Below are 57,671 nucleotides of genomic sequence, written 5' to 3'. Positions count from 1 at the left end.
ATATTCGCTTGAGAAAATTAAATTCCCCCTATTTTATAAGACTACTGGCCCTGAAGACATGGAATTTGAACCATTAAATTTTAATAGAAAAATGACCCCGGGTGAGATCCTCGAAATGCACCCTGCAGGCCAAAAATATTCACCCTTATTAAAAGATTTTAAAGAATACCCGATATTAGTTGATAATGAACATGAAATATTAAGTTTCCCTCCAATTATTAATTCAAACTATTCTGGAAAAGTTGAGGTAGGTGATTCTAATCTGTTCATAGAAGCAACCGGTACAGATTTTAATTCAGTAAATCTCGCGATAAACATTATGGCCCAAGCATTTTATGATAGAGGTTTTGAAATTTATGAAACAAGCATCGAATATACTGATAGGACTGTAAAATGCCCATACAAATTCAATGAAAAATTTAAAATTAAACCTGATGATGTTAAACATTTATTAGGTTTGGAATTAAAAGAAAACGAACTGCAAAAATTACTTGAAAAAGCAAGATATGGTTATCACAATGGAACTGTAACCGCCCCAATTTATAGGCAAGATTTATTGCACATGGTAGACATTATTGAAGACATCGGAATTACCTACGGTTATAAGAATATTCCTGTGCAAAAACTTAAAAGTAACACGATAGGGGAAACTTCCCCACTGATAAATTTTTGCGACAGCGCCAGGGAAATACTCATTGGTTTCGGATATCAAGAGGTCCTAAATGCAATGCTATCAAATAAAAATACATTATTTACTAAAATGAACATTGAACCTTTTTCACTGTTAGAGATAAAAGAGTATATGTCTGAATCATTTTCAGTGGTAAGAAACTGGTTATCCCCTATATTGCTTGAAACTTTATCAAAAAACAAGCATAACGAATACCCACAAAAAATATTCGAACACGGGCTGGTCAGCATCAATGATAAAACCGAAGCAAAAGATTATGAAAAAATTGCAGTAATTACTGCGCATAATAACGCCGATTTTACAGAAAGTAAACAAATCTTTGACAGCCTAATGAAAAACCTTGGCGCAGAAAACTATGAAATGCATGAAATTGAACACAGTTCATTTATTGAAGGGAGAATTGCAAAAATCTCGTATAAAGGCAAAAACATTGGACACATAGGGGAATTCTCCCCGCAAGTTCTTAGTAATTGGGAACTTCTTACTCCTGCTGCCGGTTTCGAGCTAAACTTAACTGACCTATTTTCTTTATTACAATAAACCTTTTTAACTAAAAACCCCTGATTTTAAAAAAAGAATAATACTTTACAAAAACCAAGCTTTGTGAAGAGCATTACGGCCGTTTCGTGCAATGTGCAAACAACACCTAAAACAGACCGGTCTGGGGTATAATAAAAGTTATACCTCTGTAAAATAATGTTAATTTAAAAATAAAAGCTCAATGATTTAAAATATTGCAAATAAAAAGTGATTTTATGAAAAGAGAAGAAAGCTTCCCAATAGATTATCAAACTAGAGAATTAATCCCAGTTAGATCTTTAGAAATAAAAGGTAAATATAAAGACGAATTAGAAGGTATCCTAATTTCTGGCGGCGAAATTAAAAGCCGGTTAAAAGCGCTAAGAAATGAAATCTCTGACTATTACACACAATTTCTAAAAAATGGTGAAAAAGACCTTGAAGTTGTAGGTTTCCCATTGCTAGGCGGAGCAATGTATTTTTATACTGCCCTGGTATCTGGAGAATTTGATAAAATTTGGTTTCCCCAAATTTTAGGCAAAACTTCAAGCTATGAAAGCACAGAATCAACAGGCAAATTATCAATAAGAGGGTACAACCAGCAGGAATTAGAACGGTTAAAAGACAAGAGAATTTTACTTGTTGATGATATTATAGATACAGGCCGCACATTATCAGAAATAGTTGAAATGTTAAAAACGTTTAATCCGCTTGAAATCAAGATTTGCTGTTTGCTCGACAAACCTTCAAGAAGGATTAAACCAATAGAATCTCAATTCACGGGGTTCATAATACCGGATAAGTTTGTTGTTGGTTATGGCCTTGATTTTAATTCAAGATACAGGGACTTAGGACATATTGCAATATTAAAACCTAATATGTATAAATGATAAAATCTCATTTTCCACCGGTGTATTTTATAAAGAGTTTACATTTAATTATTTAACAATGAGAAAAATGAATCTGAAAACTCAGAACGGAGCGATGGCTGGCGATGTTTAGTTTAGATTGGCATTATTTTTAATTTTTTTTAACAGAACTTTTTTTCTCATGTATCTCATAAACTTTCTCTTCAACATCAGAATCTGGCTCTTCAAAAAAATAATCATAAACTTTTTTAACATACCCTTTTGATTTTAATTTGTCAAAGCCAATTACTATAACAATTACAATTAAAGCGCCAAAAATATATTGCCAATATGCAAATGCCTGTAATGCAAAATAAACCAGCCATTTCTTTACAAACAACAAAAACCCGCTTTTTTTAATCCAAAAATTCACTAATTCTTGTCCGGACAAAATTAAAAAATTAATTTTTCCTAACCCCAAACTCCAAACCTGTGAAAAATAATTCCAAATTGCATAAACAATGACAGACAATAGTGCAAACCCCAATAAAACCCATAACCAAACTTTTGACATAGGCTCAAAATCAACTTTAAACTCTTTCAATATTTTGACTTTATCCTTAAACTCAAAATTAGCAAAATCAAAATTTTCAAAACTGATAACCGGGTTGAATTTAGGAAATTTAGCACCAATCTGAATTTTTTCAGTTAACTTTTCTAACCCGGTATTTTTTATTTTCTTTACTTTCAAACCATTAAACAATGGTTTTAAACGGTTTAATATATTGTATTTTGAAATATTATATTTAGAACCGGCATAAATCAATAAAACAATTGCAGATAACAATATTAAGATTAAATAAATATAACTTCTTAAAAATTTAACAACCGCATTTTGAGTTACAGATACTTTTAATTTCTGAGTAACTGTTTCACCATTCTGCGCAAGCACAATTACATCATAATCTCCTGCTTCGACATCTAAAGCCTTGACTTTTAATGTTAAATAATTACCAGATATGTTTCTTTCCATTGTAATCCATTCAGGTGCTTGTAATGCTAATGACATTGACTCTCTTAAACCTGAAAAAGGAACATAAAATTCTTCTTCAAGACCCGATACAACCAACAATTTAGTATTAAGTAATTTAAAATCATTCTCACAATCTTTAATATTCACAGTGAACGGGATTTCTTCTGTACCGCTAAAATCTTTAATACTAAATCCGATTAAATATTCACCAACTTCCGAATCAGGATATACTGTAAAATTAAAATCAGCTTGGGCATTTTCAGGTAATACGACCTTATTGCCCTGCAATTCAATCCAATGAGGTAAATCTGCGGATAAGAGGATTAAATTAGGTGTTGCTGTTGGATTATACACGTGAACTGAACCTTTTCCAAATTTTCCTTTGCATACAGTTACTGGAGCAATCGATACTTCCCTTGAATAATCAGATTTAATATCTATTTTTAACGGAACTTTAATAGCACCTTCTCTATCTTTAATTTCAACATATAAATCTAAATTAACCTCCCCTGATAATGAACATGGCAAAATTGCATATGCAACGACTCTTTTAGATTTTCCAGGCGCTATTACTAAATCATTTTCACTAAAATCCACATATTTTTCATACTTAGGAACCGATAAATGGTATTGATTAATTATATTTTCGGAATTCATAATTTGAAATTGAAATTTAATTTCTCTGCATGGTAATGAATTAACGTACCGGGGAGATATAAATTGTAAATCATCACTTGAATAAGCATATACAGAACTAATCAGCGCTAACGCCAGGATTAAAGTTAATGTTAATTTTAATAGTTTCATTCGCCACATAAACTCCGCAAAATTTAATCAAATAAAAATAAAAAAAATAAAAAAATTATGAAATTTACCTAGTAGTAACTTTTGTCTTCTTCTTCAAAGTCGTCATCATCATCTTTTAACTTGTTAAAACCTACGATTAGACCAACTAAAACGATTAAAACGATTAAAACTACAAGACCAATTTCAAGTGCCTTTCTTAGACCAAATTTGTTAAAGTTAACACTTTTTTCGCCTTCAACATTAACAGTTAAAGTAGATTCTTTAACATATTCGTTGCCTGCTTTAACGGTTAAGCCTAATACTTTTTGACCAGCTACATTAGCGTTTGTATCAACATAAACATATACTGTTTCAGTTGATCCGCCAGCTACAGTTACTGTATTGCTAGGAACAAATCTTACACTTCCTAAATCACCGGCTGTTAATGAAACTACATAATTTTTAGCTTCACTGCCTGCGTTTGTGATAGTTACTGGAAGCACTAATGATTCACCAGCTTTAACTGTTTGAACAGCTTCAGGTACAACTACTTGTGTTACAGCGTTTGGTGTTACATCGGTTTTAACTGCGCACACTGAGCTTTCACTTTCAACAACTCTAATTGTGTTGTATTCTACAACTTCATCATTCTTGTTGTATGATAGAGCGGTCTTTACTTTGTATTCACCAGCTTTAGCACAAAGTGGAATTGCTAAGTAAAGTTCTTGAGTATTTTCAGCATCATTTGCTTGGAACTCATCATCTAATAGTTCTGAATCGTAAGCTCCTTCTAAGCCTTCAACTTCAGCGCTAAATAAGATATCAGATTCCTCTCTTGAACCAAGGTTTTCTACTCTTGCTTTAACAGTAAGGTATGAACCAGCTTTAACTACATTATTTGGTGTCATTAAAACACGTTCTAATGTTAAATCGTGTCTTGCCCCAGATACATGTACATCAAAGGTATTAGTTGAAATGTTTTCTTCATCTTGTAATACTACAAACAATCTTGCATCCCCTTCCTTATAATCATTAGGGATAGTTAATGAAGCTGTTTTCTTTCTTTCTCTGTCAGCGGTTAAATCAAATAGACCTGTTGAGTCCATAGTTGTTTCATCGCCGTATTCGTAAACTAACTTTACAGTTAATTCAACGTTTTCTAAATCTTCTGCACTTTCTATGTAAAATTCAAAGTCTAGTGTTTCACCGCGTTCAACATCAATATCAGATGAACCAGGTGTTAACCAGAAATCATCGTTCGCTTTTATAGCTACATTAGGTTCAGCAGTCCAAGCTAAAGCTGGAACGGCCATACTAATCATAAGCACTAAAAGTAGAACCAGTGCACTGAATCCTTTAACGATACTTTTCATGGTATTTCCCTCCAAAAATGTTTATTATGATTTTAATCAGCTATCACCAATTTAGATACTCTATTACCACCAATCTAAACCTATAAAAAGCCGTTTCATTTATAAGGTTTGCGGAAATGTTCTTATTATACAGTGGTACCATATTCGCGCAGAACATATAGTTTGGGTTCTATATATAAATATTGTTGTATTAGAAGTGTTATAATCCAATTATTCAACTAAATGTCCGCTGGAATAAAAACTCCATATAATTTAAAAAAATTAATTAACCAATGATATCATAATAACTACTTATGATATCATAAAAATCGAACGAAAACCAATACCTACGACCTAAAGGTCGAGGTTTGACATTTAACTTTCTCTTAAGTTCGATTTTTAGGCTGCAAAAAAAGCAGTGCATTCATCTCAGCCCTAAAGGACTGAGTTTTCTGCTTTTTTCTTCATAAAAGCCTTATGAAACACCGAATATGATGTTCATAACAAAATTAAAATGTGTATACTTTATTTTGAAAATTTATAAAAAATGAGAAAAAATAATATTAAAAAAACAAAGTAATGATAAAACATTACGCCTGGTCAACACAATTTATATACTTATTTAAATTAATTCAGGTATGCCTGCAGATGTTATATTAAATAAAAACATTATATTCATATTTAGTTTAATTGTATTTATTATAATAGTATTTAGTTTAATTATTTCTTATTTGGTTTTTTATCATAGATACAAAACCCTATTGAATAAATATGATCAACTGCTTAAAGTGAAACGTTCTGAGAATGTTAAACATGGACAAACATGGGAGCAATTTGTTCCATTTGCTAAAGATTTTCCATTTTCGAAAAATGATTTTAAATTTATAGGTCAACCAATAGATGGCATTGTATTCGGTTCGGATAATATCTCATTTATTGAAATTAAGACAGGTAGTGCAGGATTAAATATAAAACAGCGTGAAATTAAAAATCTGGTTGAAGATAAAAAAGTTAAGTGGGTAGAAATTAGACATTAAATAAATAACCGGCATATTAGTCCCTTATATCAAAATTAAAATATGAGCCCACGAGGATTTCCGATATAAAGCAATTTGCTTAATTTATTCGAACCCCGGTATGCCGGTAGCTTCCTTGCTTTTTTTTAGTGTGCTTTGGAATATAACAAAAAACACTTATTTTCCCAAACGTTTTCTAAAAAGCTAGTCCGAAGCCGGCCGCACTTTCTGTTGCATACAGCATATCCAGGCTATGCTATGGGCCCATAAACGTTTCAATACTTAATAAGTATATAAATAATAATTATTAATAATAATATTTACTTTCTGCAAAGCAAATGTTCTATGCTTAATACACACACTTATTTACCATATAAATTAATAAATTCTTCTGAATTAATATCAATATTTTTTGTGGTAAGTCTGTTCTTAAGAACTCTTTTCGCGCCAACTTCAAAAACACCAACAACCCTATTGATAAACTTACCCCAAGCTTTAAAAAAAACTTCATCTGCACCTTTCGCTGTAAAATGCATTACAACATCTGCTGCATGATTCATAAGTGGCTTACCCCTATAAAGATAGAGTTATCTTTTTGATCAGTTTTTTTATCTATCATATCAATCAACTCTTCTTATTAATACCTTATTAATAATCTTCTCTTGTCTTCTTTAAATGAGTAATATACCCTACAATGACATTTCTTAATTTTTTTGAATTAATCTTAGCATATTTAGGAATAATTTGTTTATTTTCTTCAAAAGTTTTCTTAAAATTTACTCCATACTTCTGTAATAATTCTTTTGCAGTTCTTTTAATTAATTTATTTTTTATTCTTCCCATAAGATATCACTGATTCTTCGGTATAATGGTCAGTTTATAAAGCTTTCTATTTTTGCTTTATATTTAAATGTTATAATTAAACTTGGTGAATTCCGGATTTAGTAAGCGCAACCATTCTAAATGCAACACTTAATTGCATAACTGCAGATAAAAGAGCCATGTGTTCTTTACCTGTGCCGGGTATTAAACTTAAAGCAACTTCACTATTAATTAATTGTATCTTTTAAATTCTTAATTATATCTTCAGTGAATTCTTTAATTGGTTTTCTTTCATCTATAACTATCATCTCAAAAGGCTTGTCAGATTTAAAATTTTCTTTACCAAACGGATTAGTTACTAATACTACTTTATCCCAATCTTCCTCTTTCATAAGTCTGCCCACATGTCCCAAAGTACCTTTTCCACTACTTAAATTTGCAATAAACATAGTCATATATATAATATTAATATTAAGATTATATATTTTCCCAATGTTACTATTGTTCAATAAGTATAAATAATTTCCAAATCTTACAATTGTCCAATAAATCAAAAGTTTAATAAAGTTTTACTTCTTTAAAACAATGAATGAAGTTTGCATTAAAAGAAGTAGATAACCCAAATGTCCATAGATATAGTTCTGAAGAGCTTCAAATTGCTTATAATTTTTCGAAAAAAGCTTACACGGAGTTTGGTAATTTTATTAAATCTTTGATAATTTTTGGAAGCGCAGCAAGAAAGGAAGTTATGCCGGGAGGAGATATTGATATTTTGATCATAATAGATGACATCTCTTTAGAGTTGAGTCCCGAACTTGTTGAAACATATAGAATAATTATGGAACAATTGATCGCTGAAACTTCTGAAAGACTTCATGTAACCACTTTAAAAATAACTTCTTTTTGGGATTATATTCGAAATTCTGATCCGATAGGGATAAATATTTTAAGGGATGGATATGCTTTATTGGATTCGGGCTTTTTTGATCCATTGCAAGCATTACTAATTAGAGGAAGGATTAGACCTACGCCTGAAAGTGTGTGGACATATTTCTCAAGAGCGCCAAGAACTTTACAAAATTCAAAATGGCATATATTGCAGGGTGTAATGGACCTGTATTGGGCAGTGATTGATGCAGCCCATGCAGCTTTAATGTCCCTTGGAGAAGTACCCCCTAGCCCCAAGCATGTTGATGACATGATGATCGAAAAAATGGTAAAACCAAAATTAATCTCTAAAGAATATGCTACAACGATGAATAAGTTTTATATTCTTGCTAAAAAAATATCCAATAGAGAAATTATTAAATTATCAGGTAAACAGTATGATGATTTTTATAAAGAAGCTAATCAATTTGTTAAAACAATGCAGAACTTTATTGAAACAAATAAAAAAATTTAAAGTCGTTTAATTATTTCTGATTATGTTTTCCCGATTTAGTCTAAATCCGACACTAGTGTAAAAGAATCAATGTAATCAAGCCGTAATTATAGGCGCTGTCCAGAAAGTAATAAATATGTATACTGGCGATAATAATGTATGACAAAACACAATACAACAAATCTGTCATCCTGATGAATATTTGTTAACAATCGATATTGAAGAAGTTACCTTAGTGAAGCAGAGAGAATATGACTATAGTTCTTGTGAAGAAGCTTATGCTATTGGCTTACAACAAAAAATATCTCTCCCAAAATAAGTCGCAAATGAAGATGATGTTTTTAAAACAGGATTAAAAATTGAAGGAGAAGTTTCAAAACCATTGTTCGCCAAAAAATTTGATTCATACACAATAGAAAAATCACAAAAACCAGTTGAATCCACACAAAACAACCGAACGCTATTAATTGCTTTCGGAATTGCTATTGTTATAATCATAGTCCTTTTAGCATATATCTTATTCCGTAAGAAGAAATAAGCTCACCGACCTCTTAACTCTTTTAACTAATGGTGCTTCGCACCTTGATACGCCGATTTTTTGCTTCCCTATCGGGAGAGTTTAACAGCGATCGCGATGTTAGGCGTAATTCAGAATTCGGCAGTCCCTCGACCACCCACCCCAAACGGACGGCGCACAAAAACGATTGATTTATAAATATGTTATAATTAAACTAAGTAATATGAGAGAATTAGATAAAGTATTAGACCAAAATGAAAAAGTTTTCTGGGAAGGAAAACCAAAATTCGGGCCATTTTTTATAGGTGGATTTGCAGGTGCGATATTCGGAATATTCTTTCTGGCCATAGGTGGTTTTTTCGTACTTCAGGGAATAGCTAGTGGAAATTATTTCTTTATTCTTCTCCCACATTTTTAGATTGGTGTAGGATTTGTTTTTGGAGTTCCAATATACAAAGCTTTGGTTTACAAACATACCTATTATACAATTACAAACAAAAGAGTTCTTCTTCAAAAAGGGTTGATTGGCAGAGATTTTGAAATGGTTGATTTTGACCAGATAACAAATGCTGAAGTGAATGTTGGATTTTTGGATATCCTTTTTGGTAGGAAATCCGGTAACATACTTATTTCAACCGCTGGTAGTTTTACTTATACAAGAAGTGGGGCAGTACAAAAACCCTACACTATTAGCCATATTGAGAATCCTTATGAGGTGTTCAAATTTTTCAAAAAAGTTTCACACGCGGTCAAAACTGATATTCAATATCCAAACAAATATAGACCAAAAACAAATCCAGGATACGAATCAGATTATAACCCTAACAAATAGTGCGCCGTCCCGCCACCGCCGAATTCTGAACTCAAAATCTTTTAGATTTTGCCACGCCTTGCAGGCTCTCTCTAACGCTCGGGACGCCTAACAGAATCCGATGTTAGTTTCAATTGAGAAAGCTTCACTTCACCCAAATGCAGTTTCCAATCTCTGTTCCGTTCGCTAACGCTAACTGCACTATGGTAAACTCAATTCAGAAATCTTGGCTTATTTTGTTTTAAATATGCCAACAATAGGATAATGATCTGAAGCGATTTCAGTATTGCTGTCTTTTAGAACATAAGAATCGATTGCTTCAATATCTTGAGAATGAAAAAAGAAATCCATCCTCACCCCCGTTCTGGTTTCGCCGTAAGCATAATTTGTTGGTACAGTGGATTCTCTTCTGCTTTTTGGAAATGAATCATCTAAACCTATTTTTTGCAGCCAGGAGATAAAACCAGCTTGTTTCCAATTTGCAATAACTTGATTTGCCTTTTTCGGATTAAAACTCGTTAATTCTTCAGTTAACAAATCCCAATTATATTTATCATCCGGATGGACTGTGTTAAAATCTCCTGTAAGAATGTAATGAGATGGCCTATTTGAAATTAAAGGATTCAGAGTTTTTATTTTTTCATAATCATCAACAGAGTAAGATGGATGCACAACATCAATTGTCAAAACAATACCTTCAAGCCCAATTCTGGCACGAATTGCACCTTTAAACAAAAGTTTTACGTTTTCTGCATCCAGGGGATATTTTGACAAAATGCAATTTCCTCCTTCATCTCCTTTTCTAGGTCCAAAAGTAGGATACCCTCCATATTTACCGTAAGGAAAATCAAATAATTTTTGATAATCCATTAAGATACCTTGTGAGTTTTCTGCACCATAACAAGCTTCGGTAATTGCAAGAATGTCTGGATTCACTTTTTGAACGGCTTGTTGAGCAGCCATTAATCTTTTTTTCTCAATATTATGATCTCTGGTATGAAATCCTCTTTCAACATTATAGGTCATAATAGTAACTTTCATATTCTTATTAATTCACCCTATTTTATTAATATTGCTAATCCAAAACTTCTGAACTTTGATTTTTTGTCTTTGGCATCGTTGCACTAAAAATCAATCCCTCCAAGTATTCGGGAGAATAGAACAGGAATTCCGATGTTTAAATCTGAAGATACTAATTAACAATGAAACGACTCTGGACAGCGCCTAATTATAGAAACATTTATAAACGGCCAATAAAACCTTAATTTTGGACGGTCATAGGGGCCTGGTTCACCCGTTCCCATTTCGAACACGGAAGTTAAGCATGCCTCCGTTCTTGGTTGTACTGTACTCATGTACGGGAAGCCCGGAAAGCTGTCCACTCTTTTTTTAATTAATATTTTTAAAATATATTCAAGACTATAAATATTTTTAAAGTCATTTTCAAATTAAAATTTTTATTATACTAATGTGATTATTATGGCAAAAATTTCTATATTTGGGACAGGTTATGTTGGCTTGATCGCAGGTGTTTGTTTTGCTAAACATAACAATAAAGTAATATGTGTTGATATTGATCCAATTCGCATTGAAAAATTAAAACAAGGGGTACCTCCAATTTATGAACCGGGTTTAAAAGAAATGTTAGATGAAACCCTTGCCAATGGAATGATTGAATTTACACAAGATAGTGAATATGCAATTAAAAATTCAAAGATACATTTTATTTGCGTGGGCACTCCGACAAATGAAATCAATGATTCAGCAGATTTAAAATATGTTTTTAAAGTTGCTGAAATAATTGGAAAATATATTTGTGAATATTCAATAATCGTAGATAAAAGTACTGTGCCGGTCGGTACTGGTAAAAAAGTTCAAGCAATCATAGAACAACAATTGCAAAAAAGAAGCATAAATATTGAATTCGATGTTGTTTCTAATCCTGAATTTTTAAGAGAAGGTTCATCTGTAAAAGATTTCCTTTATCCAGACCGAGTTGTTATAGGCGCAGAAGGAAATAAAGCTGCAGAAATTATGCAGCAGTTATATGAACCTATGACGCGAAATGGTAATCCAATTATTATAACAAAGAAAATTGAGAGCGCTGAATTGATAAAGTATGGGGCAAATGCGTTTCTCGCAAATAAAATTGCTTTTGTAAATGAACTTGCAAGACTTGCTGAAGCAGTTGGCGCAGATATTAGGGAAGTAACTCATGGCATGGGCACTGATTCAAGGATAAGTCCAAAATTTATGTATCCCGGACCTGGATACGGCGGGAGTTGTTTTCCTAAAGACACAAAAGCTTTAGCAGTAACTGGTAGAGAATTTAATTCTCCTATGCTCCAGATTGAACGAACGATTAAGTCTAATGAAGAACAAAAAGAATGGTGTGCACAAAAAATATTTAATCATTACAGGGGAAATGTTGCAGGTAAAACTTTAGGTATATGGGGTTTGGCTTTCAAAGCTAATACTGATGACATGAGGGATTCATCATCAATTACAGTCATAAATAAACTATTGAATGCAGGCGCAAAGATAAAAGTTCATGACCCCGAAGCAATGGAAAATGCTAAATCAATTTTCGGTGATAAAATCAGTTATTATGAGAATAAATACGAAGTATTAAACAAATGCGACGGGTTTATTATACTTACAGAATGGTCAGATTATAGAATTTCTGATTTTGATACATTAAAATGTATATTGGAACCATTAACAGAACCAGTTATTTTTGATTTTAGAAATCTTTATGACAAGTATAAGGAATCTCTCAAACAAATAGGTATTAAATGGTATGGTATTGGCGTAATCCAATAAAATAGAACATATTCGATAAACATTGTTTTTCGGACTCTATAATATTTATAAAGTCAATTATAAATCTATATTTGATGGTCCAATCTTTTTTAATCTTATGTTTTGTTGTAAGTTTCTTGATTACTTTATTAGTTACCCCTGGATGGATTAGGAGAGCAAGAAAAGCAGGTTTAGTTGGAATTGATATGCACAAACTAAATCCTAAAAATGTTGCTGAAATGGGAGGAGTTCCAGTTTTAATTGGATTTATGGCGGGCGTATTATTATTTATAGCAATTAATACTTATTATCTTGATGCACCCCAAACAAATTTGCAGATATTGGCATTATTATCAACAATTTTAACAATTTCTATAATTGGTATTATAGATGATATATTAGGTTGGAAAATAGGATTAAGGCAATGGCAAAAACCACTGCTTACGTTTTTTGCAGCGTTACCTATGGTTGTTGTTAATGCCGGATATTCAAAAGTTTCCCTGCCTTTGTTAGGTATTGTAGATTTAACATATATATACCCTTTTTTATTTATCCCTATAGGCATTGTGGGCGCATCTAATGGCTTTAATATGTTAGCAGGCTATAACGGATTAGAAACAGGAATGGGCGCAATAATTTTATTTACAATGGGTTACATTGCGTGGTTTACAAGAACCGGATGGGTTGCAGTGGTTGCGCTTTGTATGTTTTCGAGTTTAATTGCGCTTTATTTGTTTAATCGTCACCCCGCAAGAATTTTTCCAGGTGATACTTTAACCTATTCAGTGGGCGCATTAATTGCAAGTGTTGCAATTGCAGGTAACATGGAAAAAATTGCATTATTTTTATTTATTCCCTATTTTATTCAATTTCCTTTAAAATTAAGAGGACTGATGCAAAAAGAAAGTTTTGCAAAACTTTTGCCTAATGGTTCATTATTACAACCTTATAAAAAAATATATGCTTTGGAACATTTGATTATTTACACATTTAATAAACTAAACATTGAAATATTTGAAAAGGATCTAGTCAGGGTTTTATTTTTGTTTGAAATTGGTTTATCAGCGATTGTAATTTATAGTGTTACTTATAAAATCGGAATTTTTTAAACATGAAAAAAATAATTGCAGTAATACCTGCATATAATGAAGAACTTCATATTAAAGAAGTGATAAAGGAAACAAAAAAATATGTTGATGAAGTAATTGTTGTTGACGATGGCAGTATTGATGAAACTTTTAAAAATTCTTCAACTGCCGATTTTAGGCTAAAACATATCGTTAACATGGGCAAAGGATTGGCAATGTCAACAGGTTTTGAAGCTGCACTGAAAAAAGGCGCAACCATTGTTGTATTTATAGACGCAGATTTACAGCATGACCCTAAAGATATTGTCCCTTTATTAAACAAAATTAATCAAGGAAATTACCAATTGGTTACAGGTGTCCGTAAATTTAATAAGAGTATGCCATTTATATTGAGATTTGGAAACAAGTTTTTACGTTCAAGCTTTAATTTCCTTTATAATTCAAATATCGCAGATTTTTCAAATGGATTAAGAGCGATTAAAACCGAGATTTATAATAAAATTAAATGGAATTCAGAAGGTTATTCAGTTGAAACTGAAATGCTGGCTAAAGCAAGAAAACATAAACTTAAAGTTGGTCAAATTCCAATTGAAACAATATATTTAAATAAAGTTAAGGGAACTACTGTTTTTGACGGAATAAAAATATTTTCCATGATGGTTTATTGGAGAATTTTTGGGTGAATTAAATGCTAATATGGCTGCAGAGTTTGGGAATAATTTTTGGGCTTGTGATGATATATGTAACTTTATTATTTTATCGCAGGAAAGAAATACAATTTGCGGATCTATTAATTTGGATCCCCGTTTGGCTATTCTTTTTACTGGGAGTTGTATTCCCAAGAACTCTCGACATTTTTGTTCAGGCTTTTAGTGTTAGAAGCGCAGTTGAATTATTTACAATCGCGGGATTTATGTTTATGATTGCAATTGTTTTTTATTTGTTTAAATTATTAAGAGTCCAGCAATGTAAACTTAAAAAAATAGTTAAATCTGTTGCATTGAAACAATTAAAATGATAGATAAAATTCTGACAATTGATTTAGAGTATGATTTTGAAAGTAAAGAAGATAAAAGTTTGAAAGTTATAGTTCCAAAATTGTTAGATTATTTCTCGGAAAACAATATAACTGCAACATTTTTTGTTATTGGTGAAATTGCTGAGAAGTATCCTAAACTAGTTAAGAAAATTTCTAAGTCTCATGAGGTTGCGTCTCATGGTTATGATCATTCATACATTAATGAAAATAGTTTAGATTATCAGTTACGAAAGTCTAAGTTAGCTATTGAGAAGTTAGGAATTAAATGTAAAGGATTTCGCGCGCCTTATTTTATGTATCCAAACACTTTATATAAATCACTCAAAGAAAATGGGTATAAGTATGATTCTTCTATTAGCTCATTTTTTCCGGGGCGTTATAATAATCTTTTAGTTAACATTAAGCCCCATTGGAGAAATGGGATCATTGAGTTGCCTATGTCAAATTTTGTAGGTAAGTTTTTATCATCTGGGTTGCCTTATTATAGATTATTTTATCCGGCATCTAAATTATTTAAATTACCATACATGTTTTATCTGCATCCTTGTGAGTTTTTATCCAAGCGGCCTCATAATCAGATAAATTGGCTTGTAAAAAAGCTTTATTCACGTAATCAAGGTAAGAAAGCATGGAAAATGTTTACTTCAATGGTTGAGAATTCTAATGCAAACTGGATTAGTTGTGATGAGTTTATTAAGAAGTGGATTATTTAAGTTACATACCTAACCCTTCTCTGAACCATGAACTAATGTATTTAGTAAACCAAAGAGGCAGATGTTGTTCTATTTTAATAAATAGTTGATATTTAGGGTTAGTTGGATCAATAGTAGGTATATTCTTTGTTTTGATAGGTAAATAATTTGTTGTTAATTCTTCTATTTTCCCACCCCATTTACGTTTATAGTCATATTGTCCTGATTCGGGGCGAGTTCTACCGAAATCAAAATATTTGTAACCATTGTCGCAAGCCCATTCAATGAATTGCCAGTGCACTGCATCGTTTGGCCTAAGCTCGAGGTACTTTTTTTCAGAGACTGCTATAACTATGTGTACATTGTCCTTAACTGTATATCCTAATAAAACTGAGACTAGTTTGTTTCCGTAATATGCACCAAAACATTTACCTAGTCCTTTCTCAATAAAGTTTTCATAAAAATTAATGAAGTATCTTTTTGGATATGGGAGTTCGCCAAATGCCCGCATATTTTCCAAGTATGTTTTGTAAAGTTTGTTTATTTCTTTTTTTTGAACTTCTCGTGTAGTGATTCCTTCCCTTTGTGCTTTTTTAACAGCTTTTCTTTTAGACTTTTGAATATTTCTCCAAACTTGTTCTTTATTCTCTAGTGAGATTACAAATTTGCGGTAATCTTTTCTTTTAACTAATTTATTGAAAAGAGGATTATTATCTTTTATTTCTACATTATCAATAGAATATGTTTCTTTAATATGGTTAAATAATTTAATCATGTATTCAGGTTTTAATTCTCCAATCGGTCCACCGAAGTCATGAAATGCTGCAGATGTTAGTTTTGGTTTGAAGATGTCAAAAAAAGGTGAGAAGAATATTTTTCTTAACCATGGCTGATCTACATAGAATAGAGGGAAAATTATTTTAATCTTTTTATCAGCGATTGCAAAATAATGCGCTTTTGTATTCTGAAATGTCTCTTCGATAAATTGTTTATATTCAGGTCTATGAAAGACTTGGTGTTCATGTCCTTCTAAAAATTCGGCCCAATGCGGATCATCTGTTTGAAGTTCGATTAAATCCATCTCTTCACCTTTTTAATTTTTTTCACAATATATTCTATTTCTGAAGTCGGCCTATGCAAAGAAAATATAGCTTGTCTCTCAGAAGTCATTGTTGCAATTTCAGACTTTCTTGTTAAATCATAAAACGTGTATGAAGGTACTATATCTACATTTTCTTTTAACAATGCTTTTCTTAATTTGGCTCTATTTTTATCAAGCAGTACAAAGTATAACCATGAGGGGGAAGAATTTTTTAAAGGTTTAACAAAGTCAGCAATTCCTTCAAGCTCGCTCATACAAATTTCGGCATTCCGCTTACGTAATTTTAAGATTTCATGATAGCTCTTTAATTGTTCTGCAATTATATATTGCGCATATTTTGGCATTTTATAGGGTAAAGCCAAATGTTTTTTATGTAATTCCGTTTTAAGAAATTTATTTGTCACTGAAAAAATATTTTTATTAAAAAAAGGTCCACTAATTATTCCTTGCGCTGTTGCTTTCGCTATTTCTTTAATAGGATAGCATTTCCCGTTCAACCTGCCATGAGAACTTATATTTATTAGTTTGTAATTACTGGCGATAAGTCCCCCTAAAAAAAAACCTTTGCTCATGTTAAAGCTATACACAGACCTATCAGCAAAACTTCCAGCTAACTGATTGTTATATGTTGCTCCTAATGCCTGCGCGCAATCTTCAATAAATTCAACATTATTCTTTCGGCATAATTTTTGTATTTTATCAAGCTCTGAAACAAAGCCCATATTATGGGGCAATAAAAGCGCATCAATATCAGAGATTATTTCTTTGATATGCTTGTAACCGGAGATTATACTTGAATCATAAAATGCAGGACTACAGTTGGCATTTTTAATTGAATCAGCTATAACCTTGCACGTAAATGCAGGTAACCCAACTCTTAACCCTCCCTTGGGCGATATACTTTGTAGTGTTTGGGTTATTGCAAATCTTGCTGAGCCCGCCCAATGTAAATGTTTATGATGCACATACTTTTTTAAAGATGATAGATTGAGTTTTGAATTGTTAAGATAGTTAACACTGCCCTTGAGAATATCTTTTGTCCGTATATTCAATTTTTGATGAGGGATTAACATTTTAGTCTTATTTAAATACTTTAACATTATGCCTCGGTTCAGTTTGTTTAATCACTCTAGCAGGCACGCCTGCAACTATTGTATTCGGTGGCACATCTTTTGTTACTACTGAACCTGCCGCAATAAACGAGTTTTCTCCGACAATTACGCCCGGTAAAATTGTAGATGCGCAACCGGCATAACTGTTTCTTTTAAATGTTATCGGTTTCAAGTAACCTGACATATCATGCACAACTAAGTTTACTCTGAATGAGAGCACACATCCTTTCCCAATTTTAATATATTGCGGAAATTGATCATCAAGAAATGTTTCTATCCCTATAAATGAACTCTTTGCGATTTTTGCTCCCGATAATCTAAATAAAAATATCCTTAATCTATTACTTATTGTATTTCTTGCAATCAAATGCAACAGTTTGTTTCTTAAAACTTTCAAAATATTTTGATGATATCTCCTAATTGGCGCGTGCATTTTTAATTACCTCTTCAAAAATTTCAATATATTTTTTAGCAATATGTTTCCATTGATATTTTTTTTCTATAACCTTGTAACCTTTTTCTCCGATTTCATTTGCGAGTTTTTTATTTTTAAGTAATTTAACAATTTGTTCTGCAAGTTCAGTAATTTTGTATGGCTGCACAATAATTCCGATTTTTTCTTTTTCAAATATCTCTGAAATTCCTGCGCCAGAAGTTACAATTGTTGGACATTTCATTGATAATGCTTCAAATGCAACAGTGCCAAAACTTTCCATTATTGTGGGTGAAGGAAGAATAAACACTCCCGCTTTTTGATATAATCCATATTTCTGTCCTTCAGTTATATAACCTAAAAATATTACTTCTTCCTGTAAACCTAATTTTTCAATAAGCTTTTCAAGTTTATCCTTTTCTTTCCCTTTCCCCGCTATTACAAGCCGAGTTTTTACCTTTTTAAGAATTAACGGCATAGATCTAATTAAAATATCGAGCCTTTTATAATCACGAATTCCTACACTAAATATGAAATTGCTTCTTTTAATTTTTTTAAAATGCATTAAATCAGTTCCATGAGGTATGCAGACAATTTTATTTTTATATTTCCGAAGATATTGAGATTGCGGTATTACTTTGATTGTATGGCTAATAATTTTTTCAGATCTTCTAAGAATAAAATCAAGAAAAAAGTAATTATAAAATATAGCAATCCATTTTTTCCAACCGGTGTAAACAATCTCTTTGCCGTGCATGTGCACAACATAAGGGACTTTTTTAATTCTGAAGTATGATGCGCATACAAACATCCAATAAGGATGCGGATGATGAATATGGGCAATATCTGCGGAATGCAATGAAAATGGTAAAAGAGGTGCAATTGCGTCCTGAATAAATGTAAATGATTTGATTCTTCCTACTTTTATATCTTCCATAATTTCTTTGGTTTTATCTGAACCTATTGATGATGTAATAATTTTAACTTTATGCTTAAGTTTAATCCACTCCTTACTTAAACTATATACGACTGATTCAATACCCCCAATGTGCGGCAGAAAATATGCCGGTGTTTCTAGAATTTTCATCTTATTGCATGGATTGACGCTATATTTATAAAGATAATGGAGATTCTCTGCATAATGAAAATTGCTATTGTTTCAACATACTTCGGAGAGAATATCGGCGGTGCAGAAGTAAGTACTAATTTGCTTGTTGAAGGTTTAAACAAGACTAAAAATCAAGTTAAAGTAATAACTCTAAACTCCCTTTTACAGAGCATACCTACATATTTAAGAGCGTTTTTATTAAACACTAATCTATTAGATGTTTATATCAGCAGATATATTTACAATCAACTGTGCGGAAAAGGGTTTGATATTGTGCATGTCCAGGATTTAATGATACTTCCCGCAACGGTTCTTGCTGCAAAAAAATTAAAATTGAAAGTTATTGCCACAGTTAGAGATTTAAGATTTGTTTGTAATTTGCCTATATGCCAAAATCAGGGAAAGCTTTATCATAACTGTTTGAATACACGTTATTTAAATTGTTTGAAAAGAGAAGCAAATTACCAATTTGGTTATCCAAGTTTAGCATATTTAATTTATCCGTTTATTAAAGGGAGAGCAAAAGTTTTAAGGAATGCTTTAAATTCTACGGATAAAATAATTGCATTAACAAATTTTGTTAAAGAAGTTCTTTATAATTCAAGAATAAGAACTAACATTGAAGTTGTACATAATCCAATGCCTGACTGGAAGCCAAAACCTAAACTCAAAAATAAAGGCTTTATTATTCTTGCAGGACCTGGCAGATTAGAACCCTATAAAGGATTTCAGTTATTAATTAAGATAATGCCTAAAATTTTACAAAAGAAAAAAAATGCAAAGCTTTGGATTGTGGGTACAGGTAGTTATGAAAACTACTTAAAAAAATTGAGTGAAAAATTAAATATTCGGGATTCAGTTATCTTTTTCGGTAAACTATCTCAGGAAGAAGTTATGAAAAAATATGCAGAATGCGATATAGTTGCATTTCCGTCTATTTGGTTGGAAGCTCAGGGTAGAGTTCAATTAGAAGCAATGGCAATGAAGAAACCCTTAATAGCAAATAATAAAGGGGGTATTATTGAAACTGCCGGTAAAGAAAATGTGTGCAATTTTTTTGACGAAAATGAATTGACTAAAGAAATTTTTAAGAGGCGTAAACCATTAAAAGTTAGAAGAGAATTGAATATCGGAGCTTATGTCGAAAGCATATTAAGGATTTATAATGAAAAAGAAATATAAAAATATTATATGGTTCCATCTGGATGGAATTAGACCTACAAAAGAATATGGGGACTATAAAGATAGGCCGGATTATTTGGATGAATGGGCTAAGGAAGGTATAGAATATACTAATGCTTATACCGCTTTTCCCAGCACGGTATTATCAATCAGTAGTGTAATGGTGGGTTATCCTTCCTCGTATTTTGCCAGATCTTTTGAAGATTTACAAATTGATTATTCCAAATTTAAACCCTTTTTTCAGTTATTAAAGTCTAGCAAATATAAGATTTATTCAAGTTTGTTCTATCTGCCGGTCAGGAAAAATTTGAAAAAGATGATGTTTCCAATTAAAAAAAAATATTTTCCTAAAAATGTTAAAGATTATAAGTACATGTGGAATAGCAAAGAAATCAATAGATTAACTAAATCTCTTTTAGCTAAAAATAAATTAAGTAATCCTTTTTTACTTTATCTTCAATATTCTTTTACTCCAATTAAAGGTGATGATTCTTTAGCGGATGCAAAAAAGATGTTTGATTTTTTAAAAAATAGGGGTTATATGGACAATTCAATTGTAATTGTATGGGCGGATCATGGTTGGCCTTCAAAAGATAAGCAAAATAACCGGACAAGGCTACAAAAAACTTTAGAAGGTCATGATTTATTTATAACAAATGATAATATTAAAGTGCCGTTAATACTAATTTATCCGGGGTGCGAAAAAGGATTAAAAGTTACAACTCCAGTATCAACTTTAGACATTGCGCCCACTTTATTAAATCATCTAGAGATTAATGCATCATTTGGGTGTCCTTATTTTTCAAAACCATTGCCTTTGAAAAATGTAAAGTCCCCAAAAAGATTTTTCCGTGTTGATACGAGGAATTATTTTCAAAAAAATAAAAAAACGGCGCTGCACAATGGAAAATACAAATTGGTCATACAATCTAATGGACACAATAATTTTGAATTTTACGACATGGTTAAAGATCCATATGAAAAAATTAACCAAATTTCAAATATTATATATAAAAACTTAATTTTTAAATTTAAAAATGAATTTTTTAATCAGGAAGAGGATTTACTTAATTTTCATGCAGAATTTATGGCTGAAAAATTGAAATTTATTTTTTTAAAAAATAAATTTAAACATTTATCTATTTTGAGAAGTTCTAATAATTTGTTTAATTCAGTAGTATTAAATGGATTTAAATTACTATTCCCTGCGGCGGAGATTAAATTATCAGATAAACCTGATTTTTCAGATATTTTAATAGTTCCATTAACAAACCAGTTTAAACCTAAAAAAATACATTGTAAAAATTATTACTACATAGATTATAATTTTAATTTAATCAAAAAGCCAATGCCATATAAATATATGATTCGGAATTTCAAGAGCAATTGGAAAACTTATTTAACTCAACCAAAGGTTTTTTTAAGAAAGGTTTTAGTTTTAATATTAAGGGAATATGAAAAATTAATTTGACTTATTCGCAATTATAAGAAGATTTGATCTAAATTTAGGAAATATTTTTTGAATCATTGAAATAATTGTTGCTAAAGGATTATTTTTCTCAATTTGTCTCAACCCTTCCCATGAAGAAAGATATTTGCTTTTAAATTTTGAAAATCCATTTATTTTAAGTATAAATTTTAATTCATCCATGCTGAATTCTCTATTATGCCTTTCATAAATTCCCCTCTCATAAAATGTATTTATATCCCAATAAATATTCTTGCCCAATAAGAATAATAACCTTTTGCCTAATTCACATGCATTGGGCGTAGATATAATCAATTTTCCATTTTTTTTTAATATCCTTTTACATTCTTTAATTGGTAAATTTATCTCTTTTACCAGATGTTCAATAACCTCATTCATCATTACATAATCAAAAGTATCGTCTAAATACGGGAGGGGATCTGACTCTATATTGCATTTTTTAAACATAATTCCATATTTTTTGAATCTTTCTTTCCACTTATCCGTATAATCAACCCCGCACACATCAGCTCCTAATTTTTTTAATATAAGTAATAAATGCCCATTACTGCACCCCAAATCCAATATTTTAACATTTTTATTAATATGAATGGATTGTAATATGTCTAAATATCTCTTTTTGTGGAAATTATAGTATTTTATTTCTTCTCGTGTTAAAATTTGTTTAAGATATTTAATTTCTTTTTTTAAATAAGTCATATCCTAACTCCTTTTATTGCTTGATTCAGTATTAACTCTTCTCTCCCTTTGACTTTTATTTTATTGTCTTCAAATTTTTTAAAAATCTCTTTCATAATTACCCCGTCTACTTCTTTAGGAATGTGTAAATTAAAAAAATGCATAATTGTGGGCATTATGTCCATTATACTCCGGCCTTTAATTTTTAAGCCTTCTTTAAATTCTGGACCATAAGCTAAAAACATAGCATCCATTGTGTGGCTTGTTGGTTGATTACTTTTAATCTTTTCACTAAAAATATTTTCCGGCGTTCCTGTATTAATCTTGTAATCATCATAAAAATCAATAACTATATCCGGCAACGTATCTTGATTTTGCCCATTAAACAGGTCTTTTTTTAAATAGAGCCCTCTTACTTTTGTTTTCATAATTTCATCATTTTTTAATGCTTCAAAAACTTTATGCGTCGTATCTTCTACACTTATTTTTCCATTTTGAATATCACCATATGACCGATTTATATATACCATTCCTAATTGTAAGCAAAATGCAATACTTTTATCCCAATTAATGTCTAATGTTTTTTTGTGTTTTACTTTATCCGCGAAAAATTTAGGAATTAATTTATTAAATTCTTTTTTGACTGAAATGGGAATTTGGAGATATAAATTTGTTAACTGTTTAATTATGCCATGATAAACTTTATTTTTTTGAGAAACATTGATTTTACTTTTATAAAAAAAATCATATTTTGCTAAGATATTATTTACATAAACATATTCCTTATTTGCGCAATGTCCGTGATCTGACATTATGATTATATTTAATTCGGGATACATTTGAAGAATTTCTGCGAAGAATTTATCCATTTTTATATAGTAATCCCGAATAATAGTTTCATAATTGGGATTATACTGTTCATGTGTTATATCTAGATAAGGTGAATAAAGATGATGCAATAGTTCCGGTTCAATAAAATCATTAGCAAAAAAATCCCAATCATAATTATTAAAAAACCATTTAATTGAGTTAAATTTTTGATTGGTGGCCCGATATAAATTATTCAAAGCCTGATTTGATCTTTCATAGCAGTTTGCAATTGTTCCGGCTTCAAAATTGTCCATTATATGTTTAATATCACCGGGATAAGTATATTCACTTTCAAGTGCAGGCGTACCCCATGATGAAACCATTATACCGTTTAAAGGTTCTACGGGATAGAGAATAGGTAAATCCATTATTCCAACAACTTTACCATCCTCTGACAAATAGTTCCAAATTTTTTTGTTTTTTATATGTGTGGAGTTAATGAATTGCAACTTTTGGTTTTTAAAATCAGGCACAACAGGGTAACACAAACCATGTTTGCCCGGATTGGTGCCTGTTGCAAAGGAGGTCCATGCCGAAAATGAATGCGGTCCGGGCAGTAAACTTTTTATTTCTCCAGACACTCCCTTTTCAATAATTTTTTTAATTGTTGGAAGATACCCAATGTCTACCCATTTTTTTACTACATCCAAACGAGATCCATCCATCCCAAATACTGCTAGTCTTTTTTTCATCATACCCCTATTCTCTAAAGCTTTTTTAAAGATTATAGGACAAGATAATAGATTTTGCAGAATAATAAATCATATAAATCAATTAAATACAATTAAATGTAATTAGTATGGGGGGGATTATTATGAGTGAATCAAATATAACTACTATCTCAGTACCAAAAGTATTAGCAGATAAAATTAAAAAAAGGATGGAAGGAACAGGCTTTAATTCAGTTTCAAGTTATGTTACTTATGTTTTAAGACAAGTTCTTTCTAATGCCGAATCCGTTGAAAAAAAAACTGAAATGAAGGAAGCATTTTCAGAAGAAGACGAAAAAAAAGTTAAAGAGAGATTAAGAAGTTTGGGCTATTTGGATTAAAAAATGACTAAATTATTTCTTTTAGGGATTGATGGAGCCCCGCCGCAATATGTTTTTGGTGAGTGGCTAAAAGATTTGCCTAATCTTAAAAAATTAATGCAAAGGGGTTTATACGCAAAAATTGAGACTACAGTGCCCCCCTCAACTTGCGTTGCTTGGACTAGTCTTTTTTCAGGGAAGGACCCAAGTCAACATGGTGTTTATAGTTATACAATTAGGGATGGTTTTGCATATTCTGCTTCAAGACTTGTGAGCTCAAAAGATGTAAGAACAGAAATGATATGGGAAATTTTATCAAAAAATAACTTAAAAAGCATTGTATTAAATGTGCCTTTAATATATCCCATTGAAAAACAATTTCCTAATTGTCATCTGGTATCTGGTTTTTTAGCTCCGGATTTAGATGAAAAAAGTATTTACCCCATATCTTACCTTGAAGAAATTAAGCAAAAAATTCCGAATTATATGTTTGATGTTAATGTAGGTCTGGCTTCTTATAAAACTGAAGGAAAAGATGAATTGATTGAAAAAGTTTATAAGATGACTAAGCAAAATTTTGATTTAGTTTTTGATGCTATAAAAAATAAGCAATGGAATTTTATTACCTGTGTTTTAATTGGTTCAGATAGGTTGGAACATTATTTTTGGAGTTATATAGATAAAAGTCACCGGTATTATAAAGGAGATACAAAATACAAAACGGTTTTAATTGATTATTTTAAATATATAGATACGCAACTTGGTAAGATTTTAGAAATATTGCCGGATGATGTAAATATAATTGTTTCTTCTGACCACGGGATGGATAAAATGAATTGCAGGTTTAATATGAATGACTGGTTAATAAAAGAAGGCTATTTAGTTTTAAAACAAAAATTAACTGAACCAGTCAAACTAAAAATGTCTAATATCGATTGGTCAAAAACTAGAGTATTTTCAGTGGGGGCATATTTTGCAAGATTATATTTCAATTTAGAAGGCCGTGAGCCAGAAGGAATAGTTACACTTGAAGAATATGATTTGTTGCAGAAAGAAATTTCAGACAAATTAAAACTAATCAAGGATGATAATGGGAATAAAATGGACAATAAAATTTACTTGCCCCAGGAAATATATCATGGTGAGTTTGCAGAAGAATCACCGGATATTATGATATATTTTGATAATCTCAAATGCGGTGTTAATAATGATGTTGGTAATGAAGGGTTATATTCATGGGCGACTACAACAGGAAGTGATGATGCAGGACATGCCCCATTGGGAACTTTTGTAATGGCAGGACCAGCGACTCCTAATTTGGGCGATATTGGCCAAATTAGCATATACGATGTAACCCCGACAATTTTATCAATATTTGGGATAAATAAATCTGAAGATTTTCGGGGAAGGATAATTAATAATGGTTGACATTGTTTGTACACTCGGCCCCAGTTGTGATACTGTTGAAATATTGCAGGAGATGAAAGCTAGCGGAATGACTTTTGCAAGAATTAATACTTCTCATGTTGGATTAGATTATGTCAAAAAAGCAATTCCATTGTGCGAACAAGTTGGTGTTCCATTGATTATTGATACTGCGGGTGCCCAGGTTAGAACAGGGGATTTAGAAAAATCTGTTGCTGCTTTTGAAGAGGGTGATTATGTATTAATTACAGGTTGTAATATCAGAGGCAACAATAAAGAGATTAATCTTTGGCCCAGTGAAATGGTAAAACAACTTGAGCCAGGAGATATGATTTCAATTGATTTTGATGCATTGCTTCTTTCAGTAATAGAAATAATCGGTGATAAAGTTAGAGCAAAAGTTGTTAATGGGGGGGTAATGGGTAGAAATAAAAGTGTCGTAGTAACTGATAGGTATGGTGTTAAAAGAGAATTGCCCTCGCTTTCTGAACAAGATAAAGAAATATTAAGATATTCTATCGAAAACGGAATTAAGTATGTTGCTGCTTCTTTTATGAATTCAAGTGATGATGTTAAAGAAGTTAAAAAGGTTTTAGGAAATAAAGTCAAAATAATCTCTAAAGTGGAAAGTAAAAAAGCTTTGGCGAATTTAAATGAAATTATTGAACTTTCGGATTTTATTTTAATCGATAGAGGAGATTTATCAAAAGAAATCTCTATTGAACGTATTCCCTTAACTCAAAAAATTATTATTAAAACTGCTTCAAATTTTAAAATTCCGGTTTTTGTTGCAACTAACCTTCTAGAATCAATGAGTGAAAAAAGAACTCCAACAAGGGCTGAAGCTAATGATGTTATTAACACTATTTTGGATGGTGCCAAAGGTTTAGTTCTGGCAGGTGAAACGGCAGTAGGAAAATATCCTCTTGAATGTGTTAAAATGCTGGCTAAGTTAGTTGAGCATTCTGAATTAGTAACGAATATTGATATTGATAATGGCGATTCGGTTTTAAAAAGATTGGAGGAATTAAATTATATTTCTAGTGAGACCATTGCAGGAAACTTGGTTAAAGCGCACGGAGGCAGATTAGTAAATCGTATGTTAAAGAAAGCTTTATCTCAAAATTATATTGATAGCTTATACAAAATTAAAATTGACGAAAATAAATATATGGACGCAGAACAAATTGCAATTGGTGCTTTTAGTCCCATAGAAGGATTCATGACTCAAAAAGAGCTCGATTCTGTTTTAAATAATATGAGACTTTCAACAGGGGTCGTTTGGACCATACCTATTTTGTTTGATATTAATTCTCAAACTGCGAATGAACTTTTGCAGGGTCAACAAGTGGGGTTAATGTTTGAAGATGAAGTTGTGGCATTGTTTGATGTTGAAGAGATTTATACTTATAATAAAAATGAAATTGCAGTTAAGTGGTTTGGAACTACTTCGATAGAACATCCAGGAGTAATTATGCTAAATAAAATGGATGAATATTTAGTAGGAGGCAAAATTACCCTAATTAAAAGAAAACCTTCTAAATTTAAAGAATATGAACTAACTCCTTCTCAAGCAAGAAAAATATTTGAGGAAAAAGGTTGGAGTAAGATTGTAGGTTTTCATACAAGGAATGCTATCCATAGAAGCCACGAATTTTTGCAAATGGATGCGATGTATAAAGTACATGCCGATGGTTTATTTATTCATCCAATTATTGGTCAAAAGAAAGAAGGGGATTTTAATTCAGAATTCATAATCAAAAGTTATGAACTAATGGCAAATATTTATCCTAAAGGTAAAGTTGTATTTGGAACATTTTCTACATTTTCGAGGTATGCCGGTCCGAGAGAAGCAATATTCACTGCAATTTGCAGAAAAAATTTTGGATGTAGTCATTTTATAGTAGGGAGAGATCATACGGGCGTAAAAGATTTTTATCACCCGCGTGCATCTCATGAAATATTTGATAAATTTCCAGATCTGGGCATTCAGCCAATAATATATGACAAAGTGTTTTATTCAAAATCATTAGATTCACATATTCATGAAAAAGAAATGCAATTTACTGAAGAAGATAAGCTTCAGATTAGTGGAACTCAAGCAAGAAATATGTTAATAAATTATGTTCAACCCCCCTCATGGTTTATGAGGCCTGAAATATCCAATATGTTACTTGAAGCTATTAAAGAAGATAAAGAAGTTTTCGTTTCATTTAAAAGGAATGCAAAAGTTATTTGGTTTACAGGTTTGAGCGGTTCAGGTAAAACTACCATTGCTTTAGAGTTAAAAAAGAAATTGGAATCTGAAAGGAAAAAAACCGAAATTATTGATGGGGACGTTATACGAAATACATTGCATAAAAGTTTAGGATTTTCAAGAGAAGACATCTATATGAATAATAAATTAATTGCAGAATTATGTAAACAAAAAGAGTCAAAATTTGATTTTATTCTTGTGCCGATTATCTCCCCTTACAAAGAGAATAGGGAAATGGCAAGAAACTTAATTGGTGAAAATTTTATAGAATTATTTATTAGCACCCCTTTAGAAGAATGCGCCAAAAGAGATGTTAAAGGTTTATATGAGAAAGCAAAGAATGGCGAGATTACAAATTTAATTGGTTTTAGCGAGTCTAACCCTTATGAGGCACCGCAAAATGCCAACCTAATTATAAATACAACCAATATCGAGATAGAAGATGCAGTTTCACAAATTTTATCTTTTTTAAACTTTTAATACTTGCCTGATTAATCTTTTATCTTCATTGTCTAATGTTTTTAAAAATAAAATTGAAATTGTATAAACAATTCCTCCTATCAGAATTGTTAACAAAATTGGGGCTTCATCTAGGAAGTATATAACAAATCCCATAATAGCTACGCTTATTAATGGTTTAATTAAATAGTCTTGGATAACTAATCTGCTGATTCTTGTAATGAAGTAGTGATAGATTACAGTAACTACAATCATCTCAGTAATAATTGTTGTAATTCCTGCCCCTATATAACTCCAAATGGGGATTAAAATAAAATTAAGTCCAACATTAACTAAAAGTCCTACTAAATATGACCACACTACTTTTTTCTCTAAATCTGCAGCATATAATGCAATGTTTAAAGCCCATTTAATGAAATATAAAAATAAAAATACAAGTAAAATTTGGAAAGCAATTGTTGATTCTGAAAATCCTTCTCCGTATATTAATTTGATTAACTGTTTTGAGGTTATTATGCCGCCAATGCAAATAGGCATGCCTACTATTATTAGATATTTTAATGACAATCTACAGCTTCTTATAAATGCCGTTTTATCAGTTTTATAATATCTTGTCATATTAGGAAATACTGCTCTCATAAATACAGCAGGAATTATAACAAGAGCAAATATTAAGTTAGCAGCTGCAGTGTACCAGCCAACTTCAGTACTATTTCTCATGAGAGTTAACATTGTAATATCAACTTTAATGTAAACTGTTGCTAATAAATAAGTTAAACTAAATGGAAATGCATTTTTAATCAAAGGTAAAAAGGCTTTAAAATTAATTGAGAACTTAGGTTTAAACTTGTAAATAATAATAATGAAACCGATTATTGCTTTTATGATTCCTGCGATTAAAAACATTACAAATAGCCAAAATAAACTTTGGGACTTGATTAGTGATATGTAACCAAGTGCAAAAATTAAGATTTTTTCAATTATGGTGACAAGCGCTTCATATTCTACCTGTTCAAATGAAACGAAAACATTCCTGAATAATGTTGCTATAGACTCACTAATTATCATATAAATACCTGCGAGATATACAATTAGTTTGATTTCATATGGCTGGTTGGTTAAGTTTATACTAAGCACTATTGCAACGAATGTGATGATTGATAAGAAAAATTTAATTGTTAGGATATTGTAAAAGTATTGACCAAGCTTAGTTTTGTCTCGTGGTAAATCTCTTAATGCTAATTTATTTAATCCCATGTCAGCTAACATATAAAACAAAACTGTGAATGATATTGCGAACGAATAATTGCCCAATCCAGCACTGCCTAAATATCTCGCAATTAACACAGTTAAAAAGAAAAGCAAAGCTTTACTAACTAATTCACCCACTGTCAATGAAAAGGTATTTTTGGCTATTCTTCTGGCGACTGACATGAATTAAAGTTATTAAACTTACTTTATAAGATTAACTTTATTTATTACTGATTCGCCACTATAAGATTTATTTATTATTAATTCATTACTATAGGATAATAATATTTAAATAAGCTGTGAAAGTATCACGAAAAGGGTTGTATTATGTCATATCAACATAAAATATTAGCAGTTTTAGGATTGGGATATATAGGGTTACCTTTAAGCGCAACTTTAGCAAACGTTGGATTTAATATCATAGGTGTAGATATTGATAAAAACAAAATTGAAAATTTAAAAAAGATGAAACTGCCTTTTTATGAACCCGGGTTAGCAGGGACTTTAGAAGAATGTAAAGATAAAATTGAATACACTACTAACTCTTCAGATGCGCTGAAACGGGCAGATGGAATTTTTGTAACCGTGGGTACTCCCGTAGATGAGAATAATCTCCCAAATTATACCGCAATTAATGCTGTTGTGCAAGAAATAGGACAAAATTTAAGAACAGGCCAAGTTATAATATTTAAATCAACTTTAGTCTTAGGTACTACTGAACATTTAATTAAACCCAAACTAGAAGAATTATCAGGGTTAAAAGCTGGAAAAGATTTTTATTTAGTTTTTTGTCCAGAGCGAACTATTGAGGGACAAGTATTGCATGAACTTTATTCTTTGCCTAAAATTATTGGAGGTATAAATGAAGAAAGTAGCAGACAGGCAGAAGCTATAATCAAGAAATTAGGGGGTAAAACAACAATTGTCTCTTCTCCCGCAGTTGCAGAGATGTGTAAACTTATAGATAATATGTATAGGGCAATCAATATTGGTTTTGCAAATGAAATCGGACAGTTATGTGAAAAAATAGGTATTGATGCAGATAATGTAGTAAACGCAGTAAATAATTCATATTCCCGAACTCATATTTTTAAACCCGGTCTTGGAGCAGATGGCCCTTGCTTATCAAAAGACCCATACTTATTTAAGTATTCTGCAGAAAAATTAGGAGTAAAAACCCCGATGGTGGATGGTTGTATTTCACAAAGCCATTTTTCTACATTAAGAGTTGCAGATTTTGTCAAAGAGTACATAGAAAAAAATAACAAGGAAAGTTATAAAATCGCGTTAGTTGGTTTAGCATTCAAAGGTTTTCCAGAAACAGACGATTTAAGAGGTTCACCTGCATTAAAAATAATGAACTCTATAAATTCCATGGGTAAAAATGTTAAATATGTTTGTTATGACCCATTGGTAAAAGAATTTCAAGGTTTAGAAATTAACAAATATATTGATCATAATATTACTGATTGTGATGTTGTGTTATTCTTGACAAATCACCCAAGACTAATGCATGTTATTTTGAATGATAAGCTTAAAAATGGCCAATTAATAGTGGATTGCTGGGGAAATGTGCATGATTATCAGCAAATAGAAGCAAGGAGCGGGATTAAATACTATAGGATTGGCAGAGCAGATCAAAATATTTGAGGATATAAATGGCAAAAATATTAGTTACTGGAGGAGCAGGATTTATAGGGTTTGCGCTAAGTAAACACTTGGCGGAAAATAAGGATAATAAAGTTACGCTTTGTGATAATTTTGCAAGAAGTAAAGAAGATGAAGATTTAAAACAATTATTAGAGAAAGATAATGTTTCATTTATTAAATGTGATTTGACTAATCCATCTGAATTATCTAAACTCGATACAGATTATAACCAGGTTTATCATCTGGCAGCCATTAATGGGACAAAAAATTTTTATAAGATTCCGGTTCAGGTATTAAAGGCTAATGCATTATCTTCTTTTAATATTTTAGATTGGTTTATAACAACAAAATGCAACAAAATTTTATTAACTTCCTCTTGTGAAAATTATGCGGGCACTATGACTCAATTTGGGATTCCAATTCCTACCCCTGAAAATGTGCCGCTATGTATAGAAGACGTATTTAATCCCCGCTGGTCATATGCCGGAAGTAAAATTTTAAGTGAATTATTATTTATTAATTATGCCCGCCAATATAACTTTGATATGAGTATTGTTCGTTATCATAATATTTATGGGAGCAGGATGGGTTATGACCATGTTATGCCTGAATTCATTTTAAGAATATTAAATAAAGAAACTCCTTTTAAAATAATAGGGGGTTCAGAGACAAGAGCATTTTGTCATATAAGTGATGGTGTAAAAGCAACAAGAATGGTTATGGAAAGTAGAAATACCAATTTTAGAGTAATCCATATAGGAAACAGCCAAGAAGAAACAACGATGTTAGACATGGCTAAAAAATTATTTAAAGTTGCGGGTGTAAATCCAGTTCTTGAAATATCTCCTGCGCCGCAAGGTTCTGTTCAAAGACGTTGTCCTGATACAACTTTATTATACCAATTAACCGGGTTTAAACCGCAAGTATCACTGGAAGAAGGGTTAAAAGAGATTTATAACTGGTATATGCAAGATTTTGAAAAATCAAATAAAGTAATCTAATAAAATGGCATCTTCAATTAATTTTAAATTGACTAATATATTTCCATTATTTTATAATGCATTTAAGTGGCATATCAATTATTATTTATTTGGAAAATCTTTTCCGATGATTGCGCAGTTTTATGTTACCCATAGATGTAATTTTAGGTGCGAATGGTGCAATTTTTGGAGGAATCCCCTAAAAAATAATGAAATTTCCCTAACTAAATTTAAACAAATAATTTCTGATTTAAGTAAGATGGGTACATGTTATATTAATTTTACTGGAGGCGAACCTTTGTTAATGCAGGATATAATGGAAAGAATATCTTATTGTAAAAAAAAAATTCCATTTGTTCATATGGTTAGTAATGGTTTTTTGATGACAAAAGAAAAAGCAGTGCAATTATCAAAAACTGGAATTGATGCCATATCCATAAGTGTTAATGGGATAAAAGAAACCTATGATAAAACTACGGGTGTGAAAGGTTCTTATGACAGGGCAATTGAAGCGGTTAAGCTTTTGAAGAAATATGCCCCCAATGTTAGAGTTTCTATTAATTCAATTATAACTCCGACAAACACTAATGAATTATATCAACTGGTTAAGCTTGCTGATGAATTGGATGTCGAACAGAAATTTCAGGCAATATGCGCGCATCCTGAATTCAAAGGCCAAGAGACAAAGAGTGAAATAAACAAAGAAATTAATCAAAATATTATTGAAGTTAAGAAATTTATTAAGTTTATCTTAACGAAAAAAACAATATTAAATAATCCTAAATATCTCAAAGCCGTGCCGGATTATTTTTTAGGTAAAAATAAAGAGGGAATTTTCATGCAAGATTGTGAATTACAGTATTTCTTCTGCGAGTTTTTTGAGAACGGGAAGGTTTCTCCGTGCTTATATGGTTCAAATTGGCAAAATTATTCGGTTATTGGCAATAATAATATTAAATCAGTATTAAAGTCTAAATCATATAAATGTGAACAGAAAAGATTAAAAAAATGTAGGGAATGCAAAAAAGCAATGCAATTATGTGTTATGGAACCGAGATTCATTTTTCCAATTACAAATTTAATTAAATTCTCATTTAGAAAAAATTATTAAATTATTTTTTATGAAGGTTAAATACTTTGTCCTGCAGATTGTATAAATTGCTAAGTAACCATGAAGCTTTGTCCACTACACTCAAATGAAGAAATTCTCTTGTAAACAAAATACTTAGTCTGGTTCCTTCAAAAATTACATTAAATTTGCTTTCGCCATAGATTCTTTTTGGTTCATAAGTTTCAATATCAGTAACTTTGTGTCCTCTTTTAACAGTCCTAATAAGCATTTCTATGTCAACTTCTTGCCCTAATGACGTCGTGCCCAAACTTTGGAAAACTTCTTTTTTAATGGCTCTGAATCCCATCCAAGGGTCTGAAACAGGTGTGCCAAAGATATGTCTGCATGAAAATCCGACTAAATAATTTGCAAATGTGCGGAAACTGAACCGCTTCATGTCTTCACTTCTCAAACCTCCTTTCAATCTTGATGCTATAACCAAATCATAACCCTCCTTAATTTTTTCAGTTAGCCGGGGTATATGTTCTGGAACGTGTGAACCGTCTGCATCTAGTATAACCATAACATTTCCATCAATATTGTTTGCCCCATGTCTATATGCATCTCCTAAACCTTTTCCGGGTTGTCTAAGAAATTTAACTCCAAGCTCTCTTACTACGTTTTCAGTATTATCAATAGACCCGCCATCAACTACTATAATCTCATTTACAAATCCAGGCATAAGTTTTTGCACTCTTTGGATTATCCCTCCAACACAACCCCCTTCATTTAAAGTTGGAATTACCACACTTACCTTAATATCTTCCGGTGCAATGTGTACAGGATTTTTTTCAATTTTTTCAAAGAATGTCATTGTGATTATAATTAAAATCGAATTTATAAAAGTTTAGTTTTTTAATAATATGCTTTTAAATACCGAAGTGCCAGTTTTAATCAACCATTTGAATTCTTCTATTGATTTAACATCCAATAGCATCCTAAATATTTGTATAGGCCGTAAATAAAAATCTCTGTATGCTTTCTTATAATATTTTAAAATTTCTTGCTTGTCCATTCCTTCTAACAAATACGCAACATTTGCAGCGTTATAACCTGAATCAAGACCATATCTTGTGTCAATAAAAAGTTGTCCATGTTCCTTTGCTTCTCTATAAAGTTCAGTGCCTGGAAATGGTATTGTCATTGAAAAATTAGCCGTATTTGGTTTGAGCTCTTTTGCAAAATCAATTGTTCTTTGCATGCTTTCGGCATTGTCACCGGGTAAACCTATCATGAAAAAACAATCTGCTCTTAACTTTGCCTGTTTAACAAGTTTAACAGCTTTTCTCACTTCATCTAATTTAATGCCTTTTTTAGAATTTTTCAACACTCTTTCATCTCCGGATTCTACCCCTAATGCAACACGATAAACCCCTGCTTTTTTCATAAATATGAGTAACTCTTCATCAATTGCATCAACTCTTACGCCGCTTTGGAGATTTATCGCGATTTTATAAGGACGTTCAATTATCATTTGTAAAATTTCTTTTGCACGATTTTTATTAACAAGAAAATTGTCATCTATTATATCAATCTGTTTAAATTTAAAAGTTTCAACTAAATAATCTATCTCATTAACTACATTCTTGGGAGTCCTGAATAAAACTTTATTTTTGTATACGTCTCGGCTGCAAAATGTGCATAAATATGGACAGCCTCTGCTAGTTAAAATTGGAACTGCAGGAGATTGGTTAGTTCTGCGTTTATATAAATAAGGATCAGGCAGCATGCTATGGTCCGGAAATGGTAATTCATCAATGTTTGCGTTGATGGGTCTTGATGAATTAAATTTCAATTCTCCGTTTTCTTTGTATGCAACACCAGCAACATTTTGAAATAAAGGTAAATTGTTTTTCAAGTTATTAACAATTTCTAAAAATGTTTGTTCACCTTCGCCGATTACAACTGCATCAACGTTAAATTCAGCCAATGTCTCTTTTGGTAATGAAGTTGGATGCGGTCCCCCTAAAATCACACGGGGACTAAATTCTAAATTTCTAATTTTTTCACATAAATCTTTGGTTGCTTTATAAGAAACAGATACTAAAGTTATTCCAATAAGTTTAGGTTTGAAATCATATATTTGTTGAATAATCTCAGAATTGGATAAACCTAATACTTTTGCATCAATAATCTTGCATTTAAATCCATTTTTCTGAAGTAATGTGCCTATGTAAAGTATACCCAAAAGTTGTTCATGTGTTGTATCATTAATCCCTTCAGCAGTATATGGATTGGGGATGACTAATACTGCATCACATCTTTCTTCAGCCATATTATTGTTTTAAATGGAAAGCTATATAAAGATTTTCGTAATTTAGAACCCTAATGAATTTTACAAATGAAGCAATTAGTTATCATTTCGATATATTGGCCCGGAATTATGGAAAGAAAAGGATAAAAAACTATTATCTTTCGGGAATTCATAAATTAATAAAATCTTTCATGAATAATGTTTCTGAAAAAAATGTTCTTGAAATAGGTTGTGGAACAGGGGAATTTTTAAATTCGTTATTGGTAAAAAGAGGTATTGGTTTAGATATCAGTAAAAAAATGATTGAAATCGCAAATCTTAATTATGACGGAAACAATTTAAAATTCTATGTTGGCGATTTATTAAAATTTAATTCAAAATTAGATTTTGATTATATTGTGTTGATTGATGTAATTGAACATTTAGCAGACATTCATTCAGCTATACATTCATTAGCTCGTTTATCTAATCAAAACACAATCATTATTATGAGTTTTTCTAACCCATTTTGGGAAACCCCATTTAAGATTTTTGAGTTATTAGGTTTAAAAGATTCAGAAGGGCCCCATAATTTAACTTCCATTAAAAAATTGAAATATGTTTTATATAAAAATAATTTCCATGTATTAACTTCAGGATATAGATTTTTATTACCGGTTAAAATACCCTTATTTTCAAACTTTTTTAATTCTTTTTTTTATAAAATTCCAATATTAAGAAATTTAGGGATGACTCAGTATATAGTATGTAAACAAGCGAAATCATTATAAGGGAAGTTTTTCCTGTTTCATTTATGCATGCTAATAAATTAAATAAGTATTCAATTCTTCTAATAATTATATTAATAATAGCTTTTATTATCAGATTTATTGGCGCAGAGAATCCATTTTGCGGTAATGATAAAGCAATGTTTCAACAATTTTCAATTGATTCTTTCCCAATTGAAGGTTTAAATTCTTTATTTAAATTTGATAATTATGGAATGGGAAATCCATTGAGAGTATTTGCGCTTTTGTATAGCATAATATATCCCATTTTCTGGATATTTATTTTAGGAATTTATACAATTATCGGTATTCCAATTACTGAACTTTCATGGAGGTTGCCGGTTATTTTAATTGGGTTATTATCTCTTATTGTAATATACCGCTTTTTATTGCTTTTTTTGAAAAAAAAGGAATCTTTAATGATAACTGCATTTTTTGCTATTTTACCGATTCATGTAGCATGGTCTAGAAGTCTAGCAAATATTATGATGTTTTCATTACCTATTCAATTAGGGGCAATTTATTATTGTATTAAATATTTTCAAACTAATAACACCAAATATGCATTTAGAAATTCAGTATTGTCTGCAATATTCATATTAACGGATAATTTTTTCCCGCAATTTATACTTGTAATGGCATTTACTATTTTAGCGTCTAATAACGATATGTTTAATTCATTCCAAAAATTCACCGCCCTACTTAAAAAAATCTTAAATTGGCAAACGTTATTATTGCCAATTACTGCAGGAATATTTCAAATATTAATTTATTTTATGGGTAAATTTATCAGTACTTCTGACGTTGGCGCGAATATAGGTATGATTGGGCATATATTTGCAAAACCAAAATATTTTGATTTCCATCTGCTAAGTTTGGCAGACTCTTTTTTAGGAGTTATCAACCCGGTGCTTTTTATTTTTATATTATTAATGGTAACTATCGGAATTAAACATTTATTTACATTGAAAAAAGAGTCAATTTTACTTTTTGCGGGATTAATTTATTCATTACCCTTTGCATTTTTTCTAGACCCGTCGACTGTTAATGTTAAAGTCTATATTTTTACTTCAATTGTATTCTTAATAATGTTTAGTTTTATAATGCTTTTTAAACTTAAATTTAAACCTTATTTTAAAAATATAATTCTAGTTATTTTATTTATTGTTACTATTCTACATTTATTTCCTAAAATTTATGGAATACCTGAATATGATACTAATTTTATTACAAATGGGGCATATCTTTATGATTGCGGCATTAAAGCAGTAGGATTTTGGGTAAGGACTAACACTGCCCCTGAAGCTAAAATCATGTCCAAATATGAGTCCACGCGTATTGGGCCGATAAATGGAAAATATTATTTACATCGCCAAATTTATAACGTATTTGAACCCGCAAACATGAATAATTTTTTTGAAAAACATTTAAATGAAGTTGATTACATTATCCTTGGTCCATATGATAATGATTATATTCAGAAAGCAGAGAAAAATAGTTTTATTTTGTCTTATAAACTTTTATATCAAAATAATAAAACTTTTTTAGTCTTTTCTAAAAATGTAACCAAAACATCAAGAAATTTTAAAAATGTGGACATCTCAAAATATGATGCTTTTTACACTAGGACATTTAATAAATTAACAGATTATGTGGGTGCACCAAATTATGTATCAGATTCTCCTGCTTGGGTTTAAAACTTAACTGAACAGAATTTTTCAAGCGTAGTTATTATTTTTTCTTGATCTTCGTCTTTCATTCCAACCCACACTGGTATATCAATTAATTTTGTCCATGCTGCCTGCGTTACAGGCAATGAATTAACGTTATAACCGAACCGTTCACAAAATAATGGTTGAGAATGTATTGGCGGGAAGCTTAATCTTGTTCCTATACCTGCTTCATTCAATTTTTTAACAAGATTGTCTCTTTCTTCAAGTGTGCCATTTATAGAAATTGCATACATGTACCATGAATGTTGTGTTACATAATTCGGGATAAATGGGGGATTGATGTGCGGATTATTTTTAAATCTTAAATTATAGACATTTGTAATTTTATTTTTTTCGGCGATAATCCAATCTAATCTTTTTAATTGGACTATTCCTAGCGCAGCCTGCATTTCAGTCATTCGGTAATTGTAACCTAACATAACATGATTATATCTCCCATTTTGTCCTTGATTACGCAGCATTCTAATTTTTTCAGCTAAGACATCGTCATCGGTAGTAATCATGCCCCCTTCACCAGTTGTAACATTTTTATTAGGGAAAAAACTAAACATATGTACTGGCGCTATTTCTCCAATTTTACGATATTTATAAGTTGCGCCTAAACTTTCAGCACTGTCCGCAATAAAATATACTGAATGTTTGTCACAAACTTTTTGAATTTCATCATAATCAACAGGCATGCCATTCATGTCTACAGCAATTACTGCTTTAGTTTTATCAGTTATTCTTCGTTCTATTTCTTGGGGCGTAATATTATATGTTTTAGGATCGCATTCTGCAAGAATTGGTGTTGCATTTTGATATAAAACCGCATTAGCAGTTGAGATAAACGTCATAGAAGGCAAAATTACTTCATCTCCTTGCTTTATGCCTAATCCTGCAAGAATCAAGTGTATTGCAGATGTGCCATTATTTACTGCTATTGCATGTTTTGCATTAACATATTTTTTAAATTGTTCTTCAAATTCTAAAACTTTTTTACCTTGGCTTAACCATGTTGATTTAACAACATCATAAACTGCTTTAGCATCTTCTTCTGTAATATATGCACTTGCAACTGGTATAAATGTCATAATTTCACCCTATATTTTAAATATTTGTTCTTAAATTATTTTACTTTTAAATATATGTATACCTTGAAATATACGTTATATATCCCATATTATATTTAAACATACATAGTTTTTTCAGAGTTATATGTTAAATAATAATAACTTATTTTGGATAGGTATATTTCTATATTTAATTTCATTTGTAGTCATGTATCCAAATTTTTTTTCAATTGCCGATGAAGGCTCTTATTTAATGACTGCATATCACTTATCAGGGGGTAAAATAATAATTGATAATCTTTATCAGAGTTATGATCAAGCATATTCTAATTTGAGACAAGCTTATGTCCCGGGATTTCCTTTAGGAAATTCGGCAATACTGGTACCTTTTGCATCAATAGGATGGCAATTTATTTTTTTAGCCGGTTTATTGTTTCACCTATTAAATCTTTATATATTAATTAAAATATTTAACGAATATAATATTCCTAAAATCTATTCTTTGTTTTATCTTTTTTATCCGGGGCTTTTATTTTATTCAAGGACCATTATGAGCGAAATACCAACTATTACTTTTACATTATTGGGATTCTATATGTTGTTAAAAAAGGATAAAATTAAATATTTTTGGAGTGGCTTTTTTTTAGGAATTAGCTGTTTAATTAGGACCACAAATGCTTTAATTGTTGTTAGTGTGGGCATTCTCCTAATTCTAAAGTGGATAAAATCTTCCTTTAGCAGTGAAAAATTTAAAAAAATATTTCAGTATTTTTCGGGAGTATTTCCTTCATTTATCTTAATAATCTTTTTTAATTACCTGTCATATGGGTCTTTTTTTACAGCCAGGCAAAGTTTAAATTCAAATATATCTGAAACCTTTTTATATTTTTCTTTATCACAATTACTGATTTATTGGAAACCTATTCTTGTAATGTCATTGATTTACCCATTAATGTTATATGTTCCATTTTTTATCAAGTATAAACGAAAAAATGAAATTGTTTTATCAATCCTATTATTTATATTGGTTCTTGGAAAATCAGACATAATTAGATATAATTGGTTAGTTAATTTTATAATTGGACATAGGTATTTTTTCCCGATTATACCATTAATGTTGATTCCGTATTCATTGTTTTTAAACAAATATTTTAAACGAATTGTGCCATTTATGTTAATCTTATTAATTATATCTGCTCCATTCATTATGTACAAACAGTCAGAATATACAAATTCCAAATTTGAAATTATGAAAATTATTTATGAGGTCATACCCGATAAAAGTTTAATTATTATTTTTGGAGATTCTCAATATTTAAACAATTATTTTGGTGAAAATTATAGTGTAGTAAGTTATAAAATGTTTAATGAATTAAATATCAATGAAGAATATTATGTAGTTTATTATCATAATGAAGAGCTTATTTCTAATTTAAAAAAAGAGTTTAGCATTAATGAAATAAAAGGTATTGAAGCTAGATTTTTAGATTTTATTACTCAAAAAAATCTGACTAAAATATATAGCGAAAATAATCTTGTAATTTATGAACACGAAAGTTAATTTGATTGTGATTTAGAATATAAATCTTTAAAATTAGTATAGTATTATGTTGGTTAATGAAAAATATACTTTTAGTTATTAACGACATGGTCCTGCCAAATAAGGGGGGGGGTGCACCTAGACTTTATGCTGTTGCAAGAGCATTTAAAAGATTAGGTTATAACCCTATAGTATTTTGTCCTTTAGGGATAAGTGAAAAAGAAGCATTTGATAAAACTGGAATTAAATTTATTTCAATGTACAATATTAGTCGTCATGATTTTAAAAAAATTATTAAATATGCATTTTACAATCCAATATTGTTTCTTAAGATATTAAAGTTGATTAAAAAATATAAAACTGATTTGATTTTTGTTCATAATGCAGTTTGTGGTTTTCCCTCAATAGTTGCAGGTAAGCTAACTGGAACACCTGTAGTGTTTGATCCTACTGATTTTATTGCTGAGTTTGGTAAGGATAGCGTACAAGGTAGATTGAAAAAATTATTTTTTGCTTTGGTAGGCAAATTTGAAGCATGGACAATAAAAAAAGCCGATAAAGTTATTTCAAATACGCTATTTATAAAGAATTATTTGGAAAAGCGTTACAATAGGGAAATTGATATTGTTTATGATGGTGTTAATCTTAAAACCTTCTATCCTGATAAAAACAGGAATGATGATAAATTTGTAGCTGTTTTACAAGGAGGTATGGATCCTCAAGATGGTTTGGAAATAATTATACCATGTATTGAAAAACTGAAAAATTCTATCCCTAATTTTGAATTCTGGATTGTAGGTGATGGGAAAATTTTACCTAGCCTAAAAAGAAAGGCTCAAGAAAATAATTTGGATCAATATTTTAAATATACTGGGTGGGTGTCTCAGGATGAAGTTAGAAAATATATCTCAAATGCTGATGTAGGCCTCGTTATACTCCCAAATCGCCTCTCAGGATGGATTAGGATTACTTTAAGAACATTTGAGTATTGGGCATGTAACCTGCCAATTATCGCACCAAATTTAAGTTCAATGCGTGAAGTTACTGAGGATAAATTTAATTGCTTGTATTATGAAGTAGGTGATTCTCAAAGTTTAGCTGATAAAATTTATACTTTATACAAAGATTCAGATTTGCGGGAGAAAATTAAACAGAATGGTTTTGTTGATTCAAAAAAGTTTGATGATAATTTACTTGCCGATAAGATAGTGAATCTATGTGTTAGAGAATTTTTTTAAGAGTTTTTGTGTCATACTTCATGGAGTTAAGCAAGTTACATGATTGAATACATGAGCATGATTTAAGTTTGGACTTTCTCTTATTAGCATGTTTAGAATCCCATGCTTTGTAAACGTTGTAATCCCAATCTTTTAAATTCCCAAAAGAGTTAGTAGGTTCACAAACAGAGATATCTCCTTTTGGAAAAAGGACCATGTCTGTAAAAGTAGCTAAACATTTTATTTTGTGAAAATTTTTAAGTAGATCTATAGAATATTTAATTTTTAAAGTTTCAACTTTGTTTGAAATACTTTTTCCGTTATTTTTTATTATTTGAAAAACTTTCTCAAGATCTTTATTTTTTGGAAGTTTGGCGTGTTGTGGGTCAAAATCATGAAGTAATGATGGGTCAATATTGTGCACAGTAGAATTGTTTCTCAATAAATTAAACTTGTGGATAACTTTTAATGCTTTAACAAATTGAATTAATTCGGGTAATTCTTCAAAATTTTGTTCTGTAATAGTAGTTGCAACAAAAATAGATAAATTTTTATTTTTAATCTTTTTAAGTTCTTTAATAGTTTTAATTGCTTTCTCGAATGAGCCGTTATAATTTCTAATCGAATCATGAGTACTTTGTAAACCATCTAAAGATATAAATATCGTAAAACGTTTAGTGGGATTATTTCTTAATATTATTTTTGTAGCTTCAACTATTTTTCCTGTAAGTATTCCGTTTGTTGCAATGTTAATTCTTTTTGTATTATTATATTTGTAAAAAAGATTACAAATTTCAACAATATCTTGCCTCATAAAAGGTTCTCCGCCTGTTAAAGATAACATATGTAATGGGTGTTTGAAGCTTTTAGCAATTTTTTTAATTTTATCTATTTTAAGTTCATCATTTTTATTTTTCAAATTTTTCCAGTAAAAACAATGCTTGCATCTTAAATTACAGCCATCTGTAACATAAAATACAACATTAATTGGAGTTTTTAATTTTTTAATTTGTTTAATTCTAAATTTGTTCAGATTCTCAATTATTATGTTTCTAAAAGGTAGATTTCCAAGTATGGTATGTCCTATTCTTTCAAACATTGAAAATTGATTTTGGTACATACTTATTTTGTTTTTTACCTCTTTATATAAATTTATGTTTGTAATTACAAAATATTTATATATAATGTTTTAAGATTAGTTTTAAAATGAAAGTTATTATAGCAAATCCGCCATGGCCCGGAGAGGGTTATGGTACGAGAAGTAACATACGTTGGCCGCATAGAAGAGGAGATAAAGTGCTTACATTTCCTATCTACTTAGCTTATGCAGTATCTATATTGGAAAAGGAAGGTTATGAAGTTATAGGATTAGACGCTGTTGATTTGGAAGAAGGTATCCCTAAATTTGTTAAAAGGGTGAAAAGAGAGCAGCCCAGTCTTATTCTCTTAGAAACATCCACTCCTTCAATTTTGCATGACATTGAAACTGCTAAAAGAATTAAGCGGGAAGTTGGCTGTAAAGTCGTTTTATGCGGTTCACATGTAACATATTATGCAGCGGATATAATACAGGACTTTTCATTTATAGATTTTATATTAAAAGGTGAATTTGACCTTTCTATAAAAGATTTATGCAAAGCAATTGAAGGCAAAAAATCATTCAAGGAAGTTAGTGGGCTCGTGTATCGTTCAATGAGCGGTATAGCTATAAATCCAATAACCCATGTTGAAAATGTTGATGAATTACCTTATCCCGATAGAAAGCAGTTTAAAATTGAAAATTATCAACAAGCATTTTTTGGCGGTAAAAGAACTGGGTTAGTAATCTCAAGCAGGGGATGTCCTTATCATTGCACATTTTGTTTATGGCCTGAAACATTGTACGGACACAAACATAGACAAAGAAATCCAAAAAATGTTATTAATGAAATCGAACATTTAGTTAAAAATTATGGAGTAGATGAAATTTATTTTGATGATGATACCTTTATCATTAAAAAACAGTGGATAATAGTTTTTTGCAATGAATTAATGAATCGTAAACTAAATTTGCCCTGGTTATGTATGGGGAGAGTTAATACTGTTGATTATGAAATATTAAAATTGATGAAAAATGCGGGATGCCAAGAAATATTTTATGGGTTTGAATCAGGTTCTCAGGATATTTTAAATGATTCTAACAAAGCAATTACAAAAGATCAAGTCTTAAAAGCAGTTAGATTAACTCAAAAAGCAGGAATTAGGGCAACAGGGAGCTTTGTTATTGGATTGCCTAATGAGAATAAATCTACGATTAAAGAGACAATTGATTTTGCAATAAAACTTCACGCAGATTATGTGCAATTTACAATTGCAGCGCCTTTTCCAGGCACTCAATTATTTGAACAAGTAAAAAATGCAGGATTACTCGAATATAACTCATGGGAAGATTTTGACGGATGCCATGGTCCAATATTAAGAACTAAATCATTAACAAAAGATGAGTTAGTTGGTTTACAGAAAAAAATGTATAAACAATATTATTTTTCTATCCCTGTAATTATTCAAAATTTAAAAAGCATGAGAAGTGTTGCAGATGTGAGAAGATTGGTTAGGGGATTTAATTCGTTGTTATCGAGATTTGTTTTTTATAAGAAATAATTTATTTTTTCATGAGTGGAATATTATTTTTCTAATACAAAAAAGTGATGATAGACACTATATTTGGGTTGAAAACTTTTAACTATCTTAAAATGTTTTTCTATCTTTTTAATAATTTTATTGCTTGGATAATTTTTTATCCCCATTTCCCAATAATGTTCTTCTGAGTAAAAAAGTTTTAAAAATATATTTTTGATTTTGTCAATAATTCCTTTACCTTTTCTAAATTTAATTAATTTTTTAAATTTTCTTCTTAAAAAAGGCGTCGGAATGCGAAAGTTTAATTTAATCAACGGTTTTTGAAAACCCGCAAATAATCCCAAATAAAGAGTAGGGTGAGGGATTGATAAAACTACATATTTTTTTGAAACTCGTTTCATTTCAATTAAAGATTTTTCAAAAAGTTTGAAAGGTAAATGTTCTAAAACTTCAAAAGCAACAACAGTATCGTACGAGTTATCGGGAAGATTTAATTTTGTGATATCTGAAACTATGTCTGGTCTAAGATCTTTGTCAATATCACATGTAGTTATGTCATATCCCATATATCTAAGATTATTTGTGAAAAATCCATGACCGACGCCAATCTCTAAAACTTTTTTAGGTTTAAGATTAATAACTATCAATAATTGATAATAATAACTAATAAAACGATTAACATTATTATACTTTTTAAAACTGTATTTTTCTGTTTTTTCCAATTTGTATTTGATAAAAAGGTTAGGTTTATAAATATTTGCAGATTTTATACCCTTATGAAAATTTGCATTGTGACTCACGAGTACCCCCCTTATATTAGTTCTGGTCCAGGTAGAACTGCAACACACGTAGTAGAGTATCTGGTTTCTAGGGGACATGATGTAACAGTTATTACTTTGCTGATGATGGGTGGTTCAAAATATGAAAAAAAAGGCAATCTTGAGATTTACCGTTTAAACATTTTTAAATCTAAATTTATTGAGAAATTTTTACCAATGGATATTAGGCTTTTACTATCCTGGAAATTAAGATCTTTTTTTAAAAAGACCGATTTATCTAATTTTGATATTTTGCATGTGATGGATAAATTTGATAGTTTTTTTTTAAACTCCAGAATTAAAATTCCCAAAATTGTTTCAGTGAATGATACATATGCGTTAGAATCGTCATGGAATATTTTTAAATTTCCCTATATTTCTACTGATATTTTATTAAGATACACTCATTATCAATTAGTTAAAATTTTAGACAAATATTTTTTAAAAAAAGCAAATTTAATTATTGCAAATAGTTATCATACTGCAAAAATCATATCTAAAACCTGCAACATTTCTAAATCCAAGATTAAAGTAATACATAAAGGAATAAAAATCAAAGATTTTAATTTAAAGATCCCTGATTCTAAATATTTGAATCATGCAGTACTCTATGTAGGTAAAAATATGGAACGAAAAGGCGTATGGTATTTGGTAAACGCTATGCCTTATGTGGTAAACAAATTTCCGGATGCTAAATTTATATTTATTGGTAAATCTAACCTTTTTTTTAAAGCAAAAGTTAAAAAATTTATATTAAGCAAATGTTTAAGAAAAAATGTTCAATTTTATGATTACATACATCCAGACAAAATTAGTGAAATATATAGAAAAGCTAATGTGTTTTGTATTCCTTCTGTAATGGAAGCTTTAGGCCAGGTGCAATTAGAAGCAATGGCTGCGCAAACCCCTGTAATCGGAAGTGATGTCGGAGGAATTCCTGAAACAATTACTCCTAAAACTGGAATATTAGTTAAACCAAAAAGTTCAAAAGAGATTGCTGAAGCAATTGTTTATTTATTTTCTAATCCAAAGATTGCAAGAAGAATGGGTAAAACTGGATTAAGGCACGTTCAGAATAATTTTAATGCCAATTTAATGGCTAAATCTTACCTCCAAATTTATGAATCATTTAAATTGCCTTAAATCCAAATATTTAAATATTATTCTTTTTTTTTAATGTTATGTATGATTATATAACATATTGGAAAAGTGCCCGAGATAACCTCCGCAAAAAAGATTTAGAAATTATTTTTAAAAAAGCGGATTCTAATATTTTTAAAAATGCATTGGAAATCGGAGCAGGAGATGGATTTCAATCTAAAATTTTATTGAAATATTGTCATTCTATAATATGCACTGAATATAATGCAGAAAGGTTGAATATAAAACTCTCTGATCAAGAAAATTTAAAATTGATAATTTGTGACGCAGAAGATTTAAATTTTGAAAAAGACTCTTTTGATTTTATTTTTTCTTCCAATCTTTTAGAACATATTAAAAATAAAGAAAAATGTCTCAAAGGGCTATATAACGTTTTAAAATCCGATGGTATAATGATACATACTATGCCAAATCGTTATTGGAAATTGTTAAATTTTGTTTTATATTATCCGTATATCGCCTATATGTTATCAAATAAAGAAAGACGAAAAGTCGCATTTTCTAAATTAAAAGAAAATAGCACTAGAGACAATATTAAAAGTAAAAATAAATTATGGGTTAATAAAATTTTCCCGCCAATACACGGCGAAAATTATAACCATTTTTCTGAATTTATTAATTTTGGTCAAAAATATTGGATTGATCTTTTTAAAAAAGAGGGGTTTAAGGTGATACAGATCCGTAATTTAACTTTATCATCTTCTTATAGATTTGGTTTTAATAAGTTAAGAAAATTATGTATGCGATTTGGTTTTTCTAGTTCTTATGCATATCTTATTGTTAAAAATGGTTCAAACCCTGTAAACTTAAGATATTTTATATAACATATAAAACTTTATAAGTAAGAGTTTATTATTTTTGGTTATGAAAATATTATTGATTAACCCCCCTTTATTTAATAAAAATTTAAGATGGGACGAACAAAGTGCGACCTATCCCCCGCTCGGTTTAATGTATATTGCGGCAGTTTTAGAACAAAAAAATCACAACGTAGTTATTTTTGATGGTCAAGCGCAAAATATTTTTGAAGAAGAACTTGAAAATTATATAAAAAATGAAAATCCCCTAGTGGTGGGAATAACTACAATTACTTTAATGCATAAACAGATTTTAAAATGTATTGATATCATTAAGGAAGCAAATAAAAATATTAAAATTATTCTAGGCGGACCGCATGCATCCTTACTTAAAACAAAACTAATGGAGATGAACTCTAATATTGATTTTATTGTAAAAGGAGAGAGTGAAAATACTATAATAGAATTAATTTTTGAGATGGAAAATGAAGGGAAATATGCCGAAATATCCGGAATTATTTTTAGAAAAGAAGGGAAGATTATAGAAAATAAAGATAGGCCGTTATTAGATGAATTAGATAACCTCCCTTTCCCGGCAAGACATCTTTTAGACATAACCAATTCGGTATATAAATCTAGTTTTCGATATATGAGATTGCCAATGACAACAATGATAACAACAAGGGGATGCCCATACGCTTGTCTTTTTTGCGAACATGTGTTCGGAAGGAAATATAGGGGACATTCTGCCGAATATATTATTAATGAAATAGAACATTTACAGAAAGAATATGGTATAAAAGAAATTCAATTCGTCGATGATACTTTTTTATTAGACCCACAAAAAATCAAAACTTTTTGTAATCTGATTCTAGAAAAAGACATTGATTTAACTTGGTCTTGCCATGGAAGAATAGATGTGATTTATCAAAATATGGAGTTAATCAATTTAATAAAAAAAGCAGGTTGTTGGTACATTAGTTTTGGAATAGAAAGCGGAAATAAAGACATTTTAACTTTTTTAAGAAAAGGAATTAATTTCAAACAAGTAAATGAAGTTATTAATCAGGTAAATAAATCGGGAATATTTACTAAAGGTTACTTTATGATTGGAAATCCTACTGAAACAAAAGAAACAATTAATGATACAATTAATTTTGCAAAGTCTTTAAAACTTGATGGCGTGCAATTTAGTTTAGTTATGCCGTTATCAAATACTGAATTTTATAATATCTGCGCCCAATATGGGACTTTTGATCCAAATGCCTATGAAAATATGTCAAGCCATAGCAATGAACCGGTTTATTTGCCGCATGGTTTAACGAAAGAATATTTAAAAACAATTCAAAAACAAGCATACAAAGAATTTTATATCAGGCCAAATTATATTTTAAGGCAATTTTTTAAGATTCGTGATTTTAATATGTTTAAAAGATATTTAATTAAAGGATTATCTTATCTCGGAAATTAAGATATAATTTGTTTTAAACAATATAATACAAAAGCAAAAAAATAACTATAAATTCTTAGGAAGATATATACAGATATTGTAATTTGTAAAGGAGTATTAATTAAACTATATAAAATAACGGCTGCCCCTTCTGTCACACCCAGCCCCATGAAGGCAATTGGTACCTGGCTTATAATCCCTTCAATGCCGGATATTAAAAAAACCATTATGAATGGAATTTGAAACCCATATGCCCAAAAAATAATGAAAATTGCAAAAGAAACATTAATATGTTTAATGAACGTGAATATTATATTAACTAAAATATTTTTTTTACTATTTTTTAATAGATATTTGATATTTTTAGTAAATCCCGCTAAATAGTTTTGTCTTTTAAAAAAAAAATTTATAATTCTGGAGATTGCCTTATATGAAAATAAAACAGCAATAACAATTATAAATATTGCCGAATATATTATTAAAATTAGATAGAGCCTTTCACGAAATAAGATTAAACTTGCAAAAAAAGATATAAATAAAAGCACTAAAAAACTGATAATTTTATCAATAAAGATTACTGCTGCTGATTTATTAAAGGGAATATATTTTTCTTTTTTTGATAAAAAGTATAATATTGAAAGTTCTCCGCTTTTGCCAGTTGATACTTTCCCGAAAAGCCACGCCGAAATATAACTCTTGAACACATAAATATAATTAATTCTGAGGTTAATTCCTTTAAATAATATATAAATATTAAATGAATTTAAAAGAAAACCTATAATTATAATTAGTGGAAACAAAATAATTATCTCTGGTTTAATAGATGTTAAAGTGTTAATAGTTTTATTGACATCAATTTTTAAAAGAATAATCCCTAAAAATAATAAGCTGACTAATATCTTAAGCAATGTTTTTTTAATTTTCATTTTCTAGACATATCTGCCAAAAATCCAAATAACATAATCTGTAATCCGGTTGACAAAAGTATTAACATTAGAAATAATAAACCCGTATGGCCGCTTATACCCACTGTAAAGTGCAATAAAATAAAATAGAGCCCAATCAAAAAACCCGGAGTAAATAAAGTTAACCCTATAATACCAAAAAATTTTAACGGTTCAAAATCTCTATATATTCGAAATATGTTTATCCATGCTTTTAGCGCATAGTTTAAAGGTCCACTAAATAATCGACTAGGCCGAGTTTTTCTTGTTTTAATTGAGATTTCTCCAATCCTCATCTTTGCCTTGCCTGCCCGAATAAGCTGTTCTTGGGTATATGTAAAAGTATTAATCAAAGGCAGTTCTGCAACCCTATTTGTAAATGCCCTAAATCCAGTTGTTGTATCTGTCAATTTAGCGTTTAATAATCGGGAAAATAATTTAGCAAATGCAATATTGCCCATACTTTTAGTCATAGAACCGCTATACTTCCCCCTGCCGAACCGGCTTCCCAAAACTAAATCATAACCTTCTTCTATCTTTTTGATGAGTTGCGGAATGAATATTGCCGGATACTGACCATCTGCATCAGTATGCACAATTATATCTGCTTTATGTTCTTTACACCGTTGAATCTCATGCTTAAAAGTTTCTGCAAGCCCAAGATTAATTTTGTTTGAATAAACTTTTGCTCCCGCATTTTTTGCAATTTCAACAGTTTTATCTTTGGATCCATCATCAATAACTATTATTTCATATTTATAATTCGTACTACACATTACTTCATTTATTTCTAGGACTACTTTATCAATAGTTTTTTCTTCATTATAGGCCGGAATTGAAATAATAACTTTCATTGATTTATCCCCTAAGTTTTTTAAAAATGAAAATTGCGGGTATTTCTTGTAAATTTCTATCATCAATGTTTATTGTAAATAGCCCAATTTTGTTATATATCTCTGTAAATTGTTGATTATCGAGAGGGTATTTTTTTGTTATCACATTTTTTAATTCAAATCCCATACTTATAATATTGTTAATATTTTCTTCTGTAGGTGTTAACCATTTTGGTTGTGCTCCTGCTTCCCAATTGTCAATGATTAAATAAAAAGGCCTATCTTTATAATTATTTAATTCAGAAATCAGATCCTCCGGGACCTTTAATTTAGCAGAGTTATCAATACTAATCCGGTTATAAAGATTGTTTGAAAAAAAATTTGCCCAGGATGTTGACATTACAAACACTGTTGAACCATCTTCAACATTATCTTGAATCCATTTTCCCGCTTCATCATACCCCGTAAATGCATAAAACGATCTCAAATTCATGGAATTTGCAGTTTCATAATGTATTGGGATTGTTATAAATATTAATAAAATTGTTAAAATCATTTGGAAGATTTTTTTATCAAAATTAGTATATCTTTGAATCAGGTCTCCAATTTCAAATAATCCTATTAAAGCCAATAATATAATCCCTGGAATTCCCGGAAGAATATATCTGGGATCATGGTTTGCGGGATGTAATGAAAATGCCGCATAAATTAATAGCGTCCATGAAGCAATAATTAAATAAGATTTTTTTTTGTAAAATAATGATATGATTAAACCAAATACGGCTAACCACATTATAGGTTCAGACAGCATAATTGGAATTTGTTCTATAAAAAATGGATCATATTGCAATGAACCAATTCCCTCAAAAATAATCTTTTTTACAGCATATAATGGCAGTAAAAAAATTAAATACAGCAAACTTATTTTAGATTTAAATAAATTTGTTAGCGTTTGTTTTTTATTTTGTATAACAAGAAGAAATTTTAATAAATAATAAATTAAAATTATAAATATAAATAATACTCCTACATACTTGGTTTGAATTGTAAAAACTAATGCAATTATTAAATAAACTAAATTTTTAAGTGAAAATTTATTTTCTAATTTTATTAAAAAATAAGCGCATATAATAAACATCGTGGTTAATGGCGAATCAATTAATGTTCTACTTGAATGAAACCATAAATAAGGATTAAACGCAACTAAAGTTGCCGCAAGTAAACCTAAAATTTCATTTTTAATTTCTTTCCCTATCAGATAAGAAAAAATAATTCCTAATACTGCAAATGTCAAAGCCATCATTCTGCCCGCAGTAAACAAATTAAAAAAGAAACTCCAAAACACAATTACAATATCAGAAGTCAATCTTAATTCTGTAAATGGACTAAATGGCCCAAATGAAAAAGTTTCTTTTATATATTTAGCTAATAAATAATAAGCCGTTTCATCTACCCAAATACTCTCTTGAAATAAATATCTTAATCTAAAAAATATTGTTATTATTAATAAGGCTATGAGTATTGCATTATACGGGTTCTTAATCCATTTTTTTATTTTATCAATCATTTTGTGCTCTCTACAGGCTTCCATATGTCCAGCAAATTAAAATGTTTATTATTTATATCCATGAATATTTTTAGCCAAAGATATAATCTTGCGGGATATAATGCTAAGGACCAAATAAATTCTTTAGTATTGCTTGCATATTTTAAGGGTTTATACCAACCATTAATTATTTCTTTGCTAAAACTTCTCATTATAGGGGGGTTTTTAAAGTATTTGCTTATTTGTTGATATCCGCCAGCACTTCTTTTTTTTTGTATTATCCAATCTTTAAAGTTTGTAGGATATTTTACATATACCTCTGCTTTGGGTTCATAATTTGTTTTATATCCTTTTTGCCACATCAAATGAGACATTATTGCATCTTCACTGAGCAAATCTTCTGGGATGTATTGAAATTTTTTTCTTATTGCAAATAAATATCCTGAACAAACTATAAATTCACCTTTCTGAGTCCTTTCAATTCTAGTAGCATGTGCTGCTTCATTAGTTAATAAATGCGACCAATATCCCAGCATCGTATTTTTAGGAGATAATGATACCGGCCTGCCTGAAACAATTCCAACCTTTGGATCTTTAAAATGTTCTAATAAATCATTTACTGAATTATCACTTACATATACGTCTCCGTCGCTTAAAAATAAAATATCTCCCTTTGCTTCTTTTAAAAGCAAATTAATTGCTGCGGGTTTACCCTTCCTTTTGTCTTGAATCCATCTTATATTTGGAAACATCGAAGCATATTTCATCACAACGGTCCCGGTTTCAAAATCCGGAGAAGCAACAAGAATTTCATAATTTTCTTTAATTTTTTGGTTGTTAAATGCTTCAATTGCTTTCCCAATTGTTCTCGATTCTTTGTATGATGTTATTAATATCGAAATCATAAGCTTTTCACCAATCTTCTCACAACATTAATTCTAAATAAAAATGATCTTATCTGATAAAAAAAGGGATACTTACTTAAAGTTTTATCTATGATATCCAATGTTGCTCTTAACTTTCTTTCTTTTCTATATACTTGCGCGCCAAATGTGTCACGAATAAATTTTAATTCTTTAATTGTAAAGTTAGGGTGATTAACATTACTTGATTGGAAATATGAATCTTTAGTTATTTCTTCTTTTAACCAGCCGTTCTCTTTACAAATTTTATAAAGTTCTGTCCCTTTATAAGCATTGAATATTGATGCACCAACTCTGTCTGGTTGAATCTTCATGTTTAATTCAATTGTTTTTTGTATACTTTCTTTAGTTTCATAAGGAAGACCAATCATGTTGAATGCATAAGTTTCAAGACCTGCAACTCTTGCCCACTTGAATGTTTGAATAATCTGTTCATCGGTCATATTGCGTTTTAATATTTCGTTTCTTATGTATTTGTCTCCTGCCTCTACACCTATGTTTACTCTTGTACATCCAGCTTTTTTTAGTAGTTTAAACATCTCTTCAGTCACTGAATTCACTCTGACGTTTAAGTAAAAAGGAAGTTTAATTTCTTTAGGATATCGTTCGCAAAATTCTCTTACTCTTTTAATATCCAGTGTGAAAGTGTCATCATAGAATTCAATTTCTTTAACATTGTATTTCTTGATAACTCCTTTAATCTCTTCAAATAAATAATCAATTGATTTGTATCTAATAAATTTGCCTAAGCCTGCATATTTCCCGATTAAAGTTTTGTTTATACAATAAGTACATTGATAAGGACAGCCCCTTGTAGAAATAAAAGTTGCAAGTCCTCTATTGGCATTAATATATTTTTGATAATCAAATAATTCAGTATCAGGAAATGGCAAAGATTCAAGATTTTCATTTAATTTTCTAAGAGGGTTTGTGATTACTTCTTCACCTCTTTTAAACCAGATATTTTTGATATTGTAATTTATATTGCCTCTTTGTATATAATATGCTAATTCTTTAATGGCATCTTCTCCTTCACCAATGCAGACCATGTCAAAGCAGTCATGTTTTACAAAATCATAAGGCGCAATTATAGCATGAAATCCTCCTACAAGTATTAGTACATTAGATACTTTTTTAATGACTTCAGCTATATGTTTAGAATAATAATAATCGTTTGATGCGGCTGTCATTGCAACAAGCTGGGGTTGGAATTCTTTGACTTTATTTATTATTGTCTCGTCACTTAATTCTTGAAATGTTGAGTCCAGTAGCTCTATGATGTGTCCTTCTTTTTTAAGAACTGCGCTTATTTGCGCTAAACCGTGAGAAATGTCTTTAGGCGATTCTATTCTATTAGGATAGATTAAAAGAATTTTTAATGGTTCTTTTTCAATATTATAGAAGGGCTGCATGGATTATCTAATATAAGGTTCCTTTTTAAAGATTGTTGTGCTGATTTAAGAAAAATTAGGATCATGCAGTAAAATGAAACTTTACTATAACTGATGGCATACTCGTTTCGCTCTTTCTGATATCTAAAACCATCAGTCAAAAACTGGCGGGAAATAAGTGTATTTTCTGGCTAAATAATCAATGCACACTTATACATACTAGTAAAAAATGCGATTATAATGGCTTTTGGCAATAACCGATAAGTCCAATCCCCGTTGGTACTTTTATATTGCTTTTAATTAAATTATTTTCAAAATTAAGAATATAGTAAAGTATATTATCAATAAACCGAGGTACTTTCATATTATCTACTTTGGGTTCGGATTTTTTTCTAAATATCCTCATTATCATAACAGGAATAAATAATAGAAAATTCCAATAGAATATCTCTAAATTGTTAAATCGAGCCAGTAATTTTATTATTCTTTTATTGGAATATCTGCGATAATGTTCTAATGCAACATCATGACTGCTAAACAGAAATTGATGGCAAGGTACCTCAAAAACAAATACCCCCCCTGTTTTTAATGTTCTGTATGCTTCATTAATTAGCTTATTATCCTCTTTAACATGCTCTAATACACCCAATGCAACTACAATATCAAAAAAATTGTCTTTATATGATAGGTTACAGGCATCTTCTTTTTTTTTTTCAGTATATAGTCTTTTATCAATTTGATTTAAAGCTTTATCATTGATATCAATTATATAATTTTCGCCGTATTTTTTAAAAATTTTCAAGTCGTTTCCCATGCCAACGCCTAAATTTAATATTTTAAATTTTTCATCGTTATTTTTAAAAATTTTTTTTTTAATTTTTTTCATAATAATATTGATTAGCCGATTTTTTGCTTTAAAATAAAATGTTTCTTCAGTTTTTCCGCTTAAAAAATCTTTATAATCCATTAATCAAATTAATCAGTATTTCTTTTTAAATTTATCATTTATTCTATAATACATAATTTTATAATATTTTGCGGTTTATTTCATTTAAAATGGACTTAATTATATTTCAAACGAATCTAAATCTAAAGGGGGGCGCAGAGAATGTTATATTACGCATTGCCGATAAATATAATCCTACATTATATACATTCAATTACAATAAAGAAAAAACTTGGGCCGGATTTAAAGAACACGACATAAAAATTATTAAACCTTATGCAATGAATAAATTTTTTACAGTTAAATCGGCCTATGGGTTCCATAACTTTAAACTAAAAGAAAATTATGATGTTATTAACCCGCATTGGTCGCCGTCTCATTGGATTAGTCAGAATAATGAGCGTGTATTATGGTATTGTCATTCTCCGCATAGGGCATTTTATGATCTTTATAGCCTACGCATGAAAGAACGAAGTAATCTTTTAACAAAAGCAGGGTTTTATTCTCTTACAAAAATATATCGAAAATTAAATTATCCCATTGTTCAGAAAATTGAAAAAGTCATTTGTAACTCCAAAAATGTACAGGACAGGTTATCTACTTATTTAAATAAATCCTCAGATATAATACATCCGGGAGTTGATGTTAATGATTTCAATCCGGGGGACTATAAAAACTATTTTTTAATCCCGGGAAGAATAACTTCTTCAAAAAGACTCGAATTTGCTTTGAAAGCATTTTTTGTATTTAAGAAAAATCATCCGGATTTTGAGTTAATTATTGCAGGAAGCGCTCTTGATTCAGATAGGCCATATCTCTGCAAACTAAAAAAATATGGCGTTGCTAAATTTTTATTGAATCTTCCTGAGAAAGAATACCAACAGGTTTGTAGAGATGCTTATGCTCATTTATTTACAGCAATCAATGAAGATTTTGGAATTACGCCACTTGAAGCTATGGCTTGTGAAAAGCCAATTATTTCAGTTAATGAAGGCGGTCCGAGAGAAACTATAATTGAAGGTAAAACCGGATATTTAGTTAATTCTCCTGAAGAAATGGTTGCAAAGATGTCTTTACTCGCAGATAATTTTGATTTAGTTGAAAAAATTGGCAAAACAGGCCGTAAACACGTTAAAGAAAATTTTTCATGGTCAGTTTTTTTGGAAAAATTTAATAATGCTCTTAAAGAAGTTAGCAGAAAATAGTAAATTTAATTGCTTTCCAATAATCTCTGGACCTTTTAGGATAAATCACTGATTTAATTATTAGTCTTAAAATAGTTAATTTTTTTAATAGCATCATTGAAATCCATGAATAATGTTTCTTATAAAATAATAATAATCGTTCTAACATTATATTCGCGATAGGATAAGAATGTTTTTTATATTCTAAATTAGTATCGGACATTATTTCATAATGAATTACTTTAGTAATTGGCGCATATACCCTCGCATGACCCTTTTCTTTAGCTTTATATGCAAAATCCCATTCTGCACACCAGTTAGTAAATCTTTCGTCTAATAAGCCTATTTCTCCGAATAAATGCCTTCTTATGAAAATTGCTGCGCTTGCTATAATATCAACTTTTTGTATCTTATTATGGTTTGCTTTACGCATATAAACTCCATTTAAACCAATTTCATCTTTAATAAGATTTATAATTGTGGGAAATTTATGGCACGAATAAAATATTTTATTATTAGGGTAAACTAGTTTTGGTCCTGCAATTCCAATCAAAGGATATTTATTTAAAAATTTTAACATTTTTTCAATTGTATCTTCAGAGATTTCTGTATCAGGATGTAAAAATAAAAGATATTCAGAATCTGTTGCTTTAATTATTTGATTTAGAGAAGCAGCCATGCCGATATTTTCTTTATTTTGAATAAGTTTGACTTTTTTGTATCTTGAAATTATCTCAAAACTATTATCTGAAGAATTATTATCCACAATGTATACTTCATATTGAAAGTGAGTTTTACTTTTAAATATTGAATTTAAGCATTTTTTTAAATGTTCCGCAGTGTTCCAGTTTACTATACCGATTGTTAATTGCATAAATATAAGAATAATGAAAAGATTATAAAAATTTAGCTATTTATTCAGCTAAATCTCCATTATAAGAAAACATCATGACTTTTTTAAT

Annotated in this window: 54 protein-coding genes, 1 tRNA gene and 1 rRNA gene (1 of these 56 running past the window's edge); 29 read left to right on the top strand and 27 right to left on the bottom strand. The window is 30.0% G+C overall.

The window, feature by feature from the left end:
* On the top strand, positions 1-1,231 hold the 3' portion of the coding sequence (pheT, locus tag J4418_00280) for a phenylalanine--tRNA ligase subunit beta (GenBank protein MBS3112508.1). The gene continues 425 nt to the left of window position 1, outside the view; 1,231 of the gene's 1,656 nt are visible here — the last part of the coding sequence; its start codon lies off the left edge, out of view; it ends in the stop codon at positions 1,229-1,231.
* 215 nt (positions 1,232-1,446) lie between these two features.
* Positions 1,447-2,100: a hypoxanthine phosphoribosyltransferase gene (locus J4418_00275; protein ID MBS3112507.1), complete on the top strand. Its 654-nt coding sequence runs from the start codon at positions 1,447-1,449 to the stop codon at positions 2,098-2,100.
* A 130-nt stretch (positions 2,101-2,230) separates the two neighbouring features.
* Here J4418_00275 and J4418_00270 read toward each other — a convergent pair whose 3' ends face one another.
* Together J4418_00270 and J4418_00265 are read right to left on the bottom strand one after the other, a co-directional pair.
* Positions 2,231-3,898 (bottom strand): hypothetical protein, encoded by a 1,668-nt coding sequence (locus J4418_00270; GenBank protein ID MBS3112506.1) that lies wholly within the window; start codon positions 3,896-3,898, stop codon positions 2,231-2,233.
* A 68-nt stretch (positions 3,899-3,966) separates the two neighbouring features.
* Positions 3,967-5,250 carry a hypothetical protein gene (locus J4418_00265; GenBank protein ID MBS3112505.1) on the bottom strand — a complete coding sequence of 428 codons (1,284 nt, stop codon included), beginning with the start codon at positions 5,248-5,250 and terminating at the stop codon, positions 3,967-3,969.
* Positions 5,251-5,867: 617 nt separating this feature from the next.
* Here J4418_00265 and J4418_00260 point away from each other — a divergent pair.
* Positions 5,868-6,266, top strand: coding sequence for a hypothetical protein (locus J4418_00260; protein ID MBS3112504.1), 399 nt, complete (start codon positions 5,868-5,870; stop codon positions 6,264-6,266).
* 43 nt (positions 6,267-6,309) lie between these two features.
* On the opposite strand, the gene J4418_00255 is transcribed toward J4418_00260, so the two are convergent.
* From J4418_00255 to J4418_00240, 4 genes are all read right to left on the bottom strand, one after another.
* Positions 6,310-6,511 (bottom strand) — tRNA-Arg (locus tag J4418_00255).
* 96 nt (positions 6,512-6,607) lie between these two features.
* Positions 6,608-6,805, bottom strand: coding sequence for a hypothetical protein (locus tag J4418_00250; GenBank protein MBS3112503.1), 198 nt, complete (start codon positions 6,803-6,805; stop codon positions 6,608-6,610).
* A gap of 88 nt (positions 6,806-6,893) precedes the next feature.
* Entirely contained in the window at positions 6,894-7,088 is a 195-nt protein-coding gene (locus tag J4418_00245) for a 30S ribosomal protein S17e (GenBank protein MBS3112502.1), read from the bottom strand.
* A 206-nt stretch (positions 7,089-7,294) separates the two neighbouring features.
* Entirely contained in the window at positions 7,295-7,522 is a 228-nt protein-coding gene (locus J4418_00240; protein ID MBS3112501.1) for a hypothetical protein, read from the bottom strand.
* Between the two features lie 134 nt (positions 7,523-7,656).
* Between J4418_00240 and J4418_00235 the strand changes: the two genes are divergently transcribed.
* On the top strand, positions 7,657-8,469 hold the full coding sequence (locus tag J4418_00235; protein ID MBS3112500.1) for a nucleotidyltransferase domain-containing protein: 813 nt from the start codon (positions 7,657-7,659) through the stop codon (positions 8,467-8,469).
* A gap of 255 nt (positions 8,470-8,724) precedes the next feature.
* Here the strand turns inward: J4418_00235 and J4418_00230 are convergent, their stop codons facing one another.
* Positions 8,725-8,946 (bottom strand): hypothetical protein, encoded by a 222-nt coding sequence (locus J4418_00230; GenBank protein MBS3112499.1) that lies wholly within the window; start codon positions 8,944-8,946, stop codon positions 8,725-8,727.
* 242 nt (positions 8,947-9,188) lie between these two features.
* On the opposite strand from J4418_00230, the gene J4418_00225 reads away from it, so the two are divergent.
* A complete protein-coding gene (locus tag J4418_00225; protein ID MBS3112498.1) occupies positions 9,189-9,383 on the top strand; it encodes a hypothetical protein in 195 nt (64 codons plus the stop codon).
* Between the two features lie 42 nt (positions 9,384-9,425).
* Positions 9,426-9,797, top strand: coding sequence for a PH domain-containing protein (locus J4418_00220; GenBank protein MBS3112497.1), 372 nt, complete (start codon positions 9,426-9,428; stop codon positions 9,795-9,797).
* Between the two features lie 210 nt (positions 9,798-10,007).
* Here the strand turns inward: J4418_00220 and J4418_00215 are convergent, their stop codons facing one another.
* The gene (locus J4418_00215) at positions 10,008-10,817 is read right to left on the bottom strand and encodes an endonuclease/exonuclease/phosphatase family protein (GenBank protein ID MBS3112496.1); all 810 of its coding nucleotides are present in this window, start codon (positions 10,815-10,817) and stop codon (positions 10,008-10,010) included.
* Positions 10,818-11,043: 226 nt separating this feature from the next.
* Here J4418_00215 and rrf point away from each other — a divergent pair.
* The 6 genes from rrf to J4418_00185 all read left to right on the top strand — a co-directional run bounded on the left by rrf (position 11,044) and on the right by J4418_00185 (position 15,418).
* Positions 11,044-11,159: ribosomal RNA gene (gene rrf, locus J4418_00210) — 5S ribosomal RNA — on the top strand.
* A 96-nt stretch (positions 11,160-11,255) separates the two neighbouring features.
* A complete protein-coding gene (locus J4418_00205) occupies positions 11,256-12,599 on the top strand; it encodes a UDP-glucose/GDP-mannose dehydrogenase family protein (protein ID MBS3112495.1) in 1,344 nt (447 codons plus the stop codon).
* 74 nt (positions 12,600-12,673) lie between these two features.
* On the top strand, positions 12,674-13,687 hold the full coding sequence (locus J4418_00200; protein ID MBS3112494.1) for a glycosyl transferase family 4: 1,014 nt from the start codon (positions 12,674-12,676) through the stop codon (positions 13,685-13,687).
* 2 nt (positions 13,688-13,689) lie between these two features.
* Complete coding sequence (locus J4418_00195) at positions 13,690-14,349, top strand: glycosyltransferase family 2 protein (GenBank protein MBS3112493.1); 660 nt, start codon at positions 13,690-13,692, stop codon at positions 14,347-14,349.
* A gap of 5 nt (positions 14,350-14,354) precedes the next feature.
* Positions 14,355-14,684 (top strand): DUF2304 domain-containing protein, encoded by a 330-nt coding sequence (locus J4418_00190; protein MBS3112492.1) that lies wholly within the window; start codon positions 14,355-14,357, stop codon positions 14,682-14,684.
* The gene (locus J4418_00185) at positions 14,681-15,418 is read left to right on the top strand and encodes a polysaccharide deacetylase family protein (GenBank protein MBS3112491.1); all 738 of its coding nucleotides are present in this window, start codon (positions 14,681-14,683) and stop codon (positions 15,416-15,418) included. The genes J4418_00190 and J4418_00185 overlap by 4 nt, the downstream gene beginning before the upstream one ends.
* A 1-nt stretch (position 15,419) precedes the next feature.
* Here J4418_00185 and J4418_00180 read toward each other — a convergent pair whose 3' ends face one another.
* Genes J4418_00180 through J4418_00165 form a run of 4 tightly spaced genes read right to left on the bottom strand, consistent with a single transcriptional unit; the run spans position 15,420 to position 19,131 of the window.
* Complete coding sequence (locus J4418_00180; GenBank protein ID MBS3112490.1) at positions 15,420-16,478, bottom strand: GNAT family N-acetyltransferase; 1,059 nt, start codon at positions 16,476-16,478, stop codon at positions 15,420-15,422.
* Positions 16,469-17,572 carry a DegT/DnrJ/EryC1/StrS aminotransferase family protein gene (locus J4418_00175; protein MBS3112489.1) on the bottom strand — a complete coding sequence of 368 codons (1,104 nt, stop codon included), beginning with the start codon at positions 17,570-17,572 and terminating at the stop codon, positions 16,469-16,471. The genes J4418_00180 and J4418_00175 overlap by 10 nt, the downstream gene beginning before the upstream one ends.
* A 7-nt stretch (positions 17,573-17,579) precedes the next feature.
* Complete coding sequence (locus J4418_00170; GenBank protein MBS3112488.1) at positions 17,580-18,044, bottom strand: acyltransferase; 465 nt, start codon at positions 18,042-18,044, stop codon at positions 17,580-17,582.
* Positions 18,028-19,131, bottom strand: coding sequence for a glycosyltransferase family 4 protein (locus tag J4418_00165; GenBank protein ID MBS3112487.1), 1,104 nt, complete (start codon positions 19,129-19,131; stop codon positions 18,028-18,030). The genes J4418_00170 and J4418_00165 overlap by 17 nt, the downstream gene beginning before the upstream one ends.
* A 54-nt stretch (positions 19,132-19,185) precedes the next feature.
* On the opposite strand from J4418_00165, the gene J4418_00160 reads away from it, so the two are divergent.
* On the top strand, positions 19,186-20,334 hold the full coding sequence (locus J4418_00160) for a glycosyltransferase family 4 protein (protein ID MBS3112486.1): 1,149 nt from the start codon (positions 19,186-19,188) through the stop codon (positions 20,332-20,334).
* Positions 20,318-21,805 carry a sulfatase-like hydrolase/transferase gene (locus J4418_00155; GenBank protein MBS3112485.1) on the top strand — a complete coding sequence of 496 codons (1,488 nt, stop codon included), beginning with the start codon at positions 20,318-20,320 and terminating at the stop codon, positions 21,803-21,805. Before J4418_00160 ends, J4418_00155 begins: the two co-directional genes overlap by 17 nt.
* Here the strand turns inward: J4418_00155 and J4418_00150 are convergent.
* Together J4418_00150 and J4418_00145 are read right to left on the bottom strand one after the other, a co-directional pair.
* Complete coding sequence (locus J4418_00150; protein MBS3112484.1) at positions 21,797-22,522, bottom strand: methyltransferase domain-containing protein; 726 nt, start codon at positions 22,520-22,522, stop codon at positions 21,797-21,799. The genes J4418_00155 and J4418_00150 overlap by 9 nt on opposite strands.
* A complete protein-coding gene (locus J4418_00145) occupies positions 22,519-24,063 on the bottom strand; it encodes an alkaline phosphatase family protein (GenBank protein ID MBS3112483.1) in 1,545 nt (514 codons plus the stop codon). The genes J4418_00150 and J4418_00145 overlap by 4 nt, the downstream gene beginning before the upstream one ends.
* 122 nt (positions 24,064-24,185) lie before the next feature.
* Between J4418_00145 and J4418_00140 the strand changes: the two genes are divergently transcribed.
* Genes J4418_00140 through sat form a run of 3 tightly spaced genes read left to right on the top strand, consistent with a single transcriptional unit; the run spans position 24,186 to position 28,563 of the window.
* Entirely contained in the window at positions 24,186-24,422 is a 237-nt protein-coding gene (locus J4418_00140; protein ID MBS3112482.1) for a CopG family transcriptional regulator, read from the top strand.
* Between the two features lie 3 nt (positions 24,423-24,425).
* Positions 24,426-25,829 carry an alkaline phosphatase family protein gene (locus tag J4418_00135; protein ID MBS3112481.1) on the top strand — a complete coding sequence of 468 codons (1,404 nt, stop codon included), beginning with the start codon at positions 24,426-24,428 and terminating at the stop codon, positions 25,827-25,829.
* Positions 25,822-28,563 carry a sulfate adenylyltransferase gene (gene sat, locus J4418_00130; GenBank protein ID MBS3112480.1) on the top strand — a complete coding sequence of 914 codons (2,742 nt, stop codon included), beginning with the start codon at positions 25,822-25,824 and terminating at the stop codon, positions 28,561-28,563. Before J4418_00135 ends, sat begins: the two co-directional genes overlap by 8 nt.
* Here sat and J4418_00125 read toward each other — a convergent pair.
* Entirely contained in the window at positions 28,552-29,976 is a 1,425-nt protein-coding gene (locus J4418_00125) for a flippase (GenBank protein ID MBS3112479.1), read from the bottom strand. The two genes, sat and J4418_00125, sit on opposite strands and share 12 nt — an antisense overlap.
* Before the next feature lie 144 nt (positions 29,977-30,120).
* Here J4418_00125 and J4418_00120 point away from each other — a divergent pair, with 144 nt between their 5' ends.
* From J4418_00120 to J4418_00110, 3 genes are read left to right on the top strand one after another with little or no spacing between them, the layout of a single operon-like run.
* Positions 30,121-31,443, top strand: coding sequence for a nucleotide sugar dehydrogenase (locus tag J4418_00120; protein MBS3112478.1), 1,323 nt, complete (start codon positions 30,121-30,123; stop codon positions 31,441-31,443).
* An 8-nt stretch (positions 31,444-31,451) separates the two neighbouring features.
* Positions 31,452-32,444: an NAD-dependent epimerase/dehydratase family protein gene (locus J4418_00115; protein ID MBS3112477.1), complete on the top strand. Its 993-nt coding sequence runs from the start codon at positions 31,452-31,454 to the stop codon at positions 32,442-32,444.
* A gap of 4 nt (positions 32,445-32,448) precedes the next feature.
* Positions 32,449-33,534, top strand: a complete 1,086-nt coding sequence (locus tag J4418_00110; GenBank protein ID MBS3112476.1) for a radical SAM protein — start codon at positions 32,449-32,451, stop codon at positions 33,532-33,534.
* A gap of 1 nt (position 33,535) precedes the next feature.
* Here the strand turns inward: J4418_00110 and J4418_00105 are convergent, their stop codons facing one another.
* Together J4418_00105 and J4418_00100 are read right to left on the bottom strand one after the other, a co-directional pair.
* The gene (locus tag J4418_00105; GenBank protein ID MBS3112475.1) at positions 33,536-34,348 is read right to left on the bottom strand and encodes a glycosyltransferase; all 813 of its coding nucleotides are present in this window, start codon (positions 34,346-34,348) and stop codon (positions 33,536-33,538) included.
* 33 nt (positions 34,349-34,381) lie between these two features.
* Entirely contained in the window at positions 34,382-35,809 is a 1,428-nt protein-coding gene (locus J4418_00100; protein MBS3112474.1) for a cobalamin-dependent protein, read from the bottom strand.
* 53 nt (positions 35,810-35,862) lie between these two features.
* Here J4418_00100 and J4418_00095 point away from each other — a divergent pair, with 53 nt between their 5' ends.
* Both J4418_00095 and J4418_00090 read left to right on the top strand, forming a co-directional pair.
* On the top strand, positions 35,863-36,558 hold the full coding sequence (locus J4418_00095) for a class I SAM-dependent methyltransferase (GenBank protein MBS3112473.1): 696 nt from the start codon (positions 35,863-35,865) through the stop codon (positions 36,556-36,558).
* A gap of 23 nt (positions 36,559-36,581) precedes the next feature.
* The gene (locus tag J4418_00090) at positions 36,582-38,252 is read left to right on the top strand and encodes a glycosyltransferase family 39 protein (GenBank protein MBS3112472.1); all 1,671 of its coding nucleotides are present in this window, start codon (positions 36,582-36,584) and stop codon (positions 38,250-38,252) included.
* Here J4418_00090 and J4418_00085 read toward each other — a convergent pair.
* Entirely contained in the window at positions 38,249-39,361 is a 1,113-nt protein-coding gene (locus J4418_00085; GenBank protein MBS3112471.1) for a DegT/DnrJ/EryC1/StrS family aminotransferase, read from the bottom strand. The genes J4418_00090 and J4418_00085 overlap by 4 nt on opposite strands.
* Positions 39,362-39,548: 187 nt before the next feature.
* Here J4418_00085 and J4418_00080 point away from each other — a divergent pair, with 187 nt between their 5' ends.
* On the top strand, positions 39,549-40,901 hold the full coding sequence (locus J4418_00080) for a hypothetical protein (GenBank protein MBS3112470.1): 1,353 nt from the start codon (positions 39,549-39,551) through the stop codon (positions 40,899-40,901).
* Between the two features lie 56 nt (positions 40,902-40,957).
* A complete protein-coding gene (locus J4418_00075) occupies positions 40,958-42,118 on the top strand; it encodes a glycosyltransferase family 4 protein (GenBank protein MBS3112469.1) in 1,161 nt (386 codons plus the stop codon).
* Here the strand turns inward: J4418_00075 and J4418_00070 are convergent.
* The gene (locus J4418_00070; protein ID MBS3112468.1) at positions 42,102-43,217 is read right to left on the bottom strand and encodes a radical SAM protein; all 1,116 of its coding nucleotides are present in this window, start codon (positions 43,215-43,217) and stop codon (positions 42,102-42,104) included. The genes J4418_00075 and J4418_00070 overlap by 17 nt on opposite strands.
* Before the next feature lie 86 nt (positions 43,218-43,303).
* Here J4418_00070 and J4418_00065 point away from each other — a divergent pair, with 86 nt between their 5' ends.
* On the top strand, positions 43,304-44,737 hold the full coding sequence (locus J4418_00065) for a radical SAM protein (GenBank protein MBS3112467.1): 1,434 nt from the start codon (positions 43,304-43,306) through the stop codon (positions 44,735-44,737).
* A 23-nt stretch (positions 44,738-44,760) separates the two neighbouring features.
* Here J4418_00065 and J4418_00060 read toward each other — a convergent pair whose 3' ends face one another.
* On the bottom strand, positions 44,761-45,438 hold the full coding sequence (locus J4418_00060; GenBank protein MBS3112466.1) for a class I SAM-dependent methyltransferase: 678 nt from the start codon (positions 45,436-45,438) through the stop codon (positions 44,761-44,763).
* Positions 45,439-45,492: 54 nt separating this feature from the next.
* Here J4418_00060 and J4418_00055 point away from each other — a divergent pair, with 54 nt between their 5' ends.
* The 3 genes from J4418_00055 to J4418_00045 are packed head-to-tail and all read left to right on the top strand — an operon-like array spanning position 45,493 to position 48,963.
* Positions 45,493-46,677: a glycosyltransferase family 4 protein gene (locus J4418_00055; protein ID MBS3112465.1), complete on the top strand. Its 1,185-nt coding sequence runs from the start codon at positions 45,493-45,495 to the stop codon at positions 46,675-46,677.
* A gap of 38 nt (positions 46,678-46,715) precedes the next feature.
* Complete coding sequence (locus tag J4418_00050; GenBank protein MBS3112464.1) at positions 46,716-47,519, top strand: class I SAM-dependent methyltransferase; 804 nt, start codon at positions 46,716-46,718, stop codon at positions 47,517-47,519.
* Positions 47,520-47,559: 40 nt separating this feature from the next.
* A complete protein-coding gene (locus J4418_00045) occupies positions 47,560-48,963 on the top strand; it encodes a cobalamin-dependent protein (GenBank protein MBS3112463.1) in 1,404 nt (467 codons plus the stop codon).
* On the opposite strand, the gene J4418_00040 is transcribed toward J4418_00045, so the two are convergent.
* From J4418_00040 to J4418_00015, 6 genes are all read right to left on the bottom strand, one after another.
* A complete protein-coding gene (locus J4418_00040) occupies positions 48,960-49,868 on the bottom strand; it encodes a flippase-like domain-containing protein (GenBank protein ID MBS3112462.1) in 909 nt (302 codons plus the stop codon). The two genes, J4418_00045 and J4418_00040, sit on opposite strands and share 4 nt — an antisense overlap.
* Positions 49,865-50,740, bottom strand: coding sequence for a glycosyltransferase family 2 protein (locus J4418_00035; GenBank protein ID MBS3112461.1), 876 nt, complete (start codon positions 50,738-50,740; stop codon positions 49,865-49,867). The genes J4418_00040 and J4418_00035 overlap by 4 nt, the downstream gene beginning before the upstream one ends.
* Positions 50,741-50,744: 4 nt before the next feature.
* The gene (locus tag J4418_00030; protein ID MBS3112460.1) at positions 50,745-52,310 is read right to left on the bottom strand and encodes a glycosyltransferase family 39 protein; all 1,566 of its coding nucleotides are present in this window, start codon (positions 52,308-52,310) and stop codon (positions 50,745-50,747) included.
* Positions 52,283-53,170: a glycosyltransferase gene (locus J4418_00025; protein ID MBS3112459.1), complete on the bottom strand. Its 888-nt coding sequence runs from the start codon at positions 53,168-53,170 to the stop codon at positions 52,283-52,285. The genes J4418_00030 and J4418_00025 overlap by 28 nt, the downstream gene beginning before the upstream one ends.
* Positions 53,167-54,600 carry a radical SAM protein gene (locus tag J4418_00020; GenBank protein ID MBS3112458.1) on the bottom strand — a complete coding sequence of 478 codons (1,434 nt, stop codon included), beginning with the start codon at positions 54,598-54,600 and terminating at the stop codon, positions 53,167-53,169. The genes J4418_00025 and J4418_00020 overlap by 4 nt, the downstream gene beginning before the upstream one ends.
* 214 nt (positions 54,601-54,814) lie before the next feature.
* Positions 54,815-55,546: a class I SAM-dependent methyltransferase gene (locus tag J4418_00015; GenBank protein ID MBS3112457.1), complete on the bottom strand. Its 732-nt coding sequence runs from the start codon at positions 55,544-55,546 to the stop codon at positions 54,815-54,817.
* A gap of 89 nt (positions 55,547-55,635) precedes the next feature.
* Between J4418_00015 and J4418_00010 the strand changes: the two genes are divergently transcribed.
* Entirely contained in the window at positions 55,636-56,730 is a 1,095-nt protein-coding gene (locus tag J4418_00010; GenBank protein ID MBS3112456.1) for a glycosyltransferase family 4 protein, read from the top strand.
* Here the strand turns inward: J4418_00010 and J4418_00005 are convergent.
* Positions 56,717-57,583, bottom strand: a complete 867-nt coding sequence (locus tag J4418_00005; GenBank protein MBS3112455.1) for a glycosyltransferase family 2 protein — start codon at positions 57,581-57,583, stop codon at positions 56,717-56,719. The two genes, J4418_00010 and J4418_00005, sit on opposite strands and share 14 nt — an antisense overlap.
* Positions 57,584-57,671: the final 88 nt, after the last annotated feature.

This window comes from Candidatus Woesearchaeota archaeon (genome assembly GCA_018303425.1).
Classification (GTDB): Archaea; Nanobdellota; Nanobdellia; order Woesearchaeales; family JAGVYF01; genus JAGVYF01.
The sequence above is the reverse complement of the archived record's forward strand: the minus strand, read 5'-3'. Positions and strand labels throughout refer to the sequence as shown.

Coding starts and splice junctions, on each gene's coding strand:
- J4418_00050 (MBS3112464.1), top strand. CDS start 46,716: ATGTATGATTATATAACATATTGGAAAAGTGCCCGAGATAACCTCCGC.
- J4418_00125 (MBS3112479.1), bottom strand. CDS start 29,976: ATGTCAGTCGCCAGAAGAATAGCCAAAAATACCTTTTCATTGACAGTG.
- J4418_00080 (MBS3112470.1), top strand. CDS start 39,549: ATGTATCCAAATTTTTTTTCAATTGCCGATGAAGGCTCTTATTTAATG.
- J4418_00075 (MBS3112469.1), top strand. CDS start 40,958: ATGAAAAATATACTTTTAGTTATTAACGACATGGTCCTGCCAAATAAG.
- J4418_00240 (MBS3112501.1), bottom strand. CDS start 7,522: ATGACTATGTTTATTGCAAATTTAAGTAGTGGAAAAGGTACTTTGGGA.
- J4418_00145 (MBS3112483.1), bottom strand. CDS start 24,063: ATGAAAAAAAGACTAGCAGTATTTGGGATGGATGGATCTCGTTTGGAT.
- J4418_00275 (MBS3112507.1), top strand. CDS start 1,447: ATGAAAAGAGAAGAAAGCTTCCCAATAGATTATCAAACTAGAGAATTA.
- J4418_00150 (MBS3112484.1), bottom strand. CDS start 22,522: ATGACTTATTTAAAAAAAGAAATTAAATATCTTAAACAAATTTTAACA.
- J4418_00215 (MBS3112496.1), bottom strand. CDS start 10,817: ATGAAAGTTACTATTATGACCTATAATGTTGAAAGAGGATTTCATACC.
- J4418_00025 (MBS3112459.1), bottom strand. CDS start 53,170: ATGATTTCGATATTAATAACATCATACAAAGAATCGAGAACAATTGGG.
- J4418_00235 (MBS3112500.1), top strand. CDS start 7,657: ATGAAGTTTGCATTAAAAGAAGTAGATAACCCAAATGTCCATAGATAT.
- J4418_00230 (MBS3112499.1), bottom strand. CDS start 8,946: ATGATTATAACAATAGCAATTCCGAAAGCAATTAATAGCGTTCGGTTG.
- J4418_00100 (MBS3112474.1), bottom strand. CDS start 35,809: ATGGCTGAAGAAAGATGTGATGCAGTATTAGTCATCCCCAATCCATAT.
- J4418_00095 (MBS3112473.1), top strand. CDS start 35,863: ATGAATTTTACAAATGAAGCAATTAGTTATCATTTCGATATATTGGCC.
- J4418_00225 (MBS3112498.1), top strand. CDS start 9,189: ATGAGAGAATTAGATAAAGTATTAGACCAAAATGAAAAAGTTTTCTGG.
- J4418_00055 (MBS3112465.1), top strand. CDS start 45,493: ATGAAAATTTGCATTGTGACTCACGAGTACCCCCCTTATATTAGTTCT.
- J4418_00160 (MBS3112486.1), top strand. CDS start 19,186: ATGAAAATTGCTATTGTTTCAACATACTTCGGAGAGAATATCGGCGGT.
- J4418_00015 (MBS3112457.1), bottom strand. CDS start 55,546: ATGGATTATAAAGATTTTTTAAGCGGAAAAACTGAAGAAACATTTTAT.
- J4418_00200 (MBS3112494.1), top strand. CDS start 12,674: ATGGTCCAATCTTTTTTAATCTTATGTTTTGTTGTAAGTTTCTTGATT.
- J4418_00120 (MBS3112478.1), top strand. CDS start 30,121: ATGTCATATCAACATAAAATATTAGCAGTTTTAGGATTGGGATATATA.
- J4418_00245 (MBS3112502.1), bottom strand. CDS start 7,088: ATGGGAAGAATAAAAAATAAATTAATTAAAAGAACTGCAAAAGAATTA.
- J4418_00005 (MBS3112455.1), bottom strand. CDS start 57,583: ATGCAATTAACAATCGGTATAGTAAACTGGAACACTGCGGAACATTTA.
- J4418_00170 (MBS3112488.1), bottom strand. CDS start 18,044: ATGCACGCGCCAATTAGGAGATATCATCAAAATATTTTGAAAGTTTTA.
- J4418_00185 (MBS3112491.1), top strand. CDS start 14,681: ATGATAGATAAAATTCTGACAATTGATTTAGAGTATGATTTTGAAAGT.
- J4418_00180 (MBS3112490.1), bottom strand. CDS start 16,478: ATGGATTTAATCGAACTTCAAACAGATGATCCGCATTGGGCCGAATTT.
- J4418_00165 (MBS3112487.1), bottom strand. CDS start 19,131: ATGAAAATTCTAGAAACACCGGCATATTTTCTGCCGCACATTGGGGGT.
- J4418_00260 (MBS3112504.1), top strand. CDS start 5,868: ATGCCTGCAGATGTTATATTAAATAAAAACATTATATTCATATTTAGT.
- J4418_00045 (MBS3112463.1), top strand. CDS start 47,560: ATGAAAATATTATTGATTAACCCCCCTTTATTTAATAAAAATTTAAGA.
- J4418_00010 (MBS3112456.1), top strand. CDS start 55,636: ATGGACTTAATTATATTTCAAACGAATCTAAATCTAAAGGGGGGCGCA.
- J4418_00270 (MBS3112506.1), bottom strand. CDS start 3,898: ATGAAACTATTAAAATTAACATTAACTTTAATCCTGGCGTTAGCGCTG.
- J4418_00020 (MBS3112458.1), bottom strand. CDS start 54,600: ATGCAGCCCTTCTATAATATTGAAAAAGAACCATTAAAAATTCTTTTA.
- J4418_00135 (MBS3112481.1), top strand. CDS start 24,426: ATGACTAAATTATTTCTTTTAGGGATTGATGGAGCCCCGCCGCAATAT.
- J4418_00085 (MBS3112471.1), bottom strand. CDS start 39,361: ATGACATTTATACCAGTTGCAAGTGCATATATTACAGAAGAAGATGCT.
- sat (MBS3112480.1), top strand. CDS start 25,822: ATGGTTGACATTGTTTGTACACTCGGCCCCAGTTGTGATACTGTTGAA.
- J4418_00040 (MBS3112462.1), bottom strand. CDS start 49,868: ATGAAAATTAAAAAAACATTGCTTAAGATATTAGTCAGCTTATTATTT.
- J4418_00195 (MBS3112493.1), top strand. CDS start 13,690: ATGAAAAAAATAATTGCAGTAATACCTGCATATAATGAAGAACTTCAT.
- J4418_00250 (MBS3112503.1), bottom strand. CDS start 6,805: ATGAATCATGCAGCAGATGTTGTAATGCATTTTACAGCGAAAGGTGCA.
- J4418_00065 (MBS3112467.1), top strand. CDS start 43,304: ATGAAAGTTATTATAGCAAATCCGCCATGGCCCGGAGAGGGTTATGGT.
- J4418_00140 (MBS3112482.1), top strand. CDS start 24,186: ATGAGTGAATCAAATATAACTACTATCTCAGTACCAAAAGTATTAGCA.
- J4418_00105 (MBS3112475.1), bottom strand. CDS start 34,348: ATGACATTCTTTGAAAAAATTGAAAAAAATCCTGTACACATTGCACCG.
- J4418_00090 (MBS3112472.1), top strand. CDS start 36,582: ATGCATGCTAATAAATTAAATAAGTATTCAATTCTTCTAATAATTATA.
- J4418_00070 (MBS3112468.1), bottom strand. CDS start 43,217: ATGTACCAAAATCAATTTTCAATGTTTGAAAGAATAGGACATACCATA.
- J4418_00110 (MBS3112476.1), top strand. CDS start 32,449: ATGGCATCTTCAATTAATTTTAAATTGACTAATATATTTCCATTATTT.
- J4418_00265 (MBS3112505.1), bottom strand. CDS start 5,250: ATGAAAAGTATCGTTAAAGGATTCAGTGCACTGGTTCTACTTTTAGTG.
- J4418_00035 (MBS3112461.1), bottom strand. CDS start 50,740: ATGAAAGTTATTATTTCAATTCCGGCCTATAATGAAGAAAAAACTATT.
- J4418_00175 (MBS3112489.1), bottom strand. CDS start 17,572: ATGTTAATCCCTCATCAAAAATTGAATATACGGACAAAAGATATTCTC.
- J4418_00190 (MBS3112492.1), top strand. CDS start 14,355: ATGCTAATATGGCTGCAGAGTTTGGGAATAATTTTTGGGCTTGTGATG.
- J4418_00155 (MBS3112485.1), top strand. CDS start 20,318: ATGAAAAAGAAATATAAAAATATTATATGGTTCCATCTGGATGGAATT.
- J4418_00115 (MBS3112477.1), top strand. CDS start 31,452: ATGGCAAAAATATTAGTTACTGGAGGAGCAGGATTTATAGGGTTTGCG.
- J4418_00205 (MBS3112495.1), top strand. CDS start 11,256: ATGGCAAAAATTTCTATATTTGGGACAGGTTATGTTGGCTTGATCGCA.
- J4418_00030 (MBS3112460.1), bottom strand. CDS start 52,310: ATGGAAGCCTGTAGAGAGCACAAAATGATTGATAAAATAAAAAAATGG.